Raw genomic sequence first — 57,671 nt, 5'->3', positions numbered from 1 at the left:
AAATACCGCCGAGATCTCCGCCATCCACCAGCCCAGCACCGCTACGCCGTAGATCATCACCGCGAAGGCGAGGGCGAAGATCAGCAGAATAATTTTGCGCACCGGGGTAAATTCCAGCGACTGCTCGCCTTTATTGCCGAGGAAGTGGGCGAGGTTCTCTTCCTGCTTGTCTGCGACGATGGAGCATGACGGATCCAGACGCACTTTACGGGCATAGCGCATCACCCATGCCACGCAAATGATCCAGCCGATCACCAGCAGCGCCACGCGCAGGGCGATACCGTTGGTGAACGGGATCCCGGCGGCGTTAGCGGCGATCACCGTGGCAAACGGGTTGATGGTGGAGCCGAGCGTGCCGATCCCCGCCCCGAGCAGCACGGTGGATGCGGCGACAACCGGATCGAAACGGGCGGCCAGCATTACCGGGACCAGCAGGGTATAAAAGGGCAGGGACTCTTCGGCCATGCCGTAAATGGTGCCGCCAGCCGCGAACAGCGCCATCAGGATCGGGATCATCCACTCTTCACTTCCGCGAAGGCGGGTGGTTACGCGTTCGATCCCGGCGTCGATCGCCCCGGTTTTGGTGACGATCCCGAGAAATCCCCCGATGATCAGGATAAACAGCGCGACGTCGATCGCCCCGGCCTGGCCGGAAACGGGATCGTACAGCCCGGCAATGGGGGCCATCAGTACGGAAACCAGCCCCTGCGGATGCGCCGCCACGTGCGCGTACGTTCCGGCAATCGGCACTTCTTTACCGAGGGTTTCATTCATTGCCATCTGATACTGACCGGCAGGCACGACCCAGCTCAGTGCCGCCACAACGGCAATCAGAAAAAAGAGAATGGTGTAAGCGGAGGGAAACTTGAACTTGCCCATGATGTTCTCCTGTACCCGGCGCACCCCGTGGCGCGCCGGGCGGTGATTAGTCGCCGAGTGTCGCCACCATGACCGCTTTAATGGTGTGCATGCGGTTCTCTGCTTCGTCAAAGACGATTGAGTTCGGTGATTCGAAGACCTCTTCCGTCACCTCCAACCCTTTCAGGCCGTAGGCCATCTCGATTTCACGGCCGACTTTGGTGTGTTCGTTGTGGAACGCCGGCAGGCAGTGCATGAACTTGACGTTCGGGTTGCCGGTGGCTTTCATCACCTGGGCGTTAATCTGGTAAGGCTTCATCAGGCTGACGCGCTCGGCCCAGGCCTCTTTCGGCTCGCCCATCGAGACCCACACGTCGGTGTAGAGGAAATCGGCACCGTGTACGCCTTCCTCCACGTCGTCGGTGAGCGTGATGCGTGCGCCGGTCTCTTTGGCGATGGCGCGGCACTGCTCAACCAGCCCGGCTTCCGGCCAGAACGATTTCGGTGCGACGAGGCGGATATCCATCCCCATTTTGGCGGCACCGACCATCAGGGAGTTGCCCATGTTGTTCCGCGCGTCGCCAAGGTAGGCAAAGCTCAGGTCCGGCAGGGTTTTGCCCGGAGCATGCTCCAGCATGGTCATCAGGTCGGCGAGGATCTGCGTGGGGTGAAACTCGTCGGTCAGGCCGTTCCACACCGGCACGCCCGCATACTCGCCCAGCTCTTCCACGATGGCCTGGCCGTAGCCGCGATACTCGATGCCGTCGTACATCCGCCCCAGCACGCGGGCGGTGTCTTTCATCGACTCCTTGTGGCCAATCTGCGAGCCGCTTGGGCCGAGGTAGGTCACCTGTGCGCCCTGGTCAAAGGCACCGACTTCAAAGGCGCAGCGGGTGCGCGTGGACGTTTTTTCAAAAATCAGGGCGATGTTTTTCCCGACCAGGGTTTGTTTTTCACGTCCGGCTTTTTTGGCGGCTTTGAGTTCGATGGCCAGGTCGATCAGGTACTGGATTTCTGCTGGGGTGTAGTCCAGCAGTTTGAGGAAGTTACGGTTTTTCAGATTGATGGTCATTGGGTCGTCCCTTTTAAAATGGTGTTGTCTGGTGCCCTCACCCCGACCCTCGCCCACAGGGAGAGAGGGAAGGTGAGGGGAAAATACGGTTCAGTGGCGAATCAACGTGCCTTTCTCGCCCGCCAGAATGTCTGCCCCGTCGGCCAGCGCGCCGATCCCGGCGATGCCGTTGCAGGCCTCGACAAACTCGCGGCAGGCGGCCACTTTTGGCCCCATCGAACCGGCGTCAAACTGCATGCCCCTGAGCAGTTCCGGCGTGACCTGTGCCAGCGGACGCTGGGTTGGTTTGCCCCAGTCGAGGTACACCGCGTCGGCATCGGTCAGGATCAGCAGGGCATCGGCTTCAATCTGGCGCGCCAGCAGGGCGGCAGAGAGGTCTTTGTCGATCACCGCTTCAATGCCGTGATACCCATTGGCGTTTTCCACCACCGGCACGCCGCCGCCGCCGTTGCAGATCACCAGGTGATCGCGCTGTATCAGTGCCGTGATGGCGTCGCTCTCAACGATGCGTTTCGGCTGTGGAGAGGGAACCACCCGGCGGAAATAGCTGCCGTCGGCCTTGAACACCCAGCCTTTCTCCGCCTGCAGCGTTTTTGCCTGGGCTTCGCTGTAGACCGGGCCGATGTATTTGGTCGGGTTAGTAAATGCCGGATCGGCGGCGTCCACTTCCACCTGGGTGAGCAGGACGCTCACCTCACGCTGGGGCAGGTTGTTTTTCAGCGCCTGCTGGAGCATGTAGCCGATCATTCCCTGACTTTCAGCGCCGAGGATGTCCAGCGGGTAGGGCGTGACTTTGTCGTACGCGCTGTTTTGCAGCGCCAGCAGCCCAACCTGCGGCCCGTTGCCGTGAACCAGTACCACGCGCCACTGTTCCGTCAGCCCGGCGATGGTGCGAGCCGCTAGCTCGATGTTCTGGCGCTGGATCTCCGCTTCCAGCGGCTCGCCGCGTTTCAGCAATGCGTTACCGCCAAGCGCCACAACCAGAGTGGGTTTTCGTTCCATGATGGCTCCTTTAAATTCCGTCGCGTTCCAGTGGGCAGCTCATGCAGCGCGCGCCGCCGCGGCCGCGTCCCAGTTCGTCACCCGGGATAGGCAGCACGGTGATACCCGCTTTGTCATATTTCTCGTTGGTCCAGACGTTACGCTCGTAGCCAATCACTACGCCCGGGCGGATGGTCAGCACGTTATTCGCGTCATTCCACTGTTCGCGTTCGGCTTCAAAGGCGTCGCCGCCGGTGGTGATCAGGCGTACCTGATTAATGCCGAGTGCTTTTTCAATGGCGTGCAGCAGATCCGTTTCCTGGGTGCGCAGCAGGCCACCGCGGCCGTCCGGGGTGAGCGTCCAGCACTGAGCGTCTTTGCGCACCACTTCCGGGTAGACGGAGAAGGTGTCCACGTCGATGTGGGTCATGACGGTATCGAGGTGCATACAGGAGCGGTGTTTTGGCAGTTCCACAGCGATGACGCGCTCGGCCTGGCGGTGTTTGAACAGGCTATTGGCGAGGAACTCAACGCCCTGCGGCGTGGTGCGTTCAGACATGCCGATTAACACTGCGCCGCGGCCAATAACTAATACGTCGCCGCCCTCTAACGTGGCGTGGTCGTAATTAATGTTTTCATCGCCGAAATACTTAATAAAATCGCCATCGGCAAATGCAGGGTGCCAGCGATATATGGCTCGGAGATTATTGGTTTCACGCTGGCGGGCCGCTTTGGCCATCGGGTTAATTGACACGCCGTTATAAATCCAGCACGAGGTATCGCGGGTAAATAAATGGTTAGGCAGTGGCTTCATAATAAAATCATTTGCCGTGTGGGTATCCACCACCATATTTTTAAAGGCTGCCGGAATTTCACCGTAGGTTAATCCGCCGCTTAATCTGCGTGCCAGTTCGCGGTGTGGCATATCTGCCAGCCAGCCGCGCACGTCGCCAGCAAAGGTTGGCCCGAGGCGATAGTCAGAGATTTGCGTCTCCAGCAGCCAGGTTTTGGCCTCCGCAATATCAAGCGTTTGCGTGAGAAGGTCGGTCAGCAGCAAGACTTCCACACCCTGTTCGCGCAGGGTGTTAGCGAAGATGTCATGCTCTTCACCCGCCCGCTCAACCGAGAGCACATCATCGAATAGCAGCTCCTGGCAGTTCGATGGCGTTAAACGTTTCAGACTTAAATTTGGGCGGTGCAGCATAACGCTACGCAATTGACCAATTTCAGAACCGACGTAATGCTTTTCCATAATTATTCCTTTAACTGTTTTTCAGAATAAAAAGGGCATGCGCCATGTGATGTCTTTATTTACATGGCGGCTAAGCTCAATTGATTTCGAGATTTATAGTAGGCGCTTAAATAATGAATATTGTGACGTCGCTCACGTGAAAATGGCTATTAAGGAGTTTGTTTTCATTTGCATGATTCGTATCAGATAATGATTAATTTGATTATATTTGCGGGTGAATAGCTAAGCAGGATCCGTTGGCATTATTTGGAGTTGTTATTATTTTGTAGAATTTAATGTTTTGACATATTTAGTTATGGTATTGATTTTAATGACAATTAAGCGGCACGCAGAATGACTATGCACTATTATCCATTAACTATTTTTGACTTAAGAAAAATCAATAAATAATTATGGGATTTAATAGCAAATTACCAAAATGATAAAGTGTGAAGTCACAGAGAGTTTTGCTATGAAGCGTATACGATCAGTAAGTTAGCATCACGGCCTGAAAGCGGAGGGCTGAGGTTATGCATAAAGACTGCATAAATGCCTGTGAGCAATTAACAGTGGAGTAACACATTTCCCGATAAACATGCGCTCGCGCAAAACTCATCGAAAAAGCGGTGGTAGGACAGTCTGAATTCTCGTATAAAAGATTAAAATGAAACGATGTTTTATATTGAGGATTTATTTATGATCGCTGGCAACATCCATCATCTGCAGTCCTGGCTACCTGAAGAACTGCGTCAGGCTATCGAGTACGTCAAGGCGCACGTTACCGATGCTACCCCCTGTGGCAAACACGACATCGACGGCAACAACCTGTTTTATCTGGTGTCTGAAGATATGACCCAGCCGTTTGCCGAGCGCCGCGCTGAGTATCACGCCCGCTATCTGGATATTCAGATAATCATGAAAGGCCAGGAGGGGATGACCTTCAGTACCCTGCCGCACGGTACGCCGGACACCGACTGGCTGGCGGATAAAGACATCGCGTTTTTGCCCGAGGGCGGGCAGGAAAAAACGGTGGTGTTAAGTGAAGGTGATTTTGTGGTGTTCTATCCGGGTGAAGTGCATAAGCCGCTGTGCGCGGTGGGCGCGCCTGCGAAGGTGCGTAAAGTGGTGGTGAAAATGCTGGTGGGGTAAGCCCTGTTAGCGTTAAAGAAGGGTAAAACGTTCCCTCTCCCGGTGGGAGAGGGTGAAAGCATCAGGCCGCAGCCCGTCATTATGTGATCCAGCTTATATTTTCCGCACTCCCTCATCGCCTCCCATTTACCTGCGCTTTTTCTGCGTCATAGTATGATCGTTAAATTAATGAACGCTGTTCTATAATGTAGAACAAAATAATTCAGCAAGGAGATCTCATGCCGCAGACCGCGTTGTTCACGGGAATCATTCCCCCTGTCTCCACCATCTTTACCGCCGATGGACAGCTTGATAAACACGGCACCGCCGCGTTGATCGACGACCTGATCGCCGCAGGCGTCGATGGCCTGTTCTTTTTGGGCAGCGGCGGCGAGTTCTCCCAGCTAAACGCCGAAGAGCGTAAAACCATTGCCCGGTTTGCTATCGATCATGTCGATCGCCGGGTGCCGGTGCTGATTGGCACCGGTGGCACCAACGCCCGGGAAACCCTTGAACTGAGCCAGCATGCGCAGCAGGCCGGCGCCGACGGGATCGTGGTGATCAACCCGTACTACTGGAAAGTGTCCGAAGCGAATCTGATCCGCTATTTCGAACAGGTGGCAGACAGCGTCACGCTGCCGGTAATGCTGTATAACTTCCCGGCGCTGACCGGGCAGGATCTGACTCCGGCGCTGGTCAAAACCCTGGCCGACTCGCGGAGCAATATTGTCGGCATCAAAGACACGATCGATTCCGTCGCCCATCTGCGCAGCATGATCCACACCGTCAAATCTGCCCATCCGCACTTCACGGTGCTGTGCGGCTATGACGATCATCTGTTTAATACCCTGCTGCTGGGGGGCGATGGCGCGATCTCGGCCAGCGGTAACTTTGCTCCGCAGGTGTCGGTGAACCTGCTGAAGGCCTGGCGTGACCAGGAGGTGGCGAAGGCGGCCGAATACCACCAGATCCTGCTGCAAATACCGCAGATGTATCAGCTCGATACGCCGTTTGTGAACGTCATTAAAGAGGCGATTGTGCTGTGCGGCCGCCCGATCTCCACATACGTGCTGCCGCCCGCGTCGCCACTGGATGAGCCGCGTAAGGCGCAGCTGAAAACCCTGTTGCAACAGCTCAAGCTCTGCTGAGCCGGAAGACGACGATGACCATTGAGAAAATTTTCACCCCACAGGACGATGCGTTTTATGTCGTCATCACCCATGCGGCCGGGCCGCAGGGGGCACTGCCGCTGACCCCGCAAATGCTGATGGAATCCCCCAGCGGTAACCTGTTTGGCATGACGCAAAACGCCGGTATGGGCTGGGACGCCAACAAGCTGACCGGCAAAGAGGTGCTGATTATCGGTACGCAGGGCGGCATTCGCGCCGGGGACGGACGACCTGTTGCGCTGGGCTACCACACCGGGCACTGGGAGATTGGCATGCAGATGCAGGCGGCGGCGAAGGAGATCACCCGTAATGGTGGGATCCCGTTTGCGGCCTTCGTCAGCGATCCGTGCGACGGACGCTCTCAGGGCACCCACGGCATGTTCGACTCCCTGCCGTACCGTAATGACGCGGCAATCGTGTTTCGTCGTCTGATCCGCTCCCTGCCGACGCGGCGCGCGGTGATCGGCGTGGCAACCTGCGATAAAGGGCTGCCCGCGACCATGATTGCGCTGGCCTCCATGCATGATCTGCCGACCATTCTGGTGCCGGGTGGGGCGACGCTGCCGCCGACCGTGGGGGAAGATGCCGGAAAAGTGCAGACCATTGGTGCGCGTTTCGCTAACCATGAGCTGTCGCTGCAGGAGGCCGCCGAGCTGGGGTGCCGCGCCTGCGCATCACCCGGCGGCGGCTGTCAGTTTCTCGGCACCGCGGGAACGTCACAGGTGGTGGCCGAAGCGCTGGGTCTGGCGCTGCCGCACTCCGCGCTCGCCCCGTCCGGGCAGGCCGTGTGGCTGGAGATTGCCCGTCAGTCTGCGCGGGCGGTGAGCGAGCTGGATAACCGTGGGATCACGACCCGCGATATCCTGACCGACAAAGCCATTGAAAACGCCATGGTGCTTCACGCGGCGTTTGGCGGATCCACCAACCTGCTGCTGCACATCCCGGCGATTGCCCATGCGGCGGGCTGCACCATTCCGGATGTGGCGCACTGGACGCGCATCAACCGTAAGGTTCCGCGTCTGGTGAGCGTGCTGCCAAACGGCCCGGACTACCACCCGACGGTGCGTGCTTTCCTGGCGGGCGGCGTGCCGGAGGTGATGCTCCATCTGCGCAAGCTGGGGCTGCTGCATGAAGATGCCATGACCGTTACCGGCCAGACGGTCGGGGAGAACCTCGACTGGTGGGAAAACTCAGCGCGTCGGGCGCGTTTTCGTCAGTGCCTGCGCGAGCAGGACGGCGTCGATCCGGATGACGTGATCCTGCCGCCTGAACGCGCCCACGCGAAAGGCCTGACCTCGACGGTCTGCTTCCCGACCGGCAATATCGCGCCCGAAGGGTCGGTGATCAAAGCCACGGCCATCGACCCGTCTGTTGTGGATGACGATGGCGTTTACCGCCATACCGGCCGGGTGCGGGTGTTTGTCTCTGAAGCGCAGGCCATCAAGGCCATCAAGCAGGAGGCGATCCAGCAGGGCGATATTATGGTGGTGATTGGCGGAGGCCCGTCCGGCACCGGCATGGAAGAGACCTACCAGCTGACTTCCGCGCTAAAACATATCTCGTGGGGCAAGACGGTATCGTTGATCACCGATGCGCGCTTCTCGGGGGTATCAACCGGGGCGTGCTTCGGCCATGTGTCGCCGGAAGCGCTGGCAGGTGGCCCCATCGGCAAGCTGCGCGACAACGATATCATTGAGATCAGCGTCGACCGCCTGTCCTTAACGGGCAGCGTTAACTTTATCGGCACGGCGGAACAGCCGCTGAGGCCGGAAGAGGGGGCGCGCGTGCTGGCGTCGCGTCCGGTGCATCCTGACCTGCACGCCCACGCATTTTTGCCGGACGATACCCGCCTGTGGGCGGCTCTGCAGTCGGTGAGCGGCGGCACCTGGAAAGGGTGTATTTATGACACCGATAAAATCATCGAGGTAATTAACGCCGGTAAAAAAGCGCTCGGTCTTTAATTATATTTCTGGCTCTTGTCGTCTACGGAAAATATTCCGTGGACGGCTTTTGCATGTCTGTTTTTTATTATTGCGTAAATAATCTAATTACATGAAAAGAAAGGTCTTTAAATGATATCAGGATGTCGAGTGGCGTCACAAAAGCAAAATATCATAATTCAGAAATAAGATATGACCATTGTCGGTTAATTGAACACTTAATTACACTCTATTAACACGATGTTGTGAATTCAGCACACGAAATAAGGGTGTATTCCTGATGATGCACCGGGCATTTATTTGCCTGAATCAGGACCCTGGCGTTTGCACTGTTCCACGTACTGCCGTTGGGGGTAATGATGCAATTAACCATGAAAGATAAAATTGGCTACGGGCTGGGTGATACCGCCTGCGGCTTTGTCTGGCAGGCCACCATGTTCCTGCTGGCCTATTTCTATACCGACGTGTTTGGCCTGTCGGCGGGCATTATGGGGACGCTGTTTTTAGTTTCCCGCGTGCTGGATGCCGTCACCGATCCGCTGATGGGGCTGCTGGTTGACCGCACCCGCACGCGTCACGGCCAGTTCCGTCCGTTCCTGCTGTGGGGCGCGATCCCGTTTGGGATTGTCTGCGTGCTGACCTTCTACACGCCGGACTTCTCCGCGCAGGGTAAAATCATCTATGCCTGCATAACCTACATTCTGCTGACCCTGGTCTACACCTTCGTTAACGTCCCTTACTGCGCCATGCCGGGCGTCATCACCGCTGACCCGAAAGAGCGCCACGCGCTGCAGTCCTGGCGCTTTTTCCTCGCGGCGGCGGGATCGCTGGCCATCAGTGGCATTGCGCTGCCGCTGGTGAGCATCATTGGTAAAGGCGATGAGCAGGTCGGCTATTTCGGCGCCATGTGCGTGCTGGGGCTGAGCGGCGTGGTGCTGCTCTACGTCTGCTTCTTCACCACCAAAGAGCGCTACACCTTTGAGGTGCAGCCGGGGTCGTCGGTGTCGAAAGACCTCAAGCTTCTGTTCGGCAATACCCAGTGGCGCATTATGTGTGCGTTCAAAATGATGGCGACCTGCTCCAACGTGGTCCGCGGCGGGGCGACGCTCTACTTCGTGAAATACGTCATGGATCACCCGGAGATGGCGACGCAGTTTCTGCTTTACGGCAGCCTCGCCACCATGTTTGGTTCGCTCTGCTCATCCCGCCTGCTGGGGCGCTTTGACCGGGTGACCGCCTTCAAGTGGATTATCGTGGCCTACTCCCTGATCAGCCTGCTGATTTTCTTCATCCCGGCCGAACATATCGCCCTGATTTTCGCCCTTAACATTCTGTTCCTGTTCGTCTTTAACACCACCACGCCCCTGCAGTGGCTGATGGCTTCTGACGTGGTGGATTACGAGGAGAGCCGCAGCGGTCGCCGCCTCGACGGGCTGGTGTTCTCCACCTACCTGTTCAGCCTGAAGATCGGTCTGGCGATTGGCGGCGCGGTGGTGGGCTGGATCCTGGCGTATGTGAACTACTCCGCCAGCAGCAGCGTGCAGCCGGTCGAAGTGCTGACCACCATTAAAATTCTGTTCTGCGTGGTGCCGGTGGTGCTCTACGTGGGCATGTTCATCATGCTGTCGTTCTACAAACTCACCGACGCCCGCGTGGCGGCCATCAGCCAGCAGCTGATTAAGCACCGTGCAACGCAGGGTGACGCCGTGCCCGACGCTGCGACAGCCGCATCCCATTAACAGGAGGCAACATGACAACGATAACAAACCCGATCCTCACCGGCTTTAACCCGGACCCGTCCCTGTGCCGTCAGGGGGAGGATTACTACATCGCCACCTCGACGTTTGAATGGTTTCCGGGCGTGCGTATCTACCACTCCCGCGACATGAAGAACTGGTCGCTGGTCAGCACGCCGCTGGACAGGGTGTCGATGCTGGACATGAAGGGCAACCCGGACTCCGGCGGCATCTGGGCGCCGTGCCTGAGCTACGCCGATGGCCAATTCTGGCTGCTGTACACCGACGTGAAAATTGTCGATTCGCCGTGGAAAAATGGCCGTAACTTCCTCGTCACTGCGCCCTCCATCGAGGGGCCGTGGAGCGAACCGATCCCGATGGGCAACGGAGGGTTTGACCCGTCACTGTTCCACGACGACGATGGCCGCAAATACTACCTCTACCGGCCGTGGGGGCCGCGCCATCACAGCAACCCGCATAACACCATCGTGATGCAGGAGTTTGACCCGCAGACTGGTACCCTTTCGCCCGAGCGCAAAACCCTGTTTACCGGCACGCCGCTCTGCTACACCGAAGGGGCGCACCTTTATCGTAAAGAGGGCTGGTACTACCTGATGGTCGCCGAAGGCGGCACCAGCTATGAACACGCGGTGGTGGTGATGCGCTCAAAAACGCTCGACGGGCCGTACGAGCTGCATCCGGACGTGACGATGATGACCAGCTGGCATCTGCCGGAGAACCCGCTGCAGAAGAGCGGCCACGGCTCGCTGCTGCAGACCCACACCGGGGAGTGGTATATGGCCTACCTCACCAGCCGACCGCTGCGCCTGCCGGGTATACCGCTGCTGGCCTCGGGCGGGCGTGGCTACTGCCCGCTGGGACGCGAGACCGGCATTGCGCGCATCGAATGGCGCGACGGCTGGCCGTACGTTGACGGCGGCAAACACGCGCAACTGACCGTCCCCGGCCCGCAGATAGCGGAGCAGCCCGCCGTCTCCCGGGACAGCTGGCGGGAGGATTTCGACGGCAGCACGCTTGACCCGGAGCTGCAGACCCTGCGCATTCCGTTCGACGACACCCTCGGCTCGCTCAGCGTGCGCCCGGGGTATTTGCGGCTTTACGGCAACGACTCGCTCAACTCGACCTTTACCCAGTCGACCGTGGCCCGCCGCTGGCAGCACTTCGCCTTCCGGGCAGAGACGCGCATGCAGTTCTCGCCGGTTCACTTCCAGCAGAGCGCCGGGCTGACCTGCTACTACAACAGTAAAAACTGGAGCTACTGCTTTGTGGACTACGAGGAGGGGCAGGGCAGAACGATCAAAGTGATCCAGCTTGACCACAACGTGCCGTCGTGGCCGCTGCATGAACAGCCGATCCCGGTACCGGACAGCGCAGAGAGCATCTGGTTACGGGTTGACGTCGACACCCTGGTTTACCGTTACAGCTACTCGTTTGACGGTGAGACGTGGCACACCGTGCCGGTGACGTATGAAGCGTGGAAACTGTCGGATGACTACATCGGCGGCCGCGGCTTCTTTACCGGCGCGTTTGTCGGCCTGCACTGCGAAGACATCAGCGGTGACGGCTGCCACGCTGACTTTGATTATTTCACCTACGAACCACTCACGAAATAGCGGCTCAGGCCGGGTAACCCAGCGCGCGTGAGAGCTGGAGCCCGGCCTGCTGAAGTTGCTCGCGGAAGCTGGCCAGTTCGGCGTCATCCACCCGCGACGTCAGCGTCGACAGACTCAGGGCGGCAATCACGCGGGATTCATGGTTCCACACCGGTACCGCCACGCAGCGCACGCCCTGCTCGTTCTCTTCGCGGTCGAAGGCATAACCCTGCTCGCGGGTCTTGGCGAGGGCCTCCAGCAACGCGTCGCGGGAGGCAAGGGTGGAAGGGGTATAGGTGGTGTACTGATAGCCCTCAAGCAGGGCGTTCAGCTCGGCCTCGCCAAGCCAGGCAATCAACACCTTGCCGATGGCGGTGGCGTGAACCGGCAGCCGACGACCAATGCGTGAATAGGCGATAGCCGCCAGCTTGCCTTCGATCTTCTCGATATAAACGCCTTCACGACCGTCCAGGATCCCCAGATGGGTGGTCTGCCCGGTACGCTGCGACAGCTCCGTCAGCCAGCCTTTCGCCTTCTGGCGAATATCGATTGAGCCCACCACAAAATGGCCGCGCTCAACCAGCTTCATGCCGAGGCGATATTTACCGTTTTCCGGGTTCTGATCGATATAGCCGTGAAGCTGCAGGGTTTTCAGCAGCGAGTGGAGGGTACTTTTGCTCAGCCCCATCAGTTTGCTAATGTCGGTGATCTTAAGCTCGGTGGCCTGCTCGTTAAACAGGTCGAGGATCTGCAACGCACGTTCAACAGACTGAATAATCGGCATAATGCTGGTATGTCCACGCAGGAATTAAGGCGAAAACGTACCTTTTTCAGGCGGAAAAATCAATGAAGTGGCGCCGGTTTACGCCCTCTCCCGGTGGAAGAGGGCCGGGGGGAGGGCACAAGACTACAGAGGATCACTCCCCAAGCGTCGCCACCATCACCGCCTTAATGGTATGCATCCGGTTTTCCGCCTGGTCAAACACAATGCTCGCCGCCGATTCAAACACCTCGTCTGTCACTTCCATTCCGCCGTGCAGATCGAACTCTTTCGCCATCTGCTTACCCAGCGTGGTCTGGTCGTCATGGAATGCCGGCAGACAGTGCAGGAACTTCACGCCCGGGTTACCGGTCAGCGCCATCATCTGCGCGTTCACCTGATACCCGCGCAGCAGGGCAATCCGCTCGGCCCACTTCTCTTTGGCCTCGCCCATCGACACCCACACATCGGTATAGATGAAGTCCGCCCCTTTCACGCCGACCGCGACCTCTTCTGTCAGGGTGATCTTCCCGCCATTCTTCTCCGCCAGCGCGCTGCACTCCGCCACCAGGCGCTCTTCCGGCCAGCAGGCTTTCGGTGCCACCAGACGCAGATCCAGCCCGGTTAACGCTGCCGCTTCCAGCATCGAGTTACCCATGTTGTTACGCGCATCGCCCGCATAAACCAGCGTCATCTCGTTAAACGCTTTGCCCGGCAGGTGCTCCTGCATGGTCAGCAGGTCCGCCAGCAATTGCGTCGGGTGGAACTCGTTGGTCAGCCCGTTCCACACCGGCACGCCTGCATACTGCGCCAGCGTTTCGACCACGTCCTGGCCGTGACCGCGATACTGAATGCCATCGTACATCCGCCCGAGTACCCGCGCGGTGTCCTTAATTGATTCTTTATGCCCAATCTGGCTGCCGCTCGGCCCTAAATACGTGACGCGCGCGCCCTGGTCAAATGCGGCAACTTCGAAAGAGCATCGTGTACGGGTTGAGTCTTTTTCGAAGATGAGCGCGATGTTTTTGCCAGTAAGCTTTTGTACTTCCTTACCCTTTTTTTTATCGGCTTTAAGCTGAGCGGCAAGGGTCAGCAGGGAATTGAGCTGTGCAGGGGTAAAATCGAGCAATTTCAGAAAGTGTTTCTTGTACAGATCAGACATTTTATCCTCACATGGCAAACGCCACTTATTGAATTAAAATTCACTTTATATGTCTAATTATTCATTTGCAACCCCGTTTCACAAATCTTTCCAACAAAGGTGGAGGCAAACCCGTCCGTGTGTGAAAATAGAAGTATCTGCCGCACTTTAAAGAGGAATGAGCCATGGCAAACCCGGAACACCTGGAAGAGCAACGCGAAGAGACGCGCCTGATTATCGAAGAACTGCTGGAAGACGGTAGCGATCCGGACGCGCTGTACACCATCGAGCACCATTTCTCTGCTGACGATTTCGACGCGCTGGAAAAACTGGCGGTAGAAGCTTTCAAACTGGGTTACGAAGTGACCGAGCCGGAAGAGCTGGAAGTGGAAGAGGGCGACACCGTCATCTGCTGCGATATTCTGAGCGAAGGCGCGCTGAAAGCAGAACTGATCGACGCTCAGGTCGAACAGCTGATGAACCTGGCCGAGAAGTTTGAAGTGGAATACGACGGCTGGGGAACCTACTTCGAAGATCCGAACGGTGAAGACGGCGAAGAAGGCGACGACGAAGATTTCATCGACGAAGACGACGACGGCGTGCGTCACTAAGCGTTTCAGGCGGTGGCGCGCGCCACCGCTTTTTCAAGGCAGAACCATGGATTACCCGCAGATACTCGCCCCCGTTCTTAACTTCCTCCAGTGCCCGACCCCACAAGCATGGATTGATCACGCCCGCGACCCGGCAAACCTGCCGCTGCTGCTCACCGACCACATGGTGTGCGAGCTCAAGGCCGCCCAGACCGCGCTGCTGCTGGTGCGCAAATACGTCGCCGATGAAAGCGGTGCAGACGCGCTGCTCGACTGGCTCAAACCCTACGAAGCGTTCACCTTCCGCGAAGGCCCGGAACCGGATTTTGTGGCCCTGCACAAGCAGATTGGCAAAAGCGTCATGCCCAAAACTGACGACCCGTGGGGCCAGGCGCTTATCGACAGCATGGTGCTGCTGATTAAAGAAGAGCTGCACCACTTCTGGCAGGTGCGCGAGGCGATGCTGGCGCGCGACATTCCGTACGTCAAAATCACCGCCAGCCGCTACGCCAAAGGAATGCTGAAAGCGGTGCGCACGCATGAACCGCTGACGCTTATCGACAAGCTCATCTGCGGTGCCTACATCGAAGCCCGCTCCTGCGAGCGTTTCGCCGCGCTGGCCCCGTTCCTCGACGACGACCTGCAGAAGTTCTATCTCTCGCTGCTGCGCTCGGAAGCGCGCCACTATCAGGACTACCTGACGCTTGCCCAACAGGTGAGCGACGACGATATCTCACCGCGCATACAGCTTTTTGGCGAAATTGAAGCCACACTTATCTCGACACCGGACAACGAGTTTCGCTTTCACAGCGGCGTGCCGGTGTAAACCGGCATAGCGAAAAGAAAAGGATGCGAGATGAATAAAACGTGGATCCGTATAGTCGTGGTGACTCTCCTGGCCGCCGTCGTGGCGTTCTGGGTCTACTTCGACAAACAACGCCAGCACACCCCCGAACAGCAGCTTGATACCACCCTCAACGCAATGCCCGCCTGGCAGGTGATAAAAGAGCAGGAGCCTGTGCTTCATCAGCGCATTATTGACCAGATGGCGGCCCTGCAAAAAGCCGGCGAGCCGGAACAGAAGATTATCGACACCATCCAGCCGCAGATCCTGCATCTGCAGATGTCGCGCCTGCAAAACGCGCCGGACGCTAACGTGGTGAACTATATGACGATCAACATGGAGCAGACCGCTGCCATTCAGAAGGTGAGCGACGACGCCTGTTTCCGCTTCCTCTACCCGGCGGTAAAAGGGGGCGTCAACCCGATGCGCATGCTGGATAAAGACCTGATGACGCGGCGTATGCAGGCAGACGCCGACATGATGCGTGCGGCCTACGGCAAAAACCGCCATACCGTGACCCCGGAAGAACGCGAAGCCGCGGTGACGGATGTCCGCCCGATTATGAAAACGCTGGCCGACAAGTACGGCGAGGACATCCAGCTACTGCAGATGCCGGAGAAGGCGGTGGGCAAAGAGAAGCTCTCCTGCGACATGGTGCAGGAGATGTGGGCGAAGGTGCTGGCGCTGCCGGAGCAGAAGGCGGCAGGCGTGATTCGACTGGCGGTTTCCGAGGTAGAATGACAGGGCGCTGGTTTTTTGGGCACTTAGCGTAGGTTTAGCGCGTCGCCGCTTGCATGGCGACGCGCGACAGGTATAATCCACAACGTTTCCGCATCCCCTTCAGTGCCGAAGTGGCGAAATCGGTAGACGCAGTTGATTCAAAATCAACCGTAGAAATACGTGCCGGTTCGAGTCCGGCCTTCGGCACCATCGGAACATCAATAGACGTCAACGGACGTCTTTTTTTGTGCCCGAAATCCAGTATCCGCAAGGCTTTCCTCGCTTTTTCACTCAACCTAAGTCAACCTGATTCAATCTACATCAACTAACTGATGCGGGTACAACTGCGGGTATATCGCGGTTCGATAATGTTTGTACCCACACAGAACCCTTGAAAGGATACTCATCATGGCTCTGAGTGATGTGAAGGTTCGTTCGGCTAAGCCTGAAGCAAAAGCCTATAAACTGACTGACGGTGAAGGCATGGTTCTGCTGGTTCACCCTAACGGTTCTAAATACTGGCGGCTTCGTTATCGCTTTGGCGGTAAAGAGAAGATGCTGGCGCTGGGGAAATACCCTGAAGTCTCACTGGCGGATGCCAGGGCACGCCGGGATGAAGCCCGCAAACTATTAGCTAATGGCGTCGATCCTAGTGAGAACAAGAAAGCCGTTAAGGTAGAGCTGGAGCAAGAGGCGATAACGTTTGAAGTGGTCGCCAGAGACTGGCATGCCAGCAATCAAAAGTGGTCGGCATCGCATAGCGCTCGTGTATTGAAAAGCTTGGAAGACAATTTATTTGCTTCAGTTGGGAAGCGAAATATCAAAGATATTGGTACTCGTGACTTACTGGTCCCAATTAAAGCAGTGGAAAAGTCAGGACGCCTTGAAGTGGCTGCGCGTCTTCAACAGCGAACAACGGCAATAATGCGCTTTGCGGTACAGAACGGCTTAATTGATTACAATCCTGCACAAGAGATCACTGGTGCGATCGCAACAGCTAAACGAAAGCATCGCGCTGCGCTAGATCTCAATCGCATTCCTGAGTTACTCCATCGCATTGATAACTACACCGGCAGACCATTAACGCGGTTAGCTGTGGATTTGACGTTACTGGTTTTCATCCGTTCGAGCGAGTTACGTTTTGCTCGCTGGACAGAAGTGGATTTTGAAACGGCTATGTGGACGATTCCGGGCGAGCGTGAGCCACTGGAAGGAGTTAAGCATTCTCAACGTGGTTCGAAGATGCGTACTCCACATCTTGTTCCTTTGTCGCGACAAGCTCTCGCTATCTTGCAAAAGATCAAAAGCATGAGTGGAAACCGTGAGCTGATCTTTGTGGGCGATCACGATCCGCGTAAACCTATGAGTGAAAACACGGTGAACAAGGCGCTGAGAGTGATGGGTTATGACACGAAAACGGAAGTATGTGGGCATGGTTTCAGGACGATGGCGTGTAGCTCGTTGATCGAGTCGGGATTATGGTCGAGGGATGCGGTAGAGCGGCAGATGAGTCACCAAGAGCGTAGCTCTGTGCGAGCAGCTTACATCCACAAGGCGGAGCATCTGGGAGAGCGCAGGTTAATGCTGCAGTGGTGGGCGGATTATCTGGATGCGAATCGGGAGAAGGGGATTACGCCGTTTGACTATGCGAAAATTAATCGGGGTAATGGTGGATAAATAGTTGGGCTGAAGTGGGAAGCATCTCTGGTTGCAGCAATTGACTGCAATATATGTATTAGCTCAAACTTAGCCTAACAACTTTATATGTTGAAACCAGTAAAACCTGACTGTCAGGTTTGTGTAAAAAACAGGAATACGGTATGCATGCTTACTTAGAGGGGCCTGAAGTAATAGGGAGCTCACAGCTTGTTGTGAGCTCAGCTTCGTATTCACGATATATGGTGTTTGTTAAGATTGCTATTATTTTAGAGGCCATATCTTTCTGGTTTTTAAGAAACTATCGTCAACAGTGTAACTATAAAAATGTTCATTCAGACCAAAAAAACCTTCGATATTATATTTATAGCAAGCGATCTGAGAAAGCTCAGATAAAATTGTTGCAAGCCATCGAGCGATAGTTAGAGAATAGTATCTTCCCCACTTTTGTACGATAACGTTTTGGCCAGTACGTGTTGAGGAAGACTTAACATCTTGCATAATATTTCCGGTCTCATCTGTATGCAATACCATTGTAAAACGTGACATCATAGCATCGATTAATTCAGCATCCCCTTCAACACGTCTTTGAGCAGTTGTACCGTAATAATGTTTTTCTAGTATGCACTCAGCTACTTCTCCCCACCACTTGTTAATAGGTTCATCACTGGTTAAAGAGGGGTTACCTAATGAAGCAAAATTTGCATACCTACCTCTCCGAGCATCAGCAAATGAATCTAAACATTCAAGTATCTTGTGAGGAATTTTTCCTGTAGGCATTTTATATTCAAGTAATAGTTCCATTTTTTTGGAAATATTCTCAACCTCATTGGTCAAGTCGATTAGTTTGTGTCCAAATTTTCTCACAACTTTCTCATCAGGCATTCTTCCTTGGTTCTCAATAGCATAATGCGCAACCAATATTAACTTTGAAAGCCTTTCTAACCCAACTGAAAGTCCAAAGAACGCAGTGTAATATTCTCCCATCTTGTCAGCGTAATTGGCCCTACCTATAGCTGTTGCACCTGATCCAATGAGATTACAGACTAATGATGCTTCTCGGCCTAGAGCATGCCATTCAGGTACTTCCCATGGGTTTCTACTCACTTTGCTATTTTCCTTTTATAATCAACTGAGATTTTTTTGAGACTAAAATTCACCGTAATCCTCGGCGGATAGAACTCATCAGTTGCTATACCGTCCAATGATTCGAGATAACCTCAGCCTGTTTTAAAATCAGCTCCACCGTACCCGGTGTTTTATCCGGCGGATACTTATATTTGCGTAGTGTCTGGCGCACCAGAATACGTAACCTCGCACGCACGCTTTCTCGTACCTGCCAGTCTACAGTTGTGGATTGACGCAATTTTAACGTGACTTCGATAGCCAGTTTCTTAAGGACATCATCACCCAGCTCTCGTACCGCGCTTTCGTTTTCCGCCAGTGCATCGTAGAACGCAATTTCGTCCGGGTTTAGCCCCAGCGCTTCATCACGCGCCATCGCTTCCTGGAACGCTTTCGCCATCTGGATAAGCTCTTCAATCACCTGCGCGGTTTCAATCGCCCGGTTATTGTATTTCAGCAAAACGGCTTTCAGGCGGTCAGAGTATTTTTTCTGCTGCACCACGTTATTACCAGAACGAGCATGGATGCCGTCATTTAGCAGTTTTTCCAGCAGTTCCACCGCCAGATTACGCTGTGGCATTTCCCGCACTTCTTCCAGGAACTCATCCGACAGCAGCCCAATATTGGGTTTATCTAACCCCGCCAGAGCAAACACATCCTCAACGCCGGTTGCAACAACGGCGTTATCGAGAATCTTGCTCAACAGGGAGTTTTTTTCTGACTGGCTAAATTTTGCCTTCGGATCAAGTTTGATAAGCCCCACTCTGACGGCAGAAAGAAACGCGAACTCCTCCTGTAAGGGCTCAGCTTCATCAAGGGTGTTACAGAGCGACCAGGCTTTGCTCATCGCCAGTGAAACGTCGAGGTAGCGTTTTTTACCGTCATCCAGACCCAAAATGTAGTTCACGGCATCGCGTAAAAATGCTAATGGATCGCGAGAAAAGCCTTCGTAGCTAAAGCCGGGTTTTCCTGCTGAGGGTGCGAACATCCCATGAATGACATCGATTTTTTCCAACAGAATGGCTAAGGCTTCCCGCGCATCTACCGTGGTCTGCCCTTTCCCTTTCGAGTCAGTGTACGTTTTCAGAGCCTGCTTCAGCTCGTTGGCAATGCCAATGTAATCCACCACCAGCCCGCCGGGTTTATCCCGGAACACGCGGTTAACGCGCGCAATGGCCTGCATCAGGTTATGGCCGCGCATCGGTTTATCGATATACATGGTGTGGCAACACGGCGCATCAAACCCGGTCAGCCACATATCGCGGACAATCACCAACTTCAGCGGATCGTTCAAATCTTTAAAACGGGCTTCAAGACGCTTTTTGGTCTGCTTGTTGTATATATGCGGCTGGAGATGGTCTTTATCAGATGCCGAGCCCGTCATGATGACTTTGATGGCACCTTGTTCGACATCTGTACTGTGCCAGTCCGGACGGATTGCGACGATGGCATCATAGAGCTTCACACAGATATCACGGCTCATGGCGACAATCATCGCTTTACCGTTCATGGCCGCGTTGCGCGTTTCAAAATGCTGAACCAGATCCGCAGCTACCTGTTTGATACGTGGCTCAGATCCCACCAGTTTTTCCAGACGGCTCCAGTCACCTTTGGTTTTCTCTTGCTGGTCCGTCTCTTCATCTTCCACCAGCTCATCTACCTGGTCGGAGAGCGTTTCCAGTTCCTCATGATTCAGATCGAGTTTTGCCAGACGGGATTCGTAGTAGATAGGTACTGTCGCGCCATCATCCACCGCATCCTGAATGTCGTATATCGAGACGTAATCACCGAACACGGCACGGGTATCTTTATCTTCCGAGGCAATCGGCGTGCCGGTAAAGCCCATAAACGACGCATTCGGCAGCGCATCGCGCATGTGCTTAGCGTAGCCGTATTTATAGGCGCCAGTTTGCCTGTCCAGCGTGGCGCTCAGGCCATACTGGCTACGGTGCGCTTCATCAGAAATCACCACGATATTGCTGCGTTGGTTGAGCGCCGGATGACTCTGCTCTCCGTCCAGCGGCGCAAACTTCTGCACGGTGGTAAAGATGATGCCGCCGGATTCACGAGCATTAAGCAGCTCGCGCAATTCATCGCGATCGTTGGCCTGTAATGGCGTCTGCTTGAGTAAATCCTGTGCCTGGCAGAAGGTGGCGTATAACTGTCCGTCGAGATCGTTACGATCCGTCACCATCACAATCGTCGGGTTGTTCATCTCCGCCTGTTGCAGCAGTTTCCCGGCATAGCAGCACATGGAGATACTTTTGCCGGAACCCTGGGTATGCCAGACGACCCCCGCTTTTTTACTACCGGGCTGAATATTGCTGTGCAACGGCAGGTGTTTACCGGTCGAGGCCACAATCGTTGCCGTCACCGCTTCACGCACTGCATGGAACTGGTGATAGGCGGCAATCTTCTTAATCAACCGTTTGCCGTCATTCTCAAACAGGACAAAATAGCGGATATAATCGAGCAATAATTCACGGTTAAAGAAGCCCTGCACCACAGTTTTAAGTTGCCAGTCAAACTGCGGTTTGTCGTTTTCGTTCGCCACGGTTTTCCACGGCAGAAAGCGCTCTTCATCCGCCGTGAGAGAGCCAACGCGCGCGTTCTGCCCATCGCTCACCACCAGCGCTTCGTTGCAAATAAATAGATCGCTGAGTTCGTTTTTATAGGTCTGTAACTGGTTAAACGCCGCCCAGATATCGGCATTAGCATCAATGGGGCTTTTTAGTTCGATCACCGCCACCGGCAGGCCGTTGATATAGCCAATGACATCCGGGCGACGTACCTGCTTTATTCCCTGAATGGCGACCTGGTTCACCACCATAAAGCGGTTGTTATCTGGATGGTTGAAATCCATTAACAGCGCGTTATCGTGAATCACCTTGCCTTCATGCTTATATTCAACGGGTACGCCATTGAGCAGCAGGTGATGAAAGGCTTTATTGCTGACGACCAGATCCGGGCTGTGCGCATGGGCGATACGCTGTATCACCTCTTCCAGCACGGAAACAGGGAGATGGGGGTTGATGGTTTGTAGCTGTTCCAGCATGACCGGGCGCAGAAACACATCGTGAAATGAGGCTCGTAACGGGTTATCACCATCCGGTGCGATATCCGGCCCGTGTAGCACATCCCAGCCCTGTTCAGCAAACCATTGCAGGCATTGCTGTTCTAAATCGTCTTCGCTTAGCATCAGGCTTCCTCGCTGATTATTTGTTCTGCTTCCGGCAGGGTAATTTCACCCGAGAGAAGTTTGGGGAGAAGGGTGTCTCGGAGCGACTCTAGGCACATATTTTGAGCTAAATGAACACCAATCTGTTCGTAGATACTGGTTAGTATTTTCTCTAGTCTTTGCCATAGCGCCGTTATAGGTGCCACAATAACCAACCTCATTATGTCTTTAGGATAAACATGAGGTTGGGCTGCACCTTGTTGCATATGGGTAATTTCTTTTTGTCTAGTTTTAAGTAAAGTATAAAAACAATATACAAATTGTGTTTGGGTTTTATTTATATATGAACAGTCCGAAGCCCAAATATCACAATGATATAAATTAACAAAACCAGCATTGGCTCCTGAAGCGCTTATGGTTATTACAGGGCCAGTAACATTACATTTACTATGGTAGTAAGCTGGTGCCAAACCTCCAGCAACGACAGGAATATCACCCTCCGCTATAGTTTTTTTTGTTATATTTTTTCCTTTCTTGGGTTCAAGGACTGCCCCTAGAGTTTCTGATACCCATCCCATCGGAATCTCCCCCAGCTCACTGTCCTGCATCGCTGATGGAAACAGCTCTGCCGTGGCTTTTAACTCGGCATATTGCTCAGGGTGTTCACGCTCAAAAACCACCAACGCATCAGAATCTTTCCCGGAAATCACCGTCATGGCGGCGAGCGTCGCGTCTTCCTGCGAACCACCCGCTTCCAGCACCGCGATTTTGGCTTTTATCGGTTCAAAATCGACAAACCAGCTTTTGAACAGGGCTTGTGCCATTTGTTCGAGGGTTTGGTTGATTTTTTTGTTGCTAATTATTTTAGCATCCAAAGAGGATAAAATATTGCTAATTTTTTTCTGATGTTCAAGTTTGGGAGCATGAAACTCAATTCTTTCGAACAATGACTTTTTTAAAATTGGAGTTCTTGTCGCTGTTGCACCGAGATTGAATATCTCCGTTCTTTTCTCACTAAGTGTATAGTATAAAAAATCCACATCAATCAAATCACCATTTGGAATAATTGTATTGATTTGTTGGTTTGTAACGGCTGTATTTCTGACAATTGCGGCCTTTCCCATTTGCCATCCAATGCAAGAAACAACTATCCCACATTCAAATTTCTGTTTTGCAAGTTTAGCTTCCCCCACATCAGATAAGGTTCTTTGGGTTAGTTCAATGTATTTGTTATCTCCCATATCTGTTGGGGTAACAAAGAGTACTTCACCACCAAAGTATTTATCTAAGGTTCCAGGAGGCGTTTTCCCTGTAATAACTTTCTTTGACACGTCAGCGATAGTATATTTTTTCCACTCAAAACTCATAACCCAGCCCCCCCAGATTCGCCTTAATCTGTGCTTCCAGGTTCGCGCTCTCTTCCAACTGATCTTTCAGTTGCGCCGTCAGTCGTGCCATCTTCTCGGCAAAGGGCTCATCATCTTCGTCCTGCTCGGCAGCACCGACATAGCGCCCTGGGGTCAGGACAAAGTCATTTTTCTTTATATCTTCCAGCGTTGCGGCGAAGCAGAATCCCGCTTCATCTTCATAGTCTTTATCCGTCTGCCATGCATGGAAGGTATCAGCAATTCTGGCGATATCCTCGCGGGTAAAGTCACGCAGCACGCGGTCTTTCATATAGCCAATCTGACGCGCGTCGATAAACAACACTTCGCCTTTACGGTGTGCTTTGCCATTGCCACCGGATTTATCTTTGGTCAGGAACCAGATACAGGCAGGGATTTGGGTGTTGGTAAACAGTTGCCCAGGCAGCGCCACCATACATTCCACCAGATCCGCTTCAATCAGGTTGCGGCGGATTTCGCCTTCGTTGTTGGTGTTGGAACTCATCGAACCGTTCGCCAGCAGCAGCGCCATCGAGCCTTTTGGCGCGAGGTGGTGGATCATGTGCTGCATCCACGCAAAGTTGGCGTTGCCCTGCGGCGGTGTTCCATATTTCCAGCGCACGTCTTTTTCCAGCTTCGCGTTCCACCACTCCTTCATGTTGAACGGCGGGTTTGCCATCACGAAGTCAGCGCGCAGATCCGGATGCTGATCGTCCAGCAGGGTATCGGCGTTTTTGCTGCCGAAGTTAAAGTCGATACCCCGGATCGCCATATTCATTGCCGCCAGCTTCCAGGTGGTCGGGTTCGACTCCTGGCCGTAAACAGAGATATTGCGCTTCTGCTCGGCGGCATTGTACTGCTTCTCGCCCGCGTGCTCTTCAATAAAGCGGTCGCTGGAAACAAAGAACCCGCCGGAACCCATCGCCGGGTCATACACGCGCCCGTTGTAAGGTTGCAGCATTTCAACAATCAGGGTGACGATACTTTTTGGCGTGTAATACTGGCCGCCCTGCTTACCTTCCGCCAGTGCGAACTGACCGAGGAAATATTCGTATACATGGCCAAGAATATCTTTGCTCTTTAAACTCAGCTTCTCACCGTTATATTCCGGGTTGCTGAAGTTGGCATCAGAGAAGGTGTTAATCAGCCCGGTCAGTACCTCATTGCCCAACTGGTACTGGCTAATGCGGTTCAGGATGCCTTTCAGTTTCGGGTTAGTTTTTTCGATTTCATCCAGCGCGTTGTCCACCAGCCAGGAGACGGAGCGCAGCTTCACATCCTGCCCGGTGGTTTCATCCACCCACAGCACTGTACCGGTCGGCAAAATCGCTTTCGTTTTCAGCGTATCCCAGCGTGCGGCTTTCGGCACCCAGAAGATGTTCTTCTCGGTGTAGTAATCCTCGACTTCCAGTTCATCAACAATCGCCTGCGCGTAATCTTCGTCGGAGTCGTAATCATCGCGCGACATGGCGTAGATGTTGTCCGGGTTGCCGACATCGCGGAACAATGTGATCAGTTCTTGCTGGCGAGCCTCAAAAGCATCGGAGACATACTTCAGAAAGATAAGCCCTAACACTACATGCTTGTAGTTGGCGGCATCCATGTTGGCGCGCAGCTTGTCAGCCGCCTTCCAGAATTTGTTATCCAGCTCGTTTAGGAATAGCTGTTCAGCGTTGTTCATGAAAATCCTCGGGGTAGTTCGTAGCGAAAAGCAGCCATGCTTTATCGCAAATTCAGTTTTGGAATGCAGTTCGCAAAATGATACCCGGAACGAAGGCGATTACAAACGACACGGCTTCAAGAAGTTTGCTTTTGCAGGGTAAAAAAGAGGAAACTAGATCACCGTCTCGCTTGCTTATTCTTAAAGAAATGGGACGTTGCCCGTCTGCAAGCCACTTAGAAAAGAACCCCCTCACTTCTGCAATCTATCTGTATTAATGTAAAGCATCTCGACTAGTTCTTTCGCATTTTGACTGTAGTGCAAGGCCCTATGGCAATTGGGACAAAGTGCAACGCAGTTGCTTGTGGTATCAGCACCTCCTGAAGATAGAGGTATCACGTGATGTACTTCCAGGTATGGGCTACCATCGTTTAAATAAAACGGTGCCTTTGCACCACAGTTTTCACAAACACCCTTACTTTGCTGCAAGATCCAAGCTTTCACCGCAGGATCTCTAACATAGACCTTTTGAAGTCGCTCTACCGCGCCTGGTACTTTATATCCTTTGGGCTTACTCAGAGGTTTTTTTATTAATTTGCTAACTCTTGTATTCAGAACGTTCTCATCATCTGTAGGTTGCAAGAGATCTGATGATTCTCCATGTATTATTGGTTTCCAAAATTCGCCACTGTTGACTTTAGGAACACTTATCATTATTCGTTTGGTCCTGTTACCAGAAGGAACTTCTTTTCTACCTGTGCTACTGAAATGAGCTTGATAACTACACATTTCTTGGCGAATATCTCGAGGGCTATTACCTACTAGAGAAAAGTATTCACCTGGATGGATTTTTCTTTCAGCTATGGACGGCATATGCTTTCTAGCTGTCGATGAGGCAAGATATACAACGACATTATCTACATCGGAATTGATCAGTCGCTCAATGATACAATCGAGGGCAATATTGTAGTCTTTGTTTCTGTGTGCTGGTCCCCAAGACTCAAGGATTAGGCCATAAACCCCATCTTCTTCATCTACTGTGCACTCTGCGTTCAGTTCAGTACCGTTTTTATCAAAAACAAGCATTATAATGATCTTATGTGAGGGTTTTCTATAAAACTACTATCTATCTATATAAATACGCAACGTTTTATTAAAATTTGTCCGGTCCATCATTCTTTTAAGAACGTTTTCATTTTTTCCAAAAGGATATCTGTTTCTTTAAGTTCGCACTCCCAAACCACCAACTTCTGCCAACCCATTTCATGTAGTTTTGATAAATGCAAAGTATCTCTGACTTTGTTTTTCCCCAACCTAACAAACCAGTATTCCTGGTTTGACTTTGGCATACGATTTCGCTGACATCCCTCATGACCATGTCAAAAACAGCCATGCACGAAGATAACTTTACGCTTTCCCCAAAACACTAAATCTGGCTTGCCCGGCAATCGCGGATCGCATAAACGATAACGAAATCCAGCATGATAGACGAGACGTCTAACGATTCTTTCTGAATTGCTATCTCTCCCCTTAACCTTGGACATAACATAGCTTCGTTTAGCAGGAGAAACCGTATCCATCGTAAACCTCGCTATGTTATGTCGTCGCTTAAATGCGCTTTCGCATCGAAAGCGTCTTCGGCTAAAAACACCAGCCAGTAACAATACCCGTACCCATGAGGCGTACGTCCGGATACGTGAATGCCTTATTCAGGCTGTACGAGATGTGCATCCTGAGCATGATGAAGTTGATGAACAACTGCCATATATTTACGAGTTTCTGAAAAGATTCAATAAGGTTATTTCGCTTAACTATGATCTGATCGTTTACTGGACAATGACATATGGTTTAGATATCAACGATCATCATCGATTTAAGGACTGCTTTCTTGCCAGAGGTCGTTTTGAGCAGGATTGGCAACGGTTAAGAGGAATGCTTGGAAATGAACAATCTAACACGCTTGTTTTTTACCCACATGGCAGCCTCATATTGTGTCGAAATCGTATCGAACAGGAGAGTAAAATTCATATTCAGAATGCGGGCTTACTTGAATCGATTCTGAAACGTTGGCAAAGCGAGGAGGTCGTTCCGCTGTTTGTGAGCGAAGGAACGCATGAACAAAAAGTAAACTCTATTCAGAGCAGTTTCTATCTTTCAACGGTTTACCGGGAAGTTCTCGTCGAACAGTGTGAAAATCTTGTGATTCTAGGCTGGGGCATAGGCGAACATGATGTACATCTGCTAAAACGAATGGCTGGAGCGGGCATAAAGCGAGTCGCGGTATCCGTTTTCAGAAAAGACCAGGCGTATTGCAATAGAGCCAATCAATTAATCAAAGATAATCTTGGGCAAAATATTCTGATAGAGTTTTTTGACAGTGAAAGTCCGAGCTGCTGGAATAAGCCACCCGAAATTTGATGCAGGGACCCTAACCCTAACTAGTAACGACGTAGCGACATGGCTAAAGTGGCGCGTTACTAGACTGTGTTCCTTATATAGATTTAAGTAGATTAAAATTATTATTTTTCAACTGGATATTTCAAACATTCGTTATGAGCATCTCGACATGGAATAGGAGCTGATTTTGTAAGTATCCCACCTAACCGGACAAGCCACTCTTGTCCTACAGGGGCTGCTAACGCATATACTTCAATAAGAGACTTACTCGTCAGGTTATTCTCAACAACAACTCTCTGACGTGGATTGCATAAGCACTATGGAATCCTTGCCCGTAATGCGGCCTGTGATCCGGCGCATCTTCATCCGCGCCTCCCAGACTAAGGGCAAGCGCATGCAACTGTCTGATATCTGATATGTCCAATAGAACGGGCGTTCAGCGCCGCCATCGTGCCATTACCAACCCCGGCGGGTTGTCTGTCAAAGGGCCTGCCGACGCACAATCCGATGGTATGATTTTCGCTGAACGTCCCCAAGATGCGCCTTCTTCATTCCGGCCTACCTTTGGATGTGCAAGCAATTCCATCAACGGATCGTAGAACGTGATGGCGCGTGGCAGATCGCCGGGCATAATGTAAGAAAACATCGTCTCTCCTTTATGGAATCAGGGGAGTGAAGATAGTCTGCCTAAATTATTAAGGCTTTGTTCTTCACTCGTCTGCTTTATGAGCCCAGGCGGGCATTGCCGTCAGATAACGTTTTGAACGCTTCTGTGCTTCTTCCGGGCCGACTTTTTGCCAGGAATCAAGGAAGTTGGCTAAGCCTGATACCGCTTCTTCCCAGGGTTTAAGATTGCCGTTGCTGTCACAGCAGTACGCGCAATATTGATCGCTGGCACTGTGTGCATCGGGTGCAGACATCGGCATTCCGCAAGCCTGACAGAACTTTTCATGTTGTGACATATGATGCTCCTTATGGTGACATCCTGGTTAATAAACATACACAATCTGTATTGTTCAGGTGATGCATCAGATCAAAGCAAAGGCGAAGCCCCGGTATCTCCAGTCAGAAATACCGGGGCTTGTTGTTACCTGGCGATAAGCGCGAACACGCCCCAGCCAAAGTATTCCCGCGCGTACGTTACGTGGCGTTTCGGCGAGATGTTTAGCTCGGCCCTGACTTCGGCGGCGAAGTCGTCGTCAGGATTAGCCTCCAGCCAGCGGCGCATGGTCAGCCATTTCGCGGCCTCATACCGGTCCCAGCCTTCCTGATCTGCCAGTACCATTTCCACCACGTCATAGCCGAGATCGTCGAACGCGCCGATAAGCCCCGGCAGCGTCAGGAAATCAGCCAGTGAGCTGACGCCACAGGCCTGCGCTATCTCGTCCGTTGCCGGAAGCTGACGCCAGTAGGGCTCACCGATGAGCATGATCCCGCCCGGTTTCAGGCTCTGCGCCAGCAGTTCGACCGTCCCGGCAAACCCACCGGAAATCCATGTCGCGCCGACGCAGGCTGCCACGTCACATTTTTCATTGGCGACGTAACCGGCCGCATCATTATGAATAAAATGTACGCGTTCACTGACGCCGAGTTCTTCCGCGCGGCGTCTGGCCTGCGCGGTGAAGAGCGAACTCATGTCGATGCCAGTCCCCGTAATGCCATGATCCCGGGCCCAGGTGCAGAGCATCTCGCCCGAGCCGCTGCCGAGGTCCAGAATGCGGGTCTCCGGTTTTATGCGCAGCACGCGGCCCAGCGTGGCGTACTTCTCTTCGGTGAACGGGTTGTGGATGCGGTGTTCGCTTTCACTGATGGTAAAAATACGTGGGATATCCAATGTGGAATTCCTTTTATTGCGTTGAGTATTAAGAGGAAGTTCCTCTGAGGTTTTTGCTTTTTCGGCCAGCAGAGCAAACAGCTTTCCTTCAAATGTCTCGCTGACTGGCCAGTCGTGGCTTTCAGGAGGAGGAAGCAGGGTAAAACCGACATTACCGAGCAGGCTGATGTACTCGTCATCGCGCCAGGCCGTCATCTGGCTGCCGAAACGGGTGGTGTGACCGTTTGCTTCTATGGTCCAGAACTGCGTTGAGCTGGTCTGGGCTTCTTCATCCCAGCCATGTTCCGTCAGCAGCAGGTGAGGGACGCCCAGAAACAGCCCGTCCGGACAGCGTTGCCAGCTCGGTTCAGCCATTCCCTGACGTTTAACTTCCTCGAAAGTATGGACTTCAGTGAGCAGCCTGCCACCCGGCTCCAGCCACAGCGCGCAGCGGCTGACGAGTGAGCGCGCATCTGCCGTGCTGAACACATTCAGTTCCCCGAACGTCATCATGATGAAATCGAACGATTTATCTGGCCAATATGCGCGGATATCCTGCTGAACATAGTCGATGTTCAATCCGGCATTCTGCGCCTGCTGACGGGCCCAGCTCACGGATGCCGGTGAGAAATCCACGCCGGTGCAGTGAAATCCGCGCTCCGCTAAGCGGTGGGTATAAAAACCGGGGCCGCAGCCGAGATCGAGGATATGTGCGCCAGGGGATAACTGGCTGGCGATCCACTCGACCTGCCGCTCAATGACCTCCTGCCTGCGGCTGGCCCAGTCGTGGTCCTGCGACAAATGGTTCGCCAGCATGCGCTGGCTGAAGGCCGGTTCGTCCCAGGGGATTTTGCTCTCCTCCGCTGACAGCCGGATGTGCCGGGAAGCGGAAATAAGGGTGCTGATATCCATCATGCTCTCCTTAGCGGTTATCAAGCTGTGCGCGAACGTTATTCAGCCCGGTGGTGTTGATGCGGTAGGGCTGGCTGTTGACGGACTTGATCAGTTTTTTGGTTTTGAGTTTTTTGAAGGTGGCGAGGGTGCAGTCGATGAGCAACAGGCCTTCGCGGGTGTAGCATTCAACGGCGGTGACGCGGCCAGACGCATCGCGAACGTGCGCAATACGGCCACCTTTGGCGAGAACGTGTAAGGTACGTTGTTCCTGACGGGATAAATTCATACTGGAAAACCTGTTTAATCATCATGTGCAAAACGTGCAAACACACCGCGGTGTCCGCATTCGATTTCGGCGCATTGATAATCAGTCCGGCCTGAAAAGGTCGGGAAGCTGATTATCGGATGATTACATTCTCCAGCATCAAAGCCTCGGGTTGAGTTGAAAGGTATTTACGGGGTGAATGATAACACCTAATTTTAGTAAGTGAATACCCAAGGATGAAAAGTGTGATCCCGATGGGAGCCTGTCAGGGCTCCCTTATTGAATCGCCTTGCCTTCTTAGCCGTAAAGCGCCGCCTTGCCGATGGAGGAGAATAAATCCATCTTCTGGATCACAATCTCTTTCGCTGCATCCATTGGCTTAAGGTATAGAGCGTTAGGTTCATGACTTCCTGATTTCAGTTCTTCTTCCAGTGCAATATAGAATGCTTTTTTCATATCGCTGGAAATGTTGATTTTGCTGACACCGTGCTGGACAGATTCTGCCACCTCAGCATCTTTGTTACCTGAACCACCGTGCAGAACCAGAGGAATGCTCAGTCGCTGCTTAATGGCTTTCAGTCTCTCGATATCCAGTTTCGGCTGTTTTCCTGCCGGGTATAATCCGTGTGAGGTTCCAATCGCAACCGCTAGCGTGTCGACTCCTGTCTCTCTCACAAACTGTTCAGCCTGCTGTGGATCGGTATAAAGGATTTCAGCGTGTCCGCCTTCGCTGCTGCCATCAGCCACACCTATCGTGCCGAGTTCCGCTTCAACAGATACGCCCGCAGCATGGGCCACTTCGGTAATATGGCGGGTGATCGCAATGTTTTCCTCAAATGGAAGGGCTGAGGCGTCGATCATGACAGATGTATAGCCGGTGCGAATGGCCCGCATAACCTGTTCCAGTGTCTGCCCGTGGTCCAGATGGATGACGACGGGCACCGTTGCCTTAATCGCCAGTTCGCGAAGATAGTAAATAAAATCATCCCCGGTAAATTCATGCTCATCAGGATGCACTTCAAGAATGACGGGTGAACGAAGTTTTTCTGCAACCTCAATGACGAGCCTGGCAAACTCGGCAGAGGCAATATTGAATGCGCCAACGCCAAATTTATTTTGCTGAGCTATGGATAAAACGTCTTTCATATTCATAAGCATGGTTACATCTCCTGTACAGTTTCAGGGCTGTCTTTCTTAATAAAACGAAGAATAAGGGCCGTCAGTAATGCGCCTGCAGCAATAGCAGCGATATAGCTGACAACATGGGTGATCACATTCGGAATAAACATGACAAATACGCCACCGTGCGGGGCTCTTGATGCACATCCCAGCGCCATAGAGAGGGCCCCTGCAAGCCCGGACCCTGCAACAATGGCAGGGATGACACGTAGCGGATCAGCTACTGCGTAAGGGATTGCACCTTCCGTGATAAAAGACAGGCCAAGAACATAGGTGACTTTGCCGGTGTCTCTTTCCTGACGGGTAAACTTACGACCAAACAGCGTGGTGGCGAGCGCAATGCCTAACGGCGGTACCATGCCAGCAGCCATGCAGGCGGCAATCGGTTCATAGATACCTGTCGACATTAGGCCAATAGCAAACATACAGACGGTTTTATTCAGCGGTCCTCCCATGTCGAAGGCCACCATCATGCCTATCATAAGTCCCATGATGGCTGCGTTGGTATTCCCGAGGTTCTGAAGAAATAAGGTTAGCGAGTCGAGAAGAAACTTAATGGGCTCGCCAATGACTAACACCATCAACGCACCGGTAATAAAAACGCTCAGTAACGGGACGATCAGTATCGGCTTCAGGCCTGCCACGGACTTAGGGAGATTGATATATTTCACAATCAGCAGCGTGATATATCCCGCCAGGAATCCGGCCAGTAGTGCTCCGAGAAATCCCGAACCCGTTTGTATCGCCATCATGCCGCCAACGGCCCCGGAAACCATGCCCATATTGCCGCTAATTGATTTACTGATGCCAAGTGAAAGAATGGGCAGCATCAGGGCAAAAGCGGCACCCCCACCGATATCAGAAAGCATTTTTGCAACAGGGCTGAAATTTGGATCGCCAGGTGTTGCAGCGGTAATGCCAAATGAGAAACTCAGGGCAATCAGAATGCCACCGGCAACCACGAACGGAATCATCAAGTTAACGCCGGTAATAAGATGAATATAAATCTGGGAAACGAGAGATTTATCCGTATCTTTTTGTGACTGCTTTTCCGAAATATCTGACGCAAGATACCGTTCAGGCTGTAATTTTCCAGAAACAATATCATCCAGTAACCCAGATGCATCTTTCGCTGCACGCGTTACCGAGACGTGGATAATGTTTTTATTATTAAAGCGCGAGAGATCAATAACCTTATCAGCGGCGATTAAAACTACGTCCGCCTGCCTGATATCATCATCTGTAAAAATATACTCACTTTCAACAGCGCCATGCGTTTCAACAAGTAAGGGAATGCTTTTTTTACAGGCGTTCTTTTTGAGGTTTGCTTCAGCAAGGTATGTGTGTGCAACGCCAGTTGGACAGGCGGTAATTGCAATGATTTTCATTTTATTCTCCTTGTAAGGATGCTACTCCCCGGTATTGCTGAGAATTAACCGGTACAGTTCCTCTTGTGAGCTGGCATTAAGTAATTTGTCGACGACGTCATCATCTCCTAATGCAATTGATATACGGGCCAGCACTTTTATGTGTCCCGCTCCGCTGTCGACGTCTTTCACGGCAAACAGAATCACCAGTTTGACATCGGAACTATCCATGGTTTCCCAGTCAACAGTCTCCTTTAGCCTGGCAACAGCAATTCTTGTTTCTTTAACCCACTGAGATTTTCCATGTGGAATAGCAATCTGATTTTCGAAACCCGTTGACCCCAGTGCTTCTCTTGCAAGCACGTCAGCGATAAAACCTTGTTTATTATCGATTACACCTTCTTCGCATAGCGACTGCGTCAGTTGCTCAATGACATCCATTTTACTGTTCGCCTGCATATCAGTTATCACGCAGGCTTTGCTTAATAGATCACTTAAAACAATTTTATCTAACATGCTATTTCTCCTGAGAGTTGCGTTCGGTGAATAATGTTTCCGTCACGCGAATAATATCTTTTGCTGAAAAAAGAGCGGATACATATGCCACAGGGATCATCATTTCTTCTATCCTCACCGTTGAAATGATTAAGTCACATTTCTTTTCAGATAATGTTTTTTTAAGCCTGCTTCCAGGCACAATGTCGACAATCTCCCAGTCCGGGAATGCTTTGGTGATCCGGCTATACAGAAGCTGCGATGTGCCGACTCCACTTGAACAGACAAGGATAATTTTTTTGTTCTCTTTAACCTTTTCTATTGCTGCCTGAATATAAACGCTTAAATAAGCAACTTCATCCTCTGAAGGGGGGTCGTGTTTATCATAGTTATTTATTTTTATAGTGGCGCTTCTGACAGCAGCGAAAACATCTGAGAGTTCTTTTTTTATTTCATCAAGAAGAGGGTTGTGAATAATTATCCGGTAAGTTAGTCGATTTAGCATCGGCTTAATATGCATGACCAGAGAGTTCAACAGTGTTTTGTCTGATATTAAATCACATTTAAGCGACTGAGAGATGTCACTTGTCAGATTTATGGCATAACTTACCGCCTCTTTATCCTGAAAATCGTTATCTGGAAGGTTGGTTAAGGTCGTATCTTTTCCAGATGAAATCAGATACTGATAGATGTAGTTAATTTCAATCTCTGGAAAGGAAAATGTATACTTTCCCTCTAGCCATGATATTGCTTTAACTGCAACTTTCCATTCTTTATTATCATGAACTGGAACCTTCTCGTTATCGGTATGAGGATGACACTTCTCCATTCGTCTGATGGTGACCAGTAAATGTGAAAAAAGATTGGTGTAGTAAGGTTCACTGATTGCACATGCTAATTCATCTTCTATGAAGGTGATGAGGTTGATACAGTTCGCGACGTTTTCTTTACCAAACTCTTTTATGAGTTGTACACGAGAAAATCTGTCGATTCGACTATCGGTCATCTGATAATTACATAATACGCTATGTGTTATGATCTCCTTGAGAGCCATGCGAATATCATAGTCATTACCTTCAACATACGTTCCCGTATGATTCTTTATCATCACAAGTGAAAAACTGCCCAGCCATTTATCAATTTTATTTAAATCCTCTACGATTGAGGAGCGGCTGATGAAATACTTGTCTGACAAAAAAGTAATGGATAATGGCGTGGGTGAGTGCGTCAGCAAATCAGTGATGATGCCAATGAGTCTTTTGCTTTTTAATATGTTAGCAACATGTTCGTCTGGAGATGTAACTGGCAAAGACACTATTTCACTTGCATCCAGCCTCATGCCCAGGCCAGGTCTGCAGAGTATGTGATTGCCTTTATCAGCGAAAAAGTCGTTGATAGCATCAACATCTCTTCTGAGCGTGCTCACTGAGATATGAAGGATTTTCGCGGCCTGAGCCGTGCTTAGCCAACCATCTTCCTGAGCTAATTGATTTACCAGCGATATTTGTCTTTTGCTCAGCACTTTCATTATCCACTCCTTCGAAGAAATGTTGGCGCTTCAATGATGTTAGTTATAACGACTCTCATGATGCGAGGAAATACCATGAAATGAACGCATGTATACCATCACAATGAACAGCTCGTTATTCGGGAGAGGCGTGATTATACGTGGGCGTTTGTAAGTTAATGTCCCTAAGAGAAAAGAACAGGGTAGTTAACTGGTTTAATGGATGGGGATATTAATAGCGTGAGCTTGATGTTAATTCTATTTTCAAAAAAAACACAATTTGGAGACGAAGTTAAATGAGTCATATACAGAAAATTTCATAGCAAGATTTGTCTTTTGAAGTCATCTTTTTCTAAGGAATGCTCTGGTTGATATGTCATTCAGTTGAAGATTTTTCTGAAATGTTTAAAAAGAAACAGAGGGCAGGGGATTGCCCTCTGTTTGTGTTGTGACTCTTAATTAAGGCGCAGTACTGAAAAACTCCCCAAACTTCACTGCCAGCCAGCCAACCGGTGTGGTCGCCCCCCCGACAATATTGGTAATTTCAGACATTCCCTCCGGCACCGGAATGTTGGAGTTAACCGCCGCCTGAGTGTATTCCTTAGAAATGTCCGTTCCGACGTACAAAATGCAGCTGACGATCAGCGTGCCGCTAATGAACATGCGGAACATATTGCGTTTACAGAATGGCGTGACCATCGCCAGCAGGAACATCAATGAAGCGAGGTCGACAAATGGCAGAACGCGGTTACCGGGCAGAATGATAGACAGCACTACGGCCATCGGGATCAACAGCAGTCCGGTGGCCAGGACTGAAGGTTCGCCAATCAATAACGCGGTATCCATGCCGATATAAAAGTCACGGTCAGGGAATTTGGCCTTCAATTTTGCTTCTGCGGCATCACGGACGATAAGCAATCCCTGCACCAGTATTTCAATCATTTTTGGCAACAGCAGCATCGCCGCGGAGACCTTGATTGCCAGCGAAACGGCAGCCGAAACGTCATACCCGGCAAGGAATGCCAGCAGCAATCCCAGTACGAAACCCAGCGTTAACGGCTCACCAAATACACCGAACTTTTTATTAATGCTTTCCGGATCAAAATTAATTTTATTGATAAGCGGAATCTTATCAATAATGTAATTACAGGCTATGCCAAAGGGGACGTAGGCTATACAGGTAAGGTGAGGGAAAGAAATCCCTTTTAGATTATAATTTTTTTGTAAATACGGGGCGGTTAAATCTGCTGCCAGTAACGTTAAGACAAAAATACCAAATGTTATGCCAACAGAAAGCCAGTAGTTACCGGTTCCGGCATACACGACCGAGCCCATGATCAGGAATATCCAGTAGTTGAAGATATCGATATTCACCGTTTTGGTTAATTTGAGCAGTAGCATGGCCAGATTGATGACAATAAAACCGACCACGACAGGCAGCATCAGCGGAGAGCCCCAGCCAATCGTTGAAGCGGTCGGCCACCCGGTGTCGACGACATTCAGTTGCAGGCCGATGCGCTCGACCATTGCCTGTGATGCAGGGCCAATGTTCGTCAGCAGCAGGCCAATTACCAGGCCGACGCCTTCGAACCCAATACCGACCAGCATCCCCGCTTTAAATGCCGTACCGATTTTTACCCCAAAGCAAAGTGCGATAATAAAGAATATTACTGGCATCATGACTGATGCCCCCAGACTAATAATGCTGTTGATAATATCCATAATGATTCCTTAACAAGGCGGCCGAATTGGGCGCGAGCGAAGCCGAGCCCAATGGGCTGTATAAAAACCTTAAAGGTCTTTTTTATATTTAACTGAGTTTCTTCAGCAAGATCTCAGCAAATAGTTTGGGTGAATTACTGAAGGCGTCGAGCGTACTGCCCGCAATATGCGGGGTGATGGTGACGTTATTCAGTAAATAAAACGCGCTGTCGTCAGGTAACGGCTCATCGTCGAAAGTATCCAGCGCCGCCCCCATGATTTTTCCGGTCTGTAGAGCGTCAATCAGATCGCGTTCATTGATTAGCCCGGAGCGCGCGGTATTAACAATAATGGCGCTGCTTTTCATTAACCCGAAATGGTGTGCGTTGATCAGGTTTTCGGTTTCCGGCGTCATACGGGCATGGAGTGAGACAACGTCAGCCCGTGTTACCAGCTCGTCAAGGGTATCGACTTTCTCATAGCGTTCGTGGCCGGAGACGTACTTATCATAAAAGATAATTTCCGTGCCGAAGGCGCTAAGAAAACCCGCGACGAGTTGAGCAATATGACCCAGGCCAACCAGACCGACAACCTTACCGCCAAGCTCTGGAATAGCCTGATGATTCGGGCTGTCTTTACGCCAGAACTTATCGCGTAACGCATCATGAGAACGGGCAATATTGCGCATTTCGGCCAGCATCATCCCGACCGTAAATTCCGCCACGCTGCGGGCATTGCGCCCCGGCGTGTTCATTACCTCAATTCCCCGGGCCAGTGCGACCTGCTGGTTGACGTTTTCAACGCCCCCTCGCAATACCCCGATGTATTTGAGCTTTGGCAGTTTATCCAGCACTGCCGTATTGACCGGAGCAAACTGGGTTATCAGGATTTCAACGTCGTCAGCACCCTCGAGTAAGGCTGCGGGTAACGTAACCGCTTCTGCGCCTTCCTGCTCGACCCGCAGATTATCCTCCTGCAATTTTTCGATCGAATCATGCGACCATTCACGAACTTCAACGTCGATACCTTTATCCCTGAGCGCATTAAGACCTGCTTCCATCATCGCTTTGTTGATAAAAAGATCGGCAATTGCCAGACATTTCATAGTGATTCTCCATAGATTAACGCATCAACATACCGCCGGTGACATCCACAGTTGCTCCCGTCATATAGCTGGTTTTAGGAGAAACCATGAAGACCCCGATGTCGGCAATTTCATTTGGCTGAGCTACCCGACCTACTGGAATCCGGCTGACGTAATAGGCTGGGTCCTGTTCAATATTTTTACGGATCATCGCGGTGTCCATAATCCCGACAGCGATGTTGTTCACGTTGATATTTTGTTTTGCTACCTCTCTTGCCAGCGAGATAGAGAAAGCTACCAGGCCCGCTTTACTGGCCGCGTAATGGGCATGGCCGGTTGTGGATCCATGGAATGCAGCCTGTGAGGTAATATTCAAAATGCTGCCTGCCTGATCTTGTTGCAGGCAGTGATTCACAAACAATTGGCTTAAATGGAATACCGCTTTCAGGTTCACATTCATTACCAAGTCCCAGTCTTGTGGGGTTATCTCGGCAACGTAACCACTGAGCCAGATACCGGCGTTATTGACCAGAATGTCGGCCTTTCCCATCTGCTCAATGCAGGCCGCAAAGAGATGCTCCCGGCTTTTCTCATCGGCAAGATCGGTTTTCACCGCAATAATTTTGACGTCAGTGGTGGATTTCACCTGTTCAATCAGTAATTCCGGGCACTCTTCATCACGCAGGTACGTGAAACAGATATTGACGCCTTCTTTAGCCAGGGAAAGGACAAATTCCCGGCCAAGCCCCGTGGCTCCACCGGTGACGATGGCTGTGCGGTGTTTCAGATTTAGATCCATTCATTCCTCACTTAATGCGTGATGTAGTTACTGCAGCTTTTCCATGGGGACTGCATTTCAGATAACAGGTTTTTGTAGAGCTGATATTTGTCCTGGTACACTTGCTGATGGGCCGGATTCGGCGTCACGGTACGCGCGACGCGCACCATTTCATTGGACGCGGCGAAGACATCATCAAACCAGCCAATCATGACAGCGGCTGTCATTGCGGTTCCGAGTGTGCCGTGCTCTTTAACATCGACAATCTCAAGCGTGCACTGGAAGATATCGGCAAAGACCTGTAGCCAGACCGGCGAGTTGGTGACCCCCCCAGCAATTCGTATGGTGCGACTCAAATCCGGATTGATGTTTCGTAAACGTTCGGTGTGATAGAGATGGCTGAACGCCACACCTTCGTAAATCGCGCGCAGGAAATGCGCTTTTTTATGGAAACTGTTCACCCCAATAAAGCCTGCTGAGGCATCGGGAATGGTGTTAGAGCCAAATACGAAAGGAAAGAACAGCAGATGGCTTTCTTCTGGCGTCGTGGATAAGACCAGCGAGTTACACAACTCATAGACGGAAGATCCCTGAGCAGCAGCGGTTTCCCGGTCGTTCTCCATGAAATTATTGATAAACCATTCAAGATTGCTGGCAGAGGTCGGGCTGGCTTCGGTTATCAGCCATTTACCGTCGATCGGGTAAATCGACGTCATAAACAGATCTTTGTCGATAACCGGATGGTCAGTCACATATTCATTGATGCTCCAGGTTCCGGTGATGATAGCCAGCTTATTGAGGGTATTAATCCCGGAGGCGACAGACGAGGCGGAAATGTCGAACACGCCGCCAGAGACGGGGGTGCCTGCGCATAAGCCTGTCTGACGGGCGACTTCATCGGTTATCCGACCGCAGCAGTCCGTGGACAGTTTGACGGGGGGCAATTTCGCGCGCAGGTCAGCAAGCCCCCACCATGCCAGTAGTTCATCGTCATACTTGCGGTCACGTACGTTAATCAGGTTGGTCCCGGAGAGGTCAGTAAGCTCAAGATAAGCCTCTCCGGTCAGGTAGAAGCGGATCAGGTCTTTTACCATAAAAATGGTATGTGCTTTCTGCAGCACCTCCGGCTCGTTATCCTTCAGCCAAGCCAGCAGAGCAATGGGTTGTCCGGCCCAGATTGACTGCATGGTTTTAGGCAGGATGTCGGTCAAAAACTCGGGTGAGTTTTGCCACTTTTCTACGTACTCTTTTGCCCGACTGTCGGTTGAGATAATGCCGTTGCGGACCGGGTTGCCAGCTTCATCTACCAGATACAAACCGTTCCCATGTCCGGTGACGGCGATTCCTTTGATTTTACTGGCGTCGATCCCTGATTGCTCAATCGCTTTTTTGATGACCTCGATGTTAGCCGCCCACAGCTCGGTAATATCGCGTTCGGTATGAAATTCCCTGGGTGTCAGCATCTGGGTGGATTTTGACGCGATAGAAACCACGCTGCCGTTGCGATCGTAGATAGCCGCCTTAGTGACTGTCCCGCCATTATCGATACCCATTACATATTCATCTTTCATTACCGTGGACTCCTTATTGGTTACCATAAACCCGGCTCGCTGGTGGTTATTCCTTTAAACCCGGCATGGAATATTTTATCTACAAGGTATTTCCGCTTTACAAAGCCTCCGGCGATGAATATCACGTCAAAGCCATTTAAATTTCGGCTAATCAATTCCAGGCACTGGCAGGCATATTCAGCAGGTAAGATTTCTATTGCATCCGGCGGGTTATGTTTAACGATGTCGATAGACTGATCCAGCGATCGAGAATCGATAAGTAACACCCGAAAAATAGTCAATAACCCCTCTTTTTTTGCATAGCGCAGGGCGGAGAGATTGGAAGAAATAACACCATCAACTTTATAATAACTTTTCAGTAAATTGATCCCAGCCTGATCGGGTTTAAACCCGCCGAGTAACTCCAGATGGACCAGAACCTTCTTACCACTTTGATGACATTTGCCTATCAGTGATTGCAGATTGCCGATATTGGCCTCTGACAACAGAACATATTCCGATGCACAGGATAATGCCTTGTCAAAATGCTTATACTTTCTAACTGAAGGAATGATGGTGTTATTTAAAAACATATTAGTATCCGATGTTATTTAGCCATATAGAGGCTGTATGCTTCTTCCGCAGAGGCATTTTCGTGGACGATAGCATTCAGGCCTGCGACCACTCTGTCTGGTCGCGGGTCCTGAGTGATATTTCGACCCACTGCCACCCCTTTAGCCCCAACCTGCATACAGTGCAGAACAAACTTGAAGTAACCATCAATGCCGGTTTTTGGGCCCCCAAGTGCAAGGACGGGAACGCCTGCCGCTTCGACGATCAAGCGGTCTTCCGCTGTACCTGTAAAACGTGTTTTGATGACATCGGCCCCCAGTTCCACTGCGGCGCGAGCCGAGGCGGCGATAATTGCCGGGTTGTTCGAGTCGTCGCTGGTCACGGGGTAGCCATAGGGAAGTGATTCGACAATTAGCGGCACGTTCCAGCGGTCTGCGGCCTGTGCCAGTTGCATTGCCATGATGTGCGTTTTTTCTTCGTTGAAGGCACCCGGGAAGGTCATGCAGACGACACCTTCAGCGCCGACTTTTAATGCATCTTCAACGGTAAACATCGGGGTAGTATCGGGAACGGTATTATCAAAAATACTGACTGTACTATCGACGCGTAATACAACAGGAACCGAATTTAATGGCTCACGAAAATTTTTCAGCATGCCGTACGTGACCAACGCACAATCCAGCCCTTGCTCAACCAATGCCGGCAGTTGGTTTATCGTATTATCAATACCATTTGTTTTCGTGGAAAAATAGTAACCATCCAGCGCTAATGTCACTGATTTACCATCTTTTGCAAAAATCTTTGAGAGACGGCGTTCTTTAGACATTTATTTACTCCTTAACAAGATAAAAAAACAAAAAAAGCCCTCAGAGACTCACGTCTCTGAGGGCTTTCTATTCACATACCCTTGCGATAATGGTTCAGAAATCTAAATCATTATCAGTTAATTTGTTTTGCAATTTGAGAGGGGTTTAAACTTTGTTTATATTTAAATCCGTTCTCTTGCGTGCTTAAATAACTAACATGCTCAGGATTAGCTTGTCTAGTTTGAGTGCCAAAATTGAGAAGCTGATCACGTCAATTTTTTATTTTTGTAAAAATCAACGGGGCAACGATTTTAAACAACCAGTTGAAATCGAACAATTAATGATTCTTTCGAAAGATCGCTAGTGGTTGAGACATTTTAGCCCTGCAGGTCTTCGATACCACATCCGTTACTCCACCAAATCGTAGAACACAAACGCCAGTTTATTACCATCCGGATCGCGTACATAGGCACTATAGAACCCGTCACCGTACTGGGGGCGATATCCCGGCCCCCCTTCATTCGTACCGCCAAGCGACAGAGCGAGAGTGTGCGCCTGCTGTACCTGTTCTACGGACACAGCATTCAATGCCACCATGGTCCCATTACCCACGGACGCCGGTTGTTTATCAAATGGTCGGCCCACGCAAAGGCCAGTCGTGGTATTCGCACTAAATGTGCCCCAGGACGCGCCTTCTTCATTCCGGCCTGCCTTTGGATACCCAAGCAATTCCATCAACGGATCGTAGAATTGGATGGCGCGTGGCAGATCGCTAGTACCCAGCATCACGTAAGAAAACATAACCCCTCCTTACTTACATTTGTATTATTGTTCCTGACAGCCTGCCGGTGATACTGACTGGCTCTGATGCTGCCCACGTAGTTTAAGCAGGCGGGCAACTGATATGATGACGGCTATACCGGCCAGCAGCGCCGCGCCGTGGATAGCAATCCTGCCGCCGGCATGGAAGTAAACCCAGCGGGTTATTTCAATGCTAAGGGCAATTATGCCGAGCGCCAGAATATTTAGCGTGGCAGAAACGGTGCCCTTTGGCAGGTTATGAGAAAAGAGCGTGAAGCGAAACAGCACCGGATAGAGCAGTCCAATACCCAGGGCATAAAAGCTCGTTCCCAGTACTGACCATAGCCAGACGTGTGGCCATAGCAGATTGCCGACCAGCAAAGTCAGCAAGCCAGCAAGCTGTATCGGGACAGTCCCCCAGATAAAACGCGGTGAAGTCGGGTCTTTGATAAAATTCGCTACGATCGCACTGGCGATAATGATCCCACTAAACACGGGCACCTGTGTCCAGGCATAGGTTCCGGGAGACATACCCCCGTGCTCAATCAGGATCACGGGTGAGAGCGCCACCCAGGTGATGATGGGCAGGTTGCCAAAAGCAACTGCCAGTGAGCCGGTCAGCACCAAGGGATGGCGAAATGCCGCAATGAAATCTGACAGTACTTCACCCGGTTTGAATTCTCTTCCCTGAGATATAACTGTTTCCGGCATTTTGAGCAGTAGTAAAAACCATGCTACCAGACCAAACACACCGATGATGGCAAAGAGCAGTTTCCAGTGAATGAACGCCATCAGCGCAGCGCCGGCCACAGGCCCGATAACTGGGGCGAGCAGAACAATAGAGGTCAGCGTAGCCATGATTCTGATGGAATCCATTTCACCAAACGCCTCCTGAATTGAGACGTAACCAACGGTTGAGATAAAACAGATGCTGGTGCCCTGAATGAAGCGGGCGACGAAGTATTGTTCGATCGAGGTGACAAACAGCATGCTTAGACTGGCAAGGGCAAAGATCATTGCACCAGTGAGCAGGACAGGGCGGCGGCCAATCCGGTCGGAGAGTGGCCCCAGGAGCCACTGTAGCGCCAGTCCGCCTGCCATATACAAACTGACTGATGCTGGAGCCAGCGTCACATCCGCCTGTAGCTCATTTATAATGCTAATGACGCCCGGCTGAATAAGGTCCGTTGTCAGGTAGGCTGAAAAATCGTAGATGATCATCGCCAGTGGAAATAATAGAACGCTGCCATACCTGCTAAGGCGTCCCGAAAATGGCTTCATAAACGGGTTCTCCGTTTTCTGTAATCCTTTGATTTTAATCAACTCAGATCGTGCAGTTCTTTATCCATCGCAGGAGTCAGTCTGAGATCAAGAAATTCTACCTCCAACCCCTGGCGTTGAGGTGTACAACACATGACGCCCGTTTTTACTGGGCCCGTGGGAAAATGACATAAGCGAAGTAATGGCCAGTGCTGTCCATCTGAGGAATACTGCAATCGTAACGCATCTTTCTTACGGGTCAGACGCAGCCAGAATTCCTTCGGATCCCCAGGAAAGAGTCCTGTGGCCCAGTCCGAATTTCCCCGCGTGAGTACACTCCCGATTGCAGGTGCTCCATCGTTAAATTCGATGCCAGCTTTGAGCCAGTGCTGTTCGTCAGAGAGCATCATAATTCCGGCCTGGTCATAGAGTGTGGTGAAGTCTGCGCGGATCCTGACCTGAAAAGTAAAATCACCTGTTACATCAGTAGCGTAGATGTGGCCGGTAAAACGCTCAAACCCGTACCAGGTACGGCACCAGAAATCAGTATGCTCATCTGTGATTACCGACAGGGCGTTATTTTCGTAGCACCATACGGCGGGCTCATTGATCCATTCAAACCTGCAACTCATCATTGTTCTCCTGTCATGCGGAACGCAGCATAACGATAGTTTAAAATGTCAGTTCCATTTCAAACTGGCATAACGGTTCAGCCTGATAACCCGCCGCAGTAAATAATGGTGCCAGCGTTTCTGGGATCGCGGCTGATGTACCTATGCCAGGCCATCTGGCATTGATTTTCTTAAGCATTGTTTTAGCCCGTCCCTGGTAACGATACGCCGGTTCCACAAACAAACAGCGGAGCTGAGGTTGTCCCATGAACTCGGCGACAGCACACCATGCATGTTCGTTATCCCTGAGGATGTCGCAGGGAATAGACAAGAGCTGCAGGGGACTGGCCAGCCAGGGAAGATCATCATCTGGTGCAGACCAGACGGTATGCAGGAAGTCATCAACAGACTTGGATTCCATAGCCCCTGAAGATATTTCCAGATGAGACTGTGGATCTCCCCGGTATTTGCACAGATGTCGGCGAACCTGAAAACCGAGCGCGTGATAGAGAGCGATGGCCCGGGTATTTTCGCGCATCACTTCCAGCCTCACGCTGGAAAACTTTTTCTCTTTTAAGGAGGTAAACAGAGGAGTAATCATCTGTTTTGCCAGTCCCTGGCTCCGGTACTCGGGTAACACACCAAATGCGGCCAGACGCGCTTTGTCCATTCTGCGGGTTACGATGGCTATTGCCGCCGGGTTATCATTGACCAGCCAGACAAACGAGTCTTCAAGACTGAGTCCTTCGGAAATGAAACGTAAGGCAAATATTTCTGGTGGCAACGCAAACGGTGTCAATGATTCACTAAAGCTGTCTGCAAGAATACGGCTCAACTCCGTAATGCTGCATTCAAGGGCTGATACCGGAATAACGGTCATAGATAAAGCTCTCCATTGCGGTTACCGGGAGCTACAGGGGGAAAATATGCTCCCTGTTTTCTCAGACAGTGAAGCTGATTTCTACAGAGCGGGCACTGCGATCACCCTCACCATGGTAAACAGCTTCGATGTTGTTAGCGTCCGGATCCAGAACAAAAGCGGCATAGTATCCGGGATGATAGGTTCGTTCGGCAGGTGCGCCGTTATCACGTCCGCCATGATTTAGTGCTGCATGGTAAAACGCGTTCACCGATTCACGGTCTGTGGCCTGAAAGGCCAGATGGTGCCGTCCTGTAGGCACCCCTCCAGACTCCGAACTTTTTACGGACGAAATGACCAGTTCGTCAGCCCAGATATAATCGTCATCGGTGATAACCACGGGGATCTTAAGTTCCGCCAGAACAGCAGTGTAAAACGCTTTGCTTGCGTCAAAGTTGTTTACCACGAGCTGGATATGGTCGATAAGTCTGCCACGATGTAGCGTATAGTTATCCATGGTTCATTTCCTTATTCAGATTCTGTCAGTCAGGTCTGTACCTGTGAAACTCAACAGATGCACAACTCTACGTTATGCTTGTGTTGTTGAAAAAAAGTACGTTAAGTTTTGTGCGCTGCACCCGACAGGTATCAGAAAATCATTCCAGATTTGGTCTTGTACAGGAATTGCTATTCGCTTATGACCAGGCTCTCAATTGCCAGTTGAAAGATAAATAGCAGGGATGAGATAAGAGCAAGCCATTTTACGGGGCGTAGTTTACGTTCAGGTATAGAGAGCGTGTGGAGTATGGCATGACGCTTCATTTTATTTAGTGGCATGCTGCCTCCTGAAAAAGAGCCGCCTGCTCAGGCTGCTAAACAATGAAAAAAGAATTATTCCACAAACAGGGCACTTATGAGCAAGGTTAGTTGCCATGGAGCTAACGTAACGGTTAAGGCGGTAAGAACAAGCCACAAGCGGCTAAACGTTTTCCTTCCGAGTTGACAGTTTCCTGCTGGGGAGCTGTTCGTTTGTTAGCCAGAACAGGTTAACGAATAAAATCAGTATATCCATATTAAATAAATGGTTGTTTAGCGTTTATTTAAATAATGCCATTCGAATAATACACACTCAAATAATAAACAATGTGGAACTATCCAGTACCGCTAATTGATAGGCGCTCATGAGAACTGGAGAGATAATTGCTTCTGATGAGCCATAAATGCAATTACATCCCGGTCAGGGAATTCCCGGGTTTAAGTAGCGTGATTAACCACCATAAATATTGATTGAACTCATTTACCCGATTAGCGCCATTTTGATAGTCTCGACTTATCTCGTTGACTATCTATAGGATTTTTGCGTTGGAAATCTTTTTTTAACCCACTGAAAAATATCTCTTAAATATTTTTCATACATAAAAATTTATGGTCCGTTCAGTACGGATCCGATTTTGTATGGGTTAAAAAAGGTACGTTATGAAAGTTACATGGACCGTCACGCCTGTGGGGTATCAGCGCATCGCGAAGCGATGCCCTTCATGCAACATTAAACGGGACTTCACGCCATCAGGTGCATTTCGGATTAATTCGCAAAAGAAGGTGCTGGACGTGTGGAGTATCTATAAATGCACACACTGTGATTACACCTGGAATATTTCCCTGTTTTCTCGTCTGCACGTCAGCAAAATTGACCGCCAGCTTTATCATCGGCTGATGAGCAACGATGCCGCCACGGTTCAACATTTTGCCTGTGATATCGCGACGCTGAAGCGGAACAACGCCGAGCTATCGGGTCGGCCTGATTTTACCGTTCAGGAGCGCTGGCCGGTAAGCATCACTGCCCACCAGCGGGTCCGCGTTAGTGTCAGGATTTCCCGTTCATTTCAGGTCAGCTTGTTGTCGATTTTGAAGCAGCAGCTCATGCTGAGCGCTGGTGAAATTCAGAGAAGGGTTGCAGCAGGGCATATAAGTGGCGTTACGCTGAAGTTGCTTAAATCGAGAAAGCTGAAGGCCGCGGAATATAAATTCCAGCTGTCTGCGGAAACGCTGTTCGCACGGCGCAAGATCGTTCTGACGCGTCGTTAAAAATAAGAGTCTCACCCCAGGGTTACCTGCGCCAGTATGGTAACGGCTTAAGGGATTAATGGGCATACCAGGGAAAGGTGAGCCTCTGCTTTTCATGCCCCGAGCCAAGAACCGGCTCGGGCAGGAGTGATAAAAATATCGTGCGGAGGGTATGAGCGTCCGTCTGGCGTGTATTGGTGTGGGGAGCCAAGAGTGAGGCGGCCTGGTTTACCTGGCCGCGGGCATAGGGAGGGAGCAGCGTAAATGACGATTGCTTAACCGCTAGCTCAAAATGATTCTCGCAGCAGCCGGGGACTATCGACCAAAACTTTCTCACGGTGGCTTTCGCCGTTAATAATGTGCAGCGTACTTAAGCGCCCAATCTCATAGTGCGGAAGCTGGACCGTGGATAGCGGAGGTAAAAACAAATTACCGATCCCTACGAGGTTGTCGTACCCAAGAACCGCAATATCCTGTGGGATGCGGATCCCTCGCGTCAACAGCGTCTGATAGACCATAAACGCAATGCGGTCATTACCACAGATCACCGAATCAAACTGCGGCTGCCCCCGCTCCAGATACGCCAGCAAAATGTCAGGAATATCACGGTAGTGCTCATCGCCATACTGCATATAGCAGTGCTCAAGCGTATCGGGATTGATATTGGCTTCCCGGCAGGCGCGGTCCAGCCCCTTACGGCGGCGAAGCGTCGCCAGATGATTGACAGGTAAATGCAGGCAAAGGGGGCGGCGGTATCCCGCCGCTAACAGCGCCTGTACAGCGGTATACTGCCCTTGTTCATCGTCAGGAATATAGCTGGCAACCGGTTCTCCCGTGTTCTCGCAGTTGGCCAGCACGCAGGGGTGCTCCAGTAATCTGGGCGAGATGTTCACCTCGCGCAGTCCCATGGTGGTGAAAATGATCCCCCCGGGCCGGTGCGCGAGCAGCAGGTCGACAATATCGTCAGGATTATCATCGGTAAACATGTTAACCACGAAGCTATTCCAGCCATACGCGCGGGCCGTTTCCTCGATAGACAGCGTTATCTCAACCGAAAACGGGGTAGTGACGGTATCCAGCGCAAGCACGCCAATCGTTTTATTCCTGGAGCCGACGCGACGAACCTGCCGGGCAGAGAGGTCCGGCACATAGTTTAGCTGTAAGATAGCCTCCTGCACCCTGGACAGGGTTTCAGGCTTCACGCGTTTCGGATCGTTAAGCACCCGCGACACGGTCATTAGCGATACGTTGGCCACTCTGGCCACATCTTTTAAAGACGCCATAGCCTTCCATTAATCAAACTAAGTATCCAATCCTGATTTGCACGCAATCCACCGCTTAGCGGGCTGTGAGCACCTGTAAAAATTCTATTCTAGGCGTTGAACCCCGGGGAGTTGCAAGCCACGAAAATAAATTTGATCTTGATCTCAATGCATATATGTTAACGTTAACTTTTGTGATTAACATCGAATATCAACGCGAAATCAAGTGTAGAACAAAAATGTTAACGTTACCATCTCAGCATATCATTCCTCTGAGATTACGTTGATGAAAAAAAGGCCTTCCCAAAGCTATCTGCTGCTTAGCGCTCTGCTGTTCTTTTTCTTTGTGACCTGGTCCTCATCAAGCTCACTCCTTTCCATCTGGCTGCATCAGGAAGTGGGGCTGAAAGCGTCGGAAACCGGCATTATCTTTTCCGTGTTATCCGTATCCGCGCTCTTCGCTCAGGTTTGCTACGGCTTTATTCAGGACCGGCTTGGCCTGCGTAAACATTTGCTCTGGTGCATTACGGCGCTGCTCATTCTCTCCGGCCCCGCCTACCTGCTTTTTAGCTATTTGCTGAGCATTAATATTCTGCTGGGCAGCGTATTCGGCGGCTTGTTTATCGGGCTGACCTTTAACGGCGGCATCGGCGTTCTGGAGTCCTATACCGAGCGCGTTGCGCGGCAGAGTACCTTTGAGTTTGGTCGGGCCCGCATGTGGGGGTCGCTGGGCTGGGCTGTCGCCACGTTTTTTGCCGGGCTGCTGTTTAATATCAACCCTGACCTTAACTTTCTGGTGGCCTCTTGCTCAGGGGTCATCTTCTTCTGCCTGCTGGCCCGCTTAAAGATCGCGGCTCCGGCAAGCATGGAAAAGCTTGAGATAGGCGCTAAAAAGGTCTCCCTGGATGATGCCCTGCGTCTGCTCACTCTGCCGCGCTTCTGGGCGCTAATATTCTTCGTGGTCGGCACCTGTATTTACGGCGTCTACGATCAGCAATTCCCGGTCTACTTCTCTTCACAGTTCCCGACGCTGAAAGAAGGCAACGAGATGTTCGGCTACCTGAACTCCTTCCAGGTCTTTCTGGAGGCCGCGGGCATGTTTTGCGCGCCCTGGCTGGTTAACCGCGTTGGCGCCAAAAATGGCCTGATATTCGCAGGGATGGTAATGGCGCTGCGCATGATCGCTTCCGGGCTGGTGGAAGGGCCACTGCTCATTTCGATTACCAAGCTGCTCCACGCCGTCGAACTGCCGATACTGCTGGTCGCCATTTTTAAATACAACAGCCTGAACTTCGACAAGCGCCTGTCCTCCACCATTTATCTGGTGGGATTCGCCTGCACCAGCTCAATTATTGGCACCGTATTATCCCCGCTGGCGGGCTTTAGCTATGAGAAGTTTGGCTTCGCCCAGTCCTATCTGATCATGGGCATTATGGTGTTCTGCACCACGTTTATTTCCATTTTCCTATTGCGCTCAAATAAGTCCTCATCTGAGCCAACCTTTCTGCAGCAAAAAGCTGTGTAATGTACCGAGAGTAAAGACGATGACATCCTTATTAGAACTGGCTGAACGGACGCTTGAAAAAGCACAATCCGCTATTAATTCGCGCTGGTATCCGCGCTATCACCTTGCCGCTCGCGCAGGCTGGATGAACGATCCTAACGGCCTGGTATGGTTTGACGGTTGGTATCACGCGTTTTATCAACATCACCCTTATTCCCCTGAATGGGGGCCGATGCACTGGGGGCATGCCCGCAGCAAGGATCTGGTGCACTGGGAACATCTGCCGGTCGCGCTGGCTCCCGAAGGCCCGGCGGATAAAGACGGCTGCTTCTCCGGCTCCGCCGTGGTGGACGGCGATACCCTGGCGCTGATTTATACCGGACATAAGTTTCACGGTTCGCCAGACACCGACGACAATCTCTACCAGGTGCAGTGTCTGGCAACCAGCCGTGACGGCATCCATTTTGAACGGCATGGCCTGGTGATTGATACCCCGCCAGGGCTGCACCATTTTCGCGATCCGAAGGTGTGGCGCGAAGGTGAGTTCTGGTACATGGTTGTCGGTTCCCGCGTGGAGAATACCGGCCAGGTGCGCCTGTACCGCTCCACCGATCTCCGCGAATGGCACGACGAAGGCGTGTTTGCCGAGGCCGAAGACGGCAAGGGTTTTATGTGGGAATGCCCGGATTTCTTTACCCTGGGAGGGAAGCGCGTCCTGATGTTCTCCCCACAGGGCATGGCGGCGGAAGGGTATCACCATCGCAACCTCTTCCAGAGTGGCTACCTGCTCGGGGAGTGGCAGCCAGGCCAACCGTTTAGCCATAACGGACAGTTTATTGAGCTGGACCACGGCCACGACTTTTATGCTCCGCAAAGTTTCCTGACCCCGGATGGTCGCCGCATCGTCATCGGCTGGCTGGATATGTGGGAATCGCCGATGCCAGAACGGCAGGATGGCTGGGCCGGTATGCTCTCTCTGCCGCGCGAATTAAGCCTTACCGACGATCGTCGTCTGAGGATGAAGCCCGCCGAGGAGGTCACCGCCCTGCGCGGCAGCTATTATCCGATGCCGGTTCGCTGCCTGAATAATCAGCAAGTCCCCGTCGCGGCAGATGCCGAAGCGGTCGAAGTGCAGCTGGTATGGGATCTGAGCGCCTCTACGGCCGAACGGTTTGGCATGGCATTGGGCGACGGGCTGAGAATATATGTCGACGATCAGGCGAGGCGTCTGGTGCTGGAGCGTCGCTATCCGGAGTATTCGCTTGAAGGCACGCGCAGCATTCCGCTGCCAGCGGATAACCTACTGTCACTGCGCATCTTTATTGACCGCTCATCAGTGGAGGTTTTTGTTAACGATGGCGAAGCTTGCTTAAGCAGCCGAATTTATCCGCAGCCGGGCCAGCGCGATATTTCACTGTTTGCCAGTCATGGCGCCGCCTCATTACATGACGCCGGATACTGGTCTCTGGAGAGATAATTTCGCCGGGATCGGCTTTGCTTCTTACCCTATGAGATTTTTATTTCTGCCAGTCTCTGGCTGGCATTTTATTATCTGGAATAATGAGAGAGCGAAATGGATAAAATATTAACGCCTCACTGTCGCATTAAAGCAATAAATAAAAATATATTCGCTTCTGGAAAACAAACGTTGGCATTGATGCTGTCATTATCCGCATTTTCTGCCGTCGCTGAAGAAACCAACGGCCAGCCAGGAAGCTATACGGGCAGCTATCAAAGCTATTTCCAGGATGAACCTGACGTTCAGGAAAAGCCTTCATCGCCTGTAAAAAAGGGAAATGCGCAATCGTCCCTTAGTGCTTCTTCGTCCCCTGTTGCTGCGGGAGCAGCGGCTGAATCTATGAAGTCGACAACGCTACCCGAGGTAACGCAGAGTAAATCAGCCGGGGTAACAAAAAATCGTAAAGCGGATAATCCTGAGGACGTCAGCCTACTGCGCTTAAGGCAGGAAGATCCGCCCGTTCACTGGAACAGTATCGGCCGTAACATGGAGGCTGGCGGCCTGCACGGCAACATCGGCACGCAAATAGAAATTGACGATGTGCGCTGGAGTAATAATAAGAAAAATAGCGGTAAATTCAAACTCGCTACCATTCAGGCATTTTTAAGACACGATGAGCTGCCCAACTGGTATTTTGGCTTCTGGAACGCGAGGGAAGACAGCTATAAAGGTCAATTCAGCAATCAGGACTACGGCGGCACCAATACGATCAATGAGTTTTTTGTTGGCCATATCTTTGAAACCTGGCGGGGTAATATCGGGACGGAAGTTATGGTCGGCTCCGAAACGGCAACTAAACGCTGGAAAAACCGCTTCAAAGTCTGGCAGGACATCCGCCTGACCAACAAATGGAGCCTGGCCGGGTACGCTTACGGCGAATTCCAGCCCCAGGGGAATGAGCCGGGAAATGGCGATCTTGAACAGTACATTTTCGAAATTGAGCCAGCCATTCAATACCGCGTGAATCCGGATCTCGGCCTGTATTTACGACCATATTATTACTATAACCGTCAGGAGCGTCAAAGCTGGGGCGATATTGTTGAAGAAGAATGGAAAATCACCGCTGGGCTGTGGCGCAACTGGTATCCGCTGTTAACCTCCCTGTATTTTGGCGTCGGGCAGGACAAAATAGATAATGCCAGCAATGCCAAAGAAGTTTTTTATGACGGCCGATATAAATTTATTGGCGGCACCCTTAGCTATCCGATTTATGGCGAAGTTCGACTATATGGTGAATTCAAAGCGCAGTTCACTAAAGAAACCGGACTCTGGACATCTACCGGACACTCATGGAATCCCTTTACCGTGGTTGGCGTGAATTATAACTTCTAACATTCAGGTGTATCATGAAAAAATTAACGCTAGCGGCATCGGTCGCTCTGCTGGTACTTTCGTTTGCAAATATGCCAGCCTAGTCGCAGCCGTCTAAAGAAACATTACAAAATAAAAGCATTAGCCATATTAAAGATTTTTTCCCACGGGTCGAAGGCTCCTTTGTTGGCGACCCGATGCCGGTCTATAACGACGGTGAATTTGATATTTTTTATCTGAACGATATCCGCGGCGGCAGCGACCTCGGGGTACACGCCATACATCTGCTGTCGAGCAGCAACTTATATGATTATCAAAACCATTCGGAAGTGATTCCCTACGTTAACGACGTGGACGATCCTGAACTGCTGCTGGGAACCGGTTCAATGATTAAAGTCGGCGATACCTGGCATGCCTGGTACACCGCACACAATGAAAACGTGTTCCCGGTTGAATCGATAATGCATGCCACCAGTAAAGATCGCCTTCACTGGGTAAAACATCCGCAGAATACTATTCTGCCGGGCGCTAGCTACCGGGGGAATGACTTCCGGGATCCGCATGTCGTTTGGGTTGAAGAAAAGAAAGAATACTGGATGTTAATTACCACCCGCAGCAACGGGCGCGGGGTGATTGCCCGCTACAGCTCAACCGATTTGGAAAACTGGCAGGACCGCGGCGTATTTTTTGATAACGACACCATTACCAGCAATGCCAATCTCGAATGCCCGACGCTAGTCTTCTTCAACGGACGCTGGTATCTCAGCTTTAGCGACCAATGGCCGTTGCGCCTGACCCAGTACCGGGTCGCCGACAATCCGGAAGGACCGTGGCAAAAAATGGATAACTATGTGGTCGATGGATCGGGTTTTTACGCGGGAAAACTGGCGCTTAAAAACGATCGCCTGTTTGTCTTCGGCTGGATCCCGACCAAAGCGGGCACCCGCGACGGCGGCAACATTGACTGGGCAGGAAATCTGGTTGCCCATGAGCTCACCTCAGATAGCAACGGGCGGCTCAACAGCATCCTTCCCCAGGAGCTTCGCACGGTGATCAATAACAACCCTGGTCCGGTAACCCCCTTAACGAGCAGTAAAACGCTAAACATAGCAACGCAGTTCGGCCCGCTGCAGTCATCTGTCTATCCGCCATTGCCCAAAAAAGGAGAGCTAAGCGCGACGATAGACGTTCCCTCTGCCGGAATGGTGATGAGCTTTGGTCTGACCGACGACAGGGTGGCTGACGCAACGCTCAACGTTGTGTTCAACAGGAGCAAGGGGAAGGTTTATTTTTTCAACGCTCCGCTGGCGTCGATTCACCAGGCCAACGCTGAATCCTGGGTGGATGTTCCGCTCGATGAAAAACTTGAGCTACGCGTTCTGATCCAGGACTCGATTGCCGTCTTTTATATCAACGATAAGGCGGCATTCAGCACCCGGATGTATTCCATGCAGAACAAGCCATGGAGCATTAGCCTGCCTCAAAGCGATAATTTTCACGCGACGCTGAAAATAAAAGAAATGATTTAACGGGATATTATTATGAAAAACCATCATGCCCTGACTGTTATTTTTGCTCTTCTGTTTCCGGCGCTGGCGAATGCAAGTATGAGCATCATGAAGGATTTGTCGGGAAAGGTTGTTGCCGTGGATCCGTGGTCATATCTGGATGAGGATGTGATGTGGACCTCAGCCCGCTCCTCTAATCCTACCGGTGGCCGCGTTCACGGACAGCTGAAAATGAAATATGCCATCGAGGATAATAACTGGCGTAACAGCCATTTCCACAGCGGGAAGGATTCACTGACTTTTGTGCAGGGGGTTATGCATCACGATGCGTTACCCGGCTGGTATCTGGCTTTCTCTGAGGGCAGAACCACCAACTATAACGGGACGTGGGAAGATCAGACTTACCTCAGCCAGAATCAGTGGACCCAGCTGATTATCGGCCATGAATATTTCTACAAACGGCTGCGCTACGGCTGGGATGTTATGGGCGGAAGCTCGTCAATTGAGGACCGCTGGCAGGGGCGCATCAAGCTGTTTACCGATCTGCGCGTCACGGACAGCCTCTCCTTCTTTAACTACCTGTACCAGCAGGTTGACCACCGCCGCAGCGGCGGTTCACAAAATGACCGTGACGTGCGTTCATTTCAGATTGAACCCGGTGTTCAATACATTATCAACAACACCACCGGGGTCTGGTTCCGCCAACAGTTCGCTTCCGCCATTTTAGACCGGGCGCAGTGGGGCGATATCGACGAAAAAAGCTGGAGCACCTCATTCGGCGTCTGGCACAACTGGGGGAGGCTATCCACAACGCTCAGCGGAGGGTACGGGCATTATAAGAAAGATAATGCCCAGCCCGAGGATGGCGAAGTATTCCAGAATACCCGCAATCGCTACCTGAAGGTGTCAGCGAATTATCCTTTGACCTCCCGCTTCACGGTGTCCGGGGAAGTTACCGGCTCGTTGATAAAGCAGAGCGGAAGCTGGGTCACTAACGGCGATGCCATCGCTACCGATTATAAGGTGATGCTGGATTATAACTTTTAACAGATAGGTTTGAATGACCGGCGGGGCATGGATACGGTTAGGCTATAGCGCAAAACCTGACGTGCCCGCAGGTCGTGTATGTATAAAATTAGTTAATTATTATTGAGGAAAAGTCATGAATATCTGGACGCTTGGCGATGCGGTGGTCGATCTTCTACCCCTTTCAGACATGCAGTATCAGGCCTGTGCAGGAGGAGCCCCGTTCAACGTTGCGGTCGGTACCGCACGCTTACGCAGCCAGAGCGGTTTTATCGGCCGGGTCGGTGACGACGACTTTGGTCATTTTTTAAAAACAACGCTGTCTGATTCAGGCGTCTCAACCGCAGGCCTTCAGCTGGATAGCCAGTACAGAACCAGCACGGTGCTGGTCTCGCTCAACGATGATGGAGAGCGCGGGTTTACGTTTTTAACCAATCCTTCCGCGGATCAGTTTTTAACGCCCGACGGACTTCCAGAATTTAACGACGATATTCTGCACTTTTGCTCGCTGGCGCTGGTCGCCGAAGTTTGCCGCACTACGTTAGCCACCGCTATCGGCAAAGTTAAGCAGCGTGGGGGATTGCTGAGTTTTGATGTGAATTTACGCGAGCAAATGTGGCTCGATAAGCGTCACATGCTCGATACTGTGCGCCAATTTTCCTCACAGGCCGACATTCTTAAACTCTCGGAGGAAGAATGGTACTGGATGACGGGCACGCACGATTTTACCCGAGCTCTTGACGCCCTTAAGGCATTCCCCGCGCAGCTAAAGTTAGTGACCTACGGCGCGCAGGGTGCCATGGTGCTCTGGCGCGACGGCGTCATCCATTTTAACGGTTATACCGTCGACAGTGTTGATACCACCGGGGCTGGCGACGCTTTTGTCGCCGGTTTGCTGGCCTGGATTGCACAAAACGGGATGCCGGAGAGCTTTGAACAGCTCCACCAGGCCGTTGCTCAGGCCGGTGCCTGCGGTGCCCTCGCGACAACCCGCAAAGGTGCGCTGACCGCTCTGCCGGATACCGACGCGCTTGATGCTTTTATTAGCCAATTTTCTCTGCCCGACTACGAGGTTAAAAACGTCTAAATACCATAGCTGCACGATCTCCATCCAGAAAACAGGGCCGGGCTAAGCTGGAATATTCGGCCTTTTTTCCACTTTATCCTGGGAGCCGCACTCACAGGAAAATCACAGTCCGGCGTCTGCCGATGCATGGTTGTATTTTTCACTGGAAGAGGAAAGGGGAATGATAGTCAGAACAGGACACGGCTGTGTTCCGCTAAAACATGCGCAAGGTTTTGCAAAACACCTTGAGAACACGGGTGTGGAGCACATACCGGGAAACAGAGGTGCATTCGTGCGCAGTGAAACCCAGGGCGACTGGCCGCATTTCTTTCTGGCAAAACGGTGGCAGGATCTGCAGTCGATCAAAGAATTTGCCGGAGAAAACTATCAAATGGCGGTGACCTACCCGGACGATGAAGAGTTTGAGCTACTTTCCGAGCCTTACGTCTTTCAACATGTTGTGGAGACCGTTTCACCCCTTTAGGCTTATTTCTTGGGTAATCTCCCGGTTACCCGATTTGCTACAGCATCCTTGTTATCGTAAAGGCTACACCTTCGCTCCCTGCGGTGGGTTTAGCGGGCCGACGCCACGCTATCCATTATCAAGGGGGCATGACGGGCTTCGACCTGAACACTGGGCTAGCGTTTATTCAGATAATTTTGCGCTTCTCTAATCGAACGTCAGCATCATCAATATCCGTTTCATTACCCCAGCCGAGGTGCCTGTAAAACTGCACCGCACGGCTGTTTTTAGCGCTAGGCAATTTGATGATGTTTAAACAGCTCTGTTTCCGCGGCGCTGACCAGCCCACGTCCTATCCCCTTATTCTCATAATCAGGAACTACACATGCGGAAAACAGACAGCCTTCATCCGTTAAAATCATTGAAAACCCAACGATTTTCCCGTTATCAACCGCCACCCAGGCGCAGGGGCCTTGCGCTATCATAGCGGCTATCGTGGCCTCGGTGATCCCCATCTGCTGCATCTCTTTACGGCTGAGATGATTCTCGGTCACCGAGGTTCTGACGTCGAAAATAGCTTCCACGTCTGAGGCATGGGCAAGTCTAAACTGAATTCCCATTAGGTTTGCTTCCTGCAGGATTGAAATGGTGTGTAAGGGCCTACGCGAGTGTATTTTGTCAGCCCCGCTTACAGGAATTGACCAGTCGGCTGATTGCGCTAGGCGTAAAGGTACGATTCGGTATCCATCCAGTAGCCGGGCGTTTACCGGGACATATGAACATGCTGCTGGCGGAAGCACAAGTCTCCTACGATATAGTGCTGGAGATGGAGGAGATTAATGACGACTTCAGTGATACCGACGTGGTGCTGGTCATCGGCGCCAACGACACCGTTAACCCTGCTGCACAGGAAGATCCCGGAAGCCCCATCGCAGGTATGCCGGTACTGGAAGTGTGGAAAGCACAGCAGGTGGTGGTGTTCAAACGTTCGATGAATACTGGCTACGCAGGCGTACAGAACCCCCTGTTCTTTAGAGAAAATACCACTATGCTGTTTGGTGATGCAAAAGCGAGCATAGAGGCGATACTTGCGCAGCTCTAATTAATTGATTAGACGTACTGGATGCATTGCAGAGGGTGATGGAAGAGTACATCACCACCTGAAATTTTGCTCGAGTCAGAATCAGGGTATTACATTGAATATCAACACTGTTCGCCCGG

Annotated in this window: 52 protein-coding genes, 1 tRNA gene and 1 pseudogene (1 of these 54 only partly in view); 20 read left to right on the top strand and 34 right to left on the bottom strand. The window is 51.5% G+C overall.

Features of this window, described 5'->3' with window-relative positions:
• The 4 genes from L466_RS01210 to arcA all read right to left on the bottom strand — a co-directional run.
• A protein-coding gene (locus L466_RS01210; RefSeq protein WP_032681838.1) for a YfcC family protein crosses the window boundary here: on the bottom strand, positions 1 to 879 show its 5' portion. Its footprint begins 525 nt before the window's first position; the window shows 879 of its 1,404 coding nt (coding positions 1-879); its start codon is at positions 877 to 879; the stop codon falls past the left edge of the window.
• 46 nt (positions 880 to 925) lie between these two features.
• Positions 926 to 1,930, bottom strand: coding sequence for an ornithine carbamoyltransferase (gene argF, locus L466_RS01215; protein ID WP_020885389.1), 1,005 nt, complete (start codon positions 1,928 to 1,930; stop codon positions 926 to 928).
• A 90-nt stretch (positions 1,931 to 2,020) separates the two neighbouring features.
• Positions 2,021 to 2,932, bottom strand: coding sequence for a carbamate kinase (gene arcC / locus L466_RS01220; protein WP_014168407.1), 912 nt, complete (start codon positions 2,930 to 2,932; stop codon positions 2,021 to 2,023).
• Positions 2,933 to 2,942: 10 nt separating this feature from the next.
• Positions 2,943 to 4,163: an arginine deiminase gene (arcA, locus tag L466_RS01225; protein ID WP_020885388.1), complete on the bottom strand. Its 1,221-nt coding sequence runs from the start codon at positions 4,161 to 4,163 to the stop codon at positions 2,943 to 2,945.
• Between the two features lie 675 nt (positions 4,164 to 4,838).
• Here arcA and L466_RS01230 point away from each other — a divergent pair.
• From L466_RS01230 to L466_RS01250, 5 genes are all read left to right on the top strand, one after another.
• Complete coding sequence (locus tag L466_RS01230) at positions 4,839 to 5,291, top strand: YhcH/YjgK/YiaL family protein (RefSeq protein WP_032682070.1); 453 nt, start codon at positions 4,839 to 4,841, stop codon at positions 5,289 to 5,291.
• A 218-nt stretch (positions 5,292 to 5,509) separates the two neighbouring features.
• Complete coding sequence (gene yagE, locus L466_RS01235) at positions 5,510 to 6,418, top strand: 2-keto-3-deoxygluconate aldolase (protein WP_032681837.1); 909 nt, start codon at positions 5,510 to 5,512, stop codon at positions 6,416 to 6,418.
• Between the two features lie 14 nt (positions 6,419 to 6,432).
• Entirely contained in the window at positions 6,433 to 8,400 is a 1,968-nt protein-coding gene (gene yagF, locus L466_RS01240; RefSeq protein ID WP_032681835.1) for a xylonate dehydratase YagF, read from the top strand.
• A gap of 335 nt (positions 8,401 to 8,735) precedes the next feature.
• A complete protein-coding gene (locus tag L466_RS01245) occupies positions 8,736 to 10,118 on the top strand; it encodes an MFS transporter (protein ID WP_072126504.1) in 1,383 nt (460 codons plus the stop codon).
• A gap of 11 nt (positions 10,119 to 10,129) precedes the next feature.
• Entirely contained in the window at positions 10,130 to 11,749 is a 1,620-nt protein-coding gene (locus tag L466_RS01250; protein ID WP_032681834.1) for a glycoside hydrolase family 43 protein, read from the top strand.
• 4 nt (positions 11,750 to 11,753) lie between these two features.
• Here L466_RS01250 and xynR read toward each other — a convergent pair whose 3' ends face one another.
• From xynR to L466_RS23895, 3 genes are all read right to left on the bottom strand, one after another.
• Positions 11,754 to 12,512, bottom strand: a complete 759-nt coding sequence (gene xynR, locus L466_RS01255; protein WP_025205733.1) for a DNA-binding transcriptional repressor XynR — start codon at positions 12,510 to 12,512, stop codon at positions 11,754 to 11,756.
• Between the two features lie 133 nt (positions 12,513 to 12,645).
• The gene (gene argF, locus L466_RS01260) at positions 12,646 to 13,650 is read right to left on the bottom strand and encodes an ornithine carbamoyltransferase (protein WP_032681833.1); all 1,005 of its coding nucleotides are present in this window, start codon (positions 13,648 to 13,650) and stop codon (positions 12,646 to 12,648) included.
• Positions 13,620 to 13,694 (bottom strand): putative translational regulatory protein ArgL, encoded by a 75-nt coding sequence (locus tag L466_RS23895; RefSeq protein ID WP_223399268.1) that lies wholly within the window; start codon positions 13,692 to 13,694, stop codon positions 13,620 to 13,622. Before L466_RS23895 ends, argF (L466_RS01260) begins: the two co-directional genes overlap by 31 nt.
• 120 nt (positions 13,695 to 13,814) lie before the next feature.
• Here L466_RS23895 and rraB point away from each other — a divergent pair, with 120 nt between their 5' ends.
• From rraB to L466_RS01285, 5 genes are all read left to right on the top strand, one after another.
• Positions 13,815 to 14,240 (top strand): ribonuclease E inhibitor RraB, encoded by a 426-nt coding sequence (gene rraB / locus L466_RS01265; protein ID WP_014168417.1) that lies wholly within the window; start codon positions 13,815 to 13,817, stop codon positions 14,238 to 14,240.
• A 46-nt stretch (positions 14,241 to 14,286) separates the two neighbouring features.
• Entirely contained in the window at positions 14,287 to 15,045 is a 759-nt protein-coding gene (miaE, locus tag L466_RS01270; RefSeq protein WP_032681832.1) for a tRNA isopentenyl-2-thiomethyl-A-37 hydroxylase MiaE, read from the top strand.
• 30 nt (positions 15,046 to 15,075) lie between these two features.
• Positions 15,076 to 15,804, top strand: coding sequence for a hypothetical protein (locus tag L466_RS01275; protein ID WP_032681831.1), 729 nt, complete (start codon positions 15,076 to 15,078; stop codon positions 15,802 to 15,804).
• Positions 15,805 to 15,908: 104 nt separating this feature from the next.
• Positions 15,909 to 15,993: transfer RNA gene (locus L466_RS01280), tRNA-Leu, on the top strand.
• 198 nt (positions 15,994 to 16,191) lie between these two features.
• Positions 16,192 to 17,460, top strand: coding sequence for a tyrosine-type recombinase/integrase (locus L466_RS01285; RefSeq protein WP_032681830.1), 1,269 nt, complete (start codon positions 16,192 to 16,194; stop codon positions 17,458 to 17,460).
• Positions 17,461 to 17,703: 243 nt separating this feature from the next.
• On the opposite strand, the gene L466_RS01290 is transcribed toward L466_RS01285, so the two are convergent.
• From L466_RS01290 to L466_RS24175, 6 genes are all read right to left on the bottom strand, one after another.
• Complete coding sequence (locus L466_RS01290; RefSeq protein ID WP_032681828.1) at positions 17,704 to 18,546, bottom strand: hypothetical protein; 843 nt, start codon at positions 18,544 to 18,546, stop codon at positions 17,704 to 17,706.
• A gap of 85 nt (positions 18,547 to 18,631) precedes the next feature.
• Entirely contained in the window at positions 18,632 to 21,763 is a 3,132-nt protein-coding gene (locus L466_RS01295; protein ID WP_032681827.1) for a type I restriction endonuclease subunit R, read from the bottom strand.
• The gene (locus L466_RS22770; protein WP_050594885.1) at positions 21,763 to 23,109 is read right to left on the bottom strand and encodes a restriction endonuclease subunit S; all 1,347 of its coding nucleotides are present in this window, start codon (positions 23,107 to 23,109) and stop codon (positions 21,763 to 21,765) included. Before L466_RS22770 ends, L466_RS01295 begins: the two co-directional genes overlap by 1 nt.
• Complete coding sequence (locus tag L466_RS01300) at positions 23,099 to 24,808, bottom strand: class I SAM-dependent DNA methyltransferase (protein WP_032681825.1); 1,710 nt, start codon at positions 24,806 to 24,808, stop codon at positions 23,099 to 23,101. Before L466_RS01300 ends, L466_RS22770 begins: the two co-directional genes overlap by 11 nt.
• A gap of 231 nt (positions 24,809 to 25,039) precedes the next feature.
• Positions 25,040 to 25,873 (bottom strand): HNH endonuclease, encoded by an 834-nt coding sequence (locus L466_RS23410; protein WP_071993115.1) that lies wholly within the window; start codon positions 25,871 to 25,873, stop codon positions 25,040 to 25,042.
• A gap of 293 nt (positions 25,874 to 26,166) precedes the next feature.
• Complete coding sequence (locus L466_RS24175) at positions 26,167 to 26,367, bottom strand: PDDEXK family nuclease (protein WP_208599395.1); 201 nt, start codon at positions 26,365 to 26,367, stop codon at positions 26,167 to 26,169.
• Between the two features lie 13 nt (positions 26,368 to 26,380).
• Here L466_RS24175 and L466_RS01305 point away from each other — a divergent pair, with 13 nt between their 5' ends.
• On the top strand, positions 26,381 to 27,205 hold the full coding sequence (locus L466_RS01305) for a DUF4917 family protein (RefSeq protein WP_236918380.1): 825 nt from the start codon (positions 26,381 to 26,383) through the stop codon (positions 27,203 to 27,205).
• 250 nt (positions 27,206 to 27,455) lie between these two features.
• Here the strand turns inward: L466_RS01305 and L466_RS23405 are convergent.
• From L466_RS23405 to L466_RS01395, 19 genes and pseudogenes are all read right to left on the bottom strand, one after another.
• A pseudogene (locus tag L466_RS23405) lies at positions 27,456 to 27,830 on the bottom strand (VOC family protein).
• Positions 27,831 to 27,894: 64 nt separating this feature from the next.
• A complete protein-coding gene (locus L466_RS01310; protein WP_032681824.1) occupies positions 27,895 to 28,146 on the bottom strand; it encodes a zinc ribbon domain-containing protein in 252 nt (83 codons plus the stop codon).
• 125 nt (positions 28,147 to 28,271) lie between these two features.
• Positions 28,272 to 29,912, bottom strand: a complete 1,641-nt coding sequence (locus L466_RS01315; RefSeq protein WP_088202982.1) for a class I SAM-dependent methyltransferase — start codon at positions 29,910 to 29,912, stop codon at positions 28,272 to 28,274.
• A 7-nt stretch (positions 29,913 to 29,919) separates the two neighbouring features.
• On the bottom strand, positions 29,920 to 30,177 hold the full coding sequence (locus L466_RS01320; RefSeq protein WP_032681821.1) for a YjhX family toxin: 258 nt from the start codon (positions 30,175 to 30,177) through the stop codon (positions 29,920 to 29,922).
• A gap of 276 nt (positions 30,178 to 30,453) precedes the next feature.
• Positions 30,454 to 31,314 carry a ketose-bisphosphate aldolase gene (locus L466_RS01325; RefSeq protein ID WP_032681819.1) on the bottom strand — a complete coding sequence of 287 codons (861 nt, stop codon included), beginning with the start codon at positions 31,312 to 31,314 and terminating at the stop codon, positions 30,454 to 30,456.
• 2 nt (positions 31,315 to 31,316) lie between these two features.
• Positions 31,317 to 32,723, bottom strand: a complete 1,407-nt coding sequence (locus L466_RS01330) for a PTS fructose transporter subunit IIC (RefSeq protein ID WP_032681817.1) — start codon at positions 32,721 to 32,723, stop codon at positions 31,317 to 31,319.
• A gap of 21 nt (positions 32,724 to 32,744) precedes the next feature.
• Positions 32,745 to 33,218, bottom strand: a complete 474-nt coding sequence (locus L466_RS01335) for a PTS sugar transporter subunit IIA (RefSeq protein WP_032681816.1) — start codon at positions 33,216 to 33,218, stop codon at positions 32,745 to 32,747.
• Between the two features lies 1 nt (position 33,219).
• A complete protein-coding gene (locus L466_RS01340) occupies positions 33,220 to 34,725 on the bottom strand; it encodes a BglG family transcription antiterminator (protein WP_032681814.1) in 1,506 nt (501 codons plus the stop codon).
• 438 nt (positions 34,726 to 35,163) lie between these two features.
• The gene (locus L466_RS01345; protein WP_001546979.1) at positions 35,164 to 36,426 is read right to left on the bottom strand and encodes a PTS galactitol transporter subunit IIC; all 1,263 of its coding nucleotides are present in this window, start codon (positions 36,424 to 36,426) and stop codon (positions 35,164 to 35,166) included.
• Positions 36,427 to 36,514: 88 nt separating this feature from the next.
• Positions 36,515 to 37,510 carry a 2-hydroxyacid dehydrogenase gene (locus L466_RS01350; protein ID WP_032681811.1) on the bottom strand — a complete coding sequence of 332 codons (996 nt, stop codon included), beginning with the start codon at positions 37,508 to 37,510 and terminating at the stop codon, positions 36,515 to 36,517.
• Positions 37,511 to 37,526: 16 nt separating this feature from the next.
• Complete coding sequence (locus tag L466_RS01355) at positions 37,527 to 38,288, bottom strand: SDR family NAD(P)-dependent oxidoreductase (RefSeq protein ID WP_032681809.1); 762 nt, start codon at positions 38,286 to 38,288, stop codon at positions 37,527 to 37,529.
• Between the two features lie 11 nt (positions 38,289 to 38,299).
• Complete coding sequence (locus tag L466_RS01360; protein ID WP_032681807.1) at positions 38,300 to 39,838, bottom strand: FGGY-family carbohydrate kinase; 1,539 nt, start codon at positions 39,836 to 39,838, stop codon at positions 38,300 to 38,302.
• A 20-nt stretch (positions 39,839 to 39,858) separates the two neighbouring features.
• Positions 39,859 to 40,410 carry a glycerol-3-phosphate responsive antiterminator gene (locus tag L466_RS01365; protein ID WP_000479583.1) on the bottom strand — a complete coding sequence of 184 codons (552 nt, stop codon included), beginning with the start codon at positions 40,408 to 40,410 and terminating at the stop codon, positions 39,859 to 39,861.
• 14 nt (positions 40,411 to 40,424) lie between these two features.
• Positions 40,425 to 41,216, bottom strand: a complete 792-nt coding sequence (locus tag L466_RS01370; RefSeq protein WP_032681805.1) for a class I fructose-bisphosphate aldolase — start codon at positions 41,214 to 41,216, stop codon at positions 40,425 to 40,427.
• A gap of 388 nt (positions 41,217 to 41,604) precedes the next feature.
• Positions 41,605 to 41,997 (bottom strand): VOC family protein, encoded by a 393-nt coding sequence (locus L466_RS01375; protein ID WP_032681803.1) that lies wholly within the window; start codon positions 41,995 to 41,997, stop codon positions 41,605 to 41,607.
• Between the two features lie 24 nt (positions 41,998 to 42,021).
• Positions 42,022 to 43,278 carry a multidrug efflux MFS transporter MdtM gene (locus tag L466_RS01380; RefSeq protein ID WP_032682066.1) on the bottom strand — a complete coding sequence of 419 codons (1,257 nt, stop codon included), beginning with the start codon at positions 43,276 to 43,278 and terminating at the stop codon, positions 42,022 to 42,024.
• 38 nt (positions 43,279 to 43,316) lie between these two features.
• On the bottom strand, positions 43,317 to 43,889 hold the full coding sequence (locus L466_RS01385) for a DUF1349 domain-containing protein (protein WP_032681802.1): 573 nt from the start codon (positions 43,887 to 43,889) through the stop codon (positions 43,317 to 43,319).
• Between the two features lie 40 nt (positions 43,890 to 43,929).
• Complete coding sequence (locus L466_RS01390; RefSeq protein ID WP_032681801.1) at positions 43,930 to 44,748, bottom strand: GNAT family N-acetyltransferase; 819 nt, start codon at positions 44,746 to 44,748, stop codon at positions 43,930 to 43,932.
• A 61-nt stretch (positions 44,749 to 44,809) separates the two neighbouring features.
• Positions 44,810 to 45,244 (bottom strand): VOC family protein, encoded by a 435-nt coding sequence (locus L466_RS01395; protein ID WP_032681800.1) that lies wholly within the window; start codon positions 45,242 to 45,244, stop codon positions 44,810 to 44,812.
• A gap of 959 nt (positions 45,245 to 46,203) precedes the next feature.
• Between L466_RS01395 and L466_RS01400 the strand changes: the two genes are divergently transcribed.
• On the top strand, positions 46,204 to 46,812 hold the full coding sequence (locus L466_RS01400; RefSeq protein WP_032681799.1) for a DUF1062 domain-containing protein: 609 nt from the start codon (positions 46,204 to 46,206) through the stop codon (positions 46,810 to 46,812).
• 266 nt (positions 46,813 to 47,078) lie between these two features.
• On the opposite strand, the gene L466_RS01405 is transcribed toward L466_RS01400, so the two are convergent.
• Entirely contained in the window at positions 47,079 to 48,074 is a 996-nt protein-coding gene (locus tag L466_RS01405) for a LacI family DNA-binding transcriptional regulator (protein WP_032681798.1), read from the bottom strand.
• Positions 48,075 to 48,336: 262 nt separating this feature from the next.
• Between L466_RS01405 and L466_RS01410 the strand changes: the two genes are divergently transcribed.
• The 7 genes from L466_RS01410 to L466_RS01440 all read left to right on the top strand — a co-directional run bounded on the left by L466_RS01410 (position 48,337) and on the right by L466_RS01440 (position 56,471).
• Positions 48,337 to 49,578 carry an MFS transporter gene (locus L466_RS01410; RefSeq protein ID WP_032681797.1) on the top strand — a complete coding sequence of 414 codons (1,242 nt, stop codon included), beginning with the start codon at positions 48,337 to 48,339 and terminating at the stop codon, positions 49,576 to 49,578.
• 19 nt (positions 49,579 to 49,597) lie between these two features.
• On the top strand, positions 49,598 to 51,034 hold the full coding sequence (locus L466_RS01415; protein ID WP_032681796.1) for a glycoside hydrolase family 32 protein: 1,437 nt from the start codon (positions 49,598 to 49,600) through the stop codon (positions 51,032 to 51,034).
• 96 nt (positions 51,035 to 51,130) lie between these two features.
• Positions 51,131 to 52,408, top strand: a complete 1,278-nt coding sequence (locus L466_RS01420; protein ID WP_032681795.1) for an OmpG porin family protein — start codon at positions 51,131 to 51,133, stop codon at positions 52,406 to 52,408.
• 176 nt (positions 52,409 to 52,584) lie between these two features.
• Entirely contained in the window at positions 52,585 to 53,916 is a 1,332-nt protein-coding gene (locus L466_RS01425; protein ID WP_255344429.1) for a glycoside hydrolase family 32 protein, read from the top strand.
• A gap of 12 nt (positions 53,917 to 53,928) precedes the next feature.
• Positions 53,929 to 54,942: an OmpG porin family protein gene (locus tag L466_RS01430; protein WP_032681794.1), complete on the top strand. Its 1,014-nt coding sequence runs from the start codon at positions 53,929 to 53,931 to the stop codon at positions 54,940 to 54,942.
• A 115-nt stretch (positions 54,943 to 55,057) separates the two neighbouring features.
• Positions 55,058 to 56,008: an aminoimidazole riboside kinase gene (locus L466_RS01435; protein ID WP_032681793.1), complete on the top strand. Its 951-nt coding sequence runs from the start codon at positions 55,058 to 55,060 to the stop codon at positions 56,006 to 56,008.
• Between the two features lie 160 nt (positions 56,009 to 56,168).
• Entirely contained in the window at positions 56,169 to 56,471 is a 303-nt protein-coding gene (locus tag L466_RS01440) for a hypothetical protein (protein WP_032681792.1), read from the top strand.
• Between the two features lie 272 nt (positions 56,472 to 56,743).
• Here the strand turns inward: L466_RS01440 and L466_RS0122705 are convergent, their stop codons facing one another.
• Positions 56,744 to 57,070, bottom strand: a complete 327-nt coding sequence (locus L466_RS0122705) for a GNAT family N-acetyltransferase (protein WP_226862755.1) — start codon at positions 57,068 to 57,070, stop codon at positions 56,744 to 56,746.
• Between the two features lie 5 nt (positions 57,071 to 57,075).
• On the opposite strand from L466_RS0122705, the gene L466_RS01445 reads away from it, so the two are divergent.
• Entirely contained in the window at positions 57,076 to 57,552 is a 477-nt protein-coding gene (locus L466_RS01445) for an NAD(P)(+) transhydrogenase (Re/Si-specific) subunit beta (protein ID WP_254915525.1), read from the top strand.
• The last annotated feature ends 119 nt before the right edge of the window (positions 57,553 to 57,671 follow it).

The sequence above is a fragment of the Enterobacter sp. BIDMC 30 genome, assembly GCF_000534355.1.
Lineage (GTDB): Bacteria > Pseudomonadota > Gammaproteobacteria > Enterobacterales > Enterobacteriaceae > Enterobacter > Enterobacter ludwigii.
Note: the sequence above shows the minus strand (reverse complement) of the source record. Positions and strands in the feature narration are given on the sequence as shown.

Excerpts from the sequence above, each read along its gene's own strand:
- L466_RS23410 (WP_071993115.1), bottom strand. The coding sequence starts at position 25,873 with ATGCTTGTTTTTGATAAAAACGGTACTGAACTGAACGCAGAGTGCACA.
- xynR (WP_025205733.1), bottom strand. The coding sequence starts at position 12,512 with ATGCCGATTATTCAGTCTGTTGAACGTGCGTTGCAGATCCTCGACCTG.
- L466_RS01430 (WP_032681794.1), top strand. The coding sequence starts at position 53,929 with ATGAAAAACCATCATGCCCTGACTGTTATTTTTGCTCTTCTGTTTCCG.
- L466_RS01425 (WP_255344429.1), top strand. The coding sequence starts at position 52,585 with ATGCCGGTCTATAACGACGGTGAATTTGATATTTTTTATCTGAACGAT.
- L466_RS01365 (WP_000479583.1), bottom strand. The coding sequence starts at position 40,410 with ATGTTTTTAAATAACACCATCATTCCTTCAGTTAGAAAGTATAAGCAT.
- miaE (WP_032681832.1), top strand. The coding sequence starts at position 14,287 with ATGGATTACCCGCAGATACTCGCCCCCGTTCTTAACTTCCTCCAGTGC.
- L466_RS24175 (WP_208599395.1), bottom strand. The coding sequence starts at position 26,367 with ATGGATACGGTTTCTCCTGCTAAACGAAGCTATGTTATGTCCAAGGTT.
- arcA (WP_020885388.1), bottom strand. The coding sequence starts at position 4,163 with ATGGAAAAGCATTACGTCGGTTCTGAAATTGGTCAATTGCGTAGCGTT.
- L466_RS01345 (WP_001546979.1), bottom strand. The coding sequence starts at position 36,426 with ATGGATATTATCAACAGCATTATTAGTCTGGGGGCATCAGTCATGATG.
- L466_RS01390 (WP_032681801.1), bottom strand. The coding sequence starts at position 44,748 with ATGACCGTTATTCCGGTATCAGCCCTTGAATGCAGCATTACGGAGTTG.
- L466_RS01385 (WP_032681802.1), bottom strand. The coding sequence starts at position 43,889 with ATGAGTTGCAGGTTTGAATGGATCAATGAGCCCGCCGTATGGTGCTAC.
- yagE (WP_032681837.1), top strand. The coding sequence starts at position 5,510 with ATGCCGCAGACCGCGTTGTTCACGGGAATCATTCCCCCTGTCTCCACC.
- L466_RS01305 (WP_236918380.1), top strand. The coding sequence starts at position 26,381 with ATGTTATGTCGTCGCTTAAATGCGCTTTCGCATCGAAAGCGTCTTCGG.
- L466_RS01440 (WP_032681792.1), top strand. The coding sequence starts at position 56,169 with ATGATAGTCAGAACAGGACACGGCTGTGTTCCGCTAAAACATGCGCAA.
- L466_RS01315 (WP_088202982.1), bottom strand. The coding sequence starts at position 29,912 with ATGATGGATATCAGCACCCTTATTTCCGCTTCCCGGCACATCCGGCTG.
- L466_RS01335 (WP_032681816.1), bottom strand. The coding sequence starts at position 33,218 with ATGTTAGATAAAATTGTTTTAAGTGATCTATTAAGCAAAGCCTGCGTG.
- L466_RS01320 (WP_032681821.1), bottom strand. The coding sequence starts at position 30,177 with ATGAATTTATCCCGTCAGGAACAACGTACCTTACACGTTCTCGCCAAA.
- L466_RS01370 (WP_032681805.1), bottom strand. The coding sequence starts at position 41,216 with ATGTCTAAAGAACGCCGTCTCTCAAAGATTTTTGCAAAAGATGGTAAA.
- L466_RS01405 (WP_032681798.1), bottom strand. The coding sequence starts at position 48,074 with ATGGCGTCTTTAAAAGATGTGGCCAGAGTGGCCAACGTATCGCTAATG.
- L466_RS01355 (WP_032681809.1), bottom strand. The coding sequence starts at position 38,288 with ATGGATCTAAATCTGAAACACCGCACAGCCATCGTCACCGGTGGAGCC.
- L466_RS22770 (WP_050594885.1), bottom strand. The coding sequence starts at position 23,109 with ATGAGTTTTGAGTGGAAAAAATATACTATCGCTGACGTGTCAAAGAAA.
- L466_RS01300 (WP_032681825.1), bottom strand. The coding sequence starts at position 24,808 with ATGAACAACGCTGAACAGCTATTCCTAAACGAGCTGGATAACAAATTC.
- L466_RS01325 (WP_032681819.1), bottom strand. The coding sequence starts at position 31,314 with ATGCTTATGAATATGAAAGACGTTTTATCCATAGCTCAGCAAAATAAA.
- L466_RS01340 (WP_032681814.1), bottom strand. The coding sequence starts at position 34,725 with ATGAAAGTGCTGAGCAAAAGACAAATATCGCTGGTAAATCAATTAGCT.
- L466_RS01310 (WP_032681824.1), bottom strand. The coding sequence starts at position 28,146 with ATGTCACAACATGAAAAGTTCTGTCAGGCTTGCGGAATGCCGATGTCT.
- L466_RS01350 (WP_032681811.1), bottom strand. The coding sequence starts at position 37,510 with ATGAAATGTCTGGCAATTGCCGATCTTTTTATCAACAAAGCGATGATG.
- yagF (WP_032681835.1), top strand. The coding sequence starts at position 6,433 with ATGACCATTGAGAAAATTTTCACCCCACAGGACGATGCGTTTTATGTC.
- L466_RS01415 (WP_032681796.1), top strand. The coding sequence starts at position 49,598 with ATGACATCCTTATTAGAACTGGCTGAACGGACGCTTGAAAAAGCACAA.
- L466_RS01420 (WP_032681795.1), top strand. The coding sequence starts at position 51,131 with ATGGATAAAATATTAACGCCTCACTGTCGCATTAAAGCAATAAATAAA.
- L466_RS01380 (WP_032682066.1), bottom strand. The coding sequence starts at position 43,278 with ATGAAGCCATTTTCGGGACGCCTTAGCAGGTATGGCAGCGTTCTATTA.
- L466_RS0122705 (WP_226862755.1), bottom strand. The coding sequence starts at position 57,070 with ATGGGAATTCAGTTTAGACTTGCCCATGCCTCAGACGTGGAAGCTATT.
- rraB (WP_014168417.1), top strand. The coding sequence starts at position 13,815 with ATGGCAAACCCGGAACACCTGGAAGAGCAACGCGAAGAGACGCGCCTG.
- arcC (WP_014168407.1), bottom strand. The coding sequence starts at position 2,932 with ATGGAACGAAAACCCACTCTGGTTGTGGCGCTTGGCGGTAACGCATTG.
- L466_RS01230 (WP_032682070.1), top strand. The coding sequence starts at position 4,839 with ATGATCGCTGGCAACATCCATCATCTGCAGTCCTGGCTACCTGAAGAA.
- L466_RS01395 (WP_032681800.1), bottom strand. The coding sequence starts at position 45,244 with ATGGATAACTATACGCTACATCGTGGCAGACTTATCGACCATATCCAG.
- L466_RS01360 (WP_032681807.1), bottom strand. The coding sequence starts at position 39,838 with ATGAAAGATGAATATGTAATGGGTATCGATAATGGCGGGACAGTCACT.
- L466_RS01330 (WP_032681817.1), bottom strand. The coding sequence starts at position 32,723 with ATGAAAATCATTGCAATTACCGCCTGTCCAACTGGCGTTGCACACACA.
- L466_RS01250 (WP_032681834.1), top strand. The coding sequence starts at position 10,130 with ATGACAACGATAACAAACCCGATCCTCACCGGCTTTAACCCGGACCCG.
- L466_RS01245 (WP_072126504.1), top strand. The coding sequence starts at position 8,736 with ATGATGCAATTAACCATGAAAGATAAAATTGGCTACGGGCTGGGTGAT.
- L466_RS01375 (WP_032681803.1), bottom strand. The coding sequence starts at position 41,997 with ATGTTTTCTTACGTGATGCTGGGTACTAGCGATCTGCCACGCGCCATC.
- L466_RS01285 (WP_032681830.1), top strand. The coding sequence starts at position 16,192 with ATGGCTCTGAGTGATGTGAAGGTTCGTTCGGCTAAGCCTGAAGCAAAA.
- argF (WP_020885389.1), bottom strand. The coding sequence starts at position 1,930 with ATGACCATCAATCTGAAAAACCGTAACTTCCTCAAACTGCTGGACTAC.
- L466_RS01435 (WP_032681793.1), top strand. The coding sequence starts at position 55,058 with ATGAATATCTGGACGCTTGGCGATGCGGTGGTCGATCTTCTACCCCTT.
- argF (WP_032681833.1), bottom strand. The coding sequence starts at position 13,650 with ATGTCTGATCTGTACAAGAAACACTTTCTGAAATTGCTCGATTTTACC.
- L466_RS01400 (WP_032681799.1), top strand. The coding sequence starts at position 46,204 with ATGAAAGTTACATGGACCGTCACGCCTGTGGGGTATCAGCGCATCGCG.
- L466_RS01275 (WP_032681831.1), top strand. The coding sequence starts at position 15,076 with ATGAATAAAACGTGGATCCGTATAGTCGTGGTGACTCTCCTGGCCGCC.
- L466_RS01295 (WP_032681827.1), bottom strand. The coding sequence starts at position 21,763 with ATGCTAAGCGAAGACGATTTAGAACAGCAATGCCTGCAATGGTTTGCT.